We start from the raw sequence: 57,195 nt of genomic DNA on the forward strand, positions 1-57,195 counted from the left end.
GGCGCCGGCGCGCGGGCGCGGCGGCGTCGCTGGCTTCGCGCGGCTGGCGCGACACTTCTTCGATCATGTCGGCACGGGTGGCGTCGTCGGCATTGGCCAGATCCATCCACCACTGCGCCAGCACGCTGTCGAACTCGCCGGCGGCGGCGCGCAGCTGCAGGAAGTCGCAGGCGGCGCGGAAACGCGGCTGCTCGATCATGCGGTAGATGGTCTTGCCCATGCGCCGTTCAAAACGCGGTTGCATGAACCAGATCTCGCGCATGTCGGACGAGAAGCGGCGCTGAATCGCGAGCTTCTCGGTCTGTTCGTCCAGCACGGAGTCCGCGGCTGACGACAGGGCCGGAATGGTGTGCTCGCCCTGCGCGCGCAACTGCTTCCAGCGCACTTCGACCTGCTGCCACAGCAGCGCGGCAAACAGGAAGCTGGGGCTGATGGTCTTGCCGGCGCGCACGCGCGCATCGGTGCGTTCCAGCGCCAGTTCCACGAAGTGTTCGCCGCCGGGTTGTTCAAGCACCACGTCCAGCAGCGGCAGCAGGCCGTTGTGCAGACCATCGGCGCGCAGCTGGCGCAGGCAGTCCATCGCATGGCCGCAAGTCAGCAGCTTGAGCATCTCGTCGAACAGGCGCGAGGCCGGCACGTTCTCGATGAGGTCGGCCATGGTGCTGATGGGTTCGCGCGTGGCCGGATCGATCGTGCCGTTCAGCTTGGCGGCAAAGCGCACCGCGCGCAGCATGCGGACCGGATCTTCGCGGTAGCGCTTGACGGGATCGCCGATGATGCGGATCTGGCGCTTCTTCAGGTCGGCCACGCCATTGTGGTAGTCGATGACTTCCTCGTTGTGCGGGTCGTAGTACAGCGCATTCATGGTGAAGTCGCGGCGCTTGGCGTCTTCTTCCTGCGATCCGAACACGTTGTCGCGCAGGATGCGGCCGTGTTCGTCGGTTTCCTGGTCTTCCGAGGCGGGCGCGCGGAAGGTGGAGGTCTCGATGATCTCCTGGCCGAACACCACGTGCACCAGCTGAAAGCGCCGGCCGATGATGCGTGCGCGGCGGAACAGCGGACGGATCTGTTCGGGCGTGGCGTTGGTGGCCACGTCGAAGTCCTTGGGCTCGAGCCCGACGATCAGGTCGCGCACCGCGCCGCCGACGATATAGGCTTCGTAGCCATGCTGGCGCAGTACCTCGCACACCTTGATGGCGTGGCGCGACACGTTGCGGCGGTCGATGCCGTGTTTGTCGCGCCCGATGCGCAACGGCCCCCTGGGTGTCGGCGCGAATAGCCGGCCGACGAATTTTTTTATGGTTTCAGTGATCATTTAGGACTTCGAATCTTCCATGTGGTCGAACAGGTCGATCACTTGCCAGCCGCGTTCCTGCGCAATGGCGCGCAGGGCGGGGCTGGGGTTGGCGGCAATCGGACGGGTCACTTTTTCGAGGAGCGGCACATCATTGACCGAATCGCTATAGAAAAACGATTCGGAGAAATCCGCAAGCCCCAAGCCCATGCTGCCCAGCCAGTCGTTCACGCGCACCACCTTGCCTTCCTTGAAGCTTGGCGTGCCCAGGATGCGGCCCGTGTAGCGGCCGCGCAGGTACTCGGCATCGGTTGCGACCAGATGGGGCACACCGAACGCGCGGGCGATCGGGGCGGTGACGAAACTGTTGGTGGCCGTGACGATGGCGCAGAGGTCCCCGGCTTCCAGGTGGCCGTCCACCAGGTCGCGCGCGGCGGGGGTGATGGACGGGCGGATGACTTCGCCCATGAAGGTTTCGTGCCACACGGCCAGGTCGTGGGGCGCATGCGCGGCCAGCAGGCCGAGCATGAATTCGGCGGCCTGTTCGGCCGTCAGTTCGCCGCGGTTGTAGCGCTCCATCAGATCGTCATTCAGGCGGCGGGCCTCGACGGGATCGCCCGCCCGGCCCGTGCGCGCCAGATAGTCGGCCCATTGATAGTCGCTGTCGAGCGGCAGCAAGGTGTGATCCAGGTCGAACAGGGCGAGACGTCGGGTGGTCATGTGCGTTGTGAATCAGGGTCTGCGAGCATGGCGCGCAGCAGGGGGAGGGTGATGGGGCGGCCGGTGGCCAGGGAATAACGATCCAGCGCGTCGAGCAACGCCGCAAGCTTGCGGATGTCGCGCTCGTGGTGCGTGAGCATCCAGTTGATGATTTCGGGCGCCAGGTGCAGCCCGCGTTCGGCGGCCTGCGCCGACAGCGCGGCCAGCTTGTCGGCGTCGGACAGCGGATCCAGCCGGAACACCAGGTCCCAGCCCAGGCGCGTGCGCAGGTCTTCGCGCAGCGGCATCGACAGCGGTGCGCGGTCGCCGGCCAGCGCCAGCGCAAAGGCGCGCTGCGTGGCGGCCGATTCGCGCCAGCGGTTGTACAGCGCAAACAGGGCGGCCTGGCGGCTGTCGTCCATGCGGTGCACGTCGTCGACGGCCACGAAGTGGGGCATCGGCGATTTGGAATCGGCCTCGGCCAGGCGGCGCAGCATGTTTTCGCCGTTGGCCGGGTCGATGTAGACGGCATCCGGGCGCGCGGTCAGGGCGCGCAGCAGATGGGTGCGGCCGCAGCCGGCGGCGCCCCAGATGTACAGGGCACGGCCGGGCTTGAGCGCACGCACGGCTGCCACCGCTTCTCCGTTGGGGCCGGCGATGTAGTTGTTCAGCGATGGCGCTGGCGCGGGGAGAACGTCGAGCAGCAGCTGGCGGTTCATGAGAGTTAGCAATCAGGCGTTTTCGGGGGCGCCGGAAAGTCCGGGCCGGGTCGCCGCAAAAAGCCAAGAAAAATCGGTGATACAAGGGCCATGTAGAAACTGGCAAAATCAATACCGGCCAACCCTACACTTTAAACCACCTGAGGCGATGGTGTCGCGTCCGAACGCTTGGCCTGGCGGGGGTTTGCGCCCTTCAGCGCCTGTCCGCGGCCGGGTCATCGTAAAATGCAGGGCGTTCCACCAAAATCCCAGCAATTGTTACATACCCCACGGCATTTCTCATGACGAACCAACCTAAAGCCCCCCTGACCTACCGCGACGCCGGTGTCGACATCGACGCAGGCGACGCCCTGGTCGACCGAATCAAACCCCTTGCCGCGCGCACGATGCGCCCCGGGGTGCTGGCCGGTATCGGCGGCTTTGGCGGCCTGTTCGAAGTGCCCAAGACCTACAAGGAGCCCGTGCTGGTGTCCGGCACGGACGGCGTGGGCACCAAGCTGCGCCTGGCGTTCGACTGGAACCGCCACGACACGGTGGGCATCGACCTGGTCGCCATGAGCGTCAACGACATCCTGGTGCAGGGCGCCGAGCCGCTCTTCTTCCTGGATTACTTCGGTTGCGGCAAGTTGTCGGTGGACACGGCGGCGGCGGTGGTGGGCGGCATTGCCAAGGGCTGCGAATTGTCGGGTTGCGCGCTGATCGGCGGCGAGACCGCCGAGATGCCGGGCATGTACCCGGACGGCGAATACGACCTGGCCGGTTTCGCGGTGGGCGCGGTGGAAAAGTCCAAGATCATCGACGGCAAGTCCATCAAGGCGGGCGACGTGGTGCTGGGCCTGGCTTCCAGCGGCGCGCACTCGAACGGCTACTCGCTGCTGCGCAAGATCCTGGAACGCGCGGGCGCCAAGCCCGATGACGATTTCCACGGCCAGAAAATGGTCGACGTGGTCATGGCCCCGACCCGCATCTACGTGAAGCAGGTGCTGGCCGCCCTGGCCAAGCACGGCACCGACATCAAGGGCCTGGCCCACATCACCGGCGGCGGCCTGCTGGACAACGTGCCGCGCATCCTGCAGGACGGCCTGGCTGCCAAGCTGCACCGCGACGCCTGGGAAATGCCCAAGCTGTTCCAGTGGCTGCAAGAGCAAGGCGGCGTCGAGGACACCGAGATGTACCGCGTCTTCAACTGCGGCATCGGCATGGTGCTGGTGGTGGATCCGGCCCAGGCCGACGCCATTGCCGCCACGCTGCGCGAGCAGGGCGAGACCGTCAGCAAGCTGGGCGAGATCGTGCCCCAGGAAGCCGGCATGGCGCAGACCTTCGTGGTGTGACGCCGCGGCGATCGCGCTGCAATGAAGATGACCGCCGTGATGGCGGTCATTTTTTTTGGCGCCGCGTGAGGGCGCCTGGGCGGTATTCAAAGGTGTCTGACACCCCAACGAGATCGACTTCATCCTGCGATGCCGTCTCAGGGGGTGTCAGACACCTTGAATACCGCTCATCAGTCCGCCAGCGCCAGCGCCACGGCGTCAATGGTCTGCGCGACCGCGTCGGCGGCCAGGCAGTCGACGATGACGCGATCGGGCTGCGCGCGCAGCCAGGTGATCTGGCGCTTGGCCAACTGCCGCGTCGCAGCGATGCCCTGTTCGCGGGCGGTGTCCAGGTCGATCTGGCCGTCCAGGTGCGCCCACATCTGGCGGTAGCCCACGCAGCGCACGGAGGGCAGGCCCGGGTGCAGGTCGGCGCGGGCGTGCAGGCCGCGCACCTCGTCCAGCAGTCCCTGGCGCAGCATGGCGTCAAAGCGCTGCTCGATGCGGGCGTGCAGCGCGGCGCGGTCCGAGGGCTCCAGGCTGATCGTCACGTAGCGGTTGCCGTCGTCGTCGGGCTTGCGCTGCGCGCGTTGCAGCAGGGCCGACATGGGTTGGCCGGAAAGTTGGCAGATTTCGAGCGCGCGCTGGATGCGCTGGCTGTCGTTGGGCGCCAGGCGCGCGGCCGTGACGGGGTCCAGCTTCGCCAGCTCGGCGTGCAGCGCAGGCCAGCCCAGCAGGGCGGCGCGCGCTTCCAGTTCGGCGCGCAGCGCGGGATCGGCCTGCGGCAGGTCGTCCAGGCCGTCGCGCAGCGCCTTGTAGTACATCATCGTGCCGCCCGCCAGCAGCGGGATGCGGCCGCGCGCGCGAATGCCGGCGATCAGGCGCAGCGCGTCGGCGCGGAATTCCGCGGCCGAATACGACTGCGCCGGGTCCAGGATGTCGAGCAGGTGCTGCGGAACGCGGGCCTGTTCTTCAAGAGAAGGCTTGGCGGTGCCGATATCCATGCCGCGGTAGATCGTGGCCGAGTCCACGTTGACGATCTCGAGCGGCCAGCGTTCGGCCAGGGCCAGCGTCGAGGCGCTCTTGCCGGCCGCGGTAGGGCCCGCCAGGCAGATGACCGGGGGCAAAACGGGGGAGTGGGATGCCGGCAAGCTATTGTCCGCGCAGGAAAAGCTTGTCCAGGTCGGACATGGACCATTGCACCCAGGTGGGACGGCCGTGATTGCACTGGTCGGCCCGTTCCGTGGATTCCATCTGGCGCAGCAGGCCGTTCATCTCTTCGAGGGTGAGCTTGCGGTTGGCGCGCACGGAGCCGTGGCAGGCCATGGTCGAGAGCAGTTCGTTGCGCTGTTCGGTCAAGAGGCGCGAGACGCCCACCGCGCCCAGATCGCGCAACACGGCGCGGGCCAGGGTTTCGATGTCCCCACGGGCCAGGATGGCCGGCACCGATCGGACCGCGATCGAGGTGGGGCCGGAAGGGCGCATCTCAAAGCCCAGGTCGTTCAACTGTTCCTCGAATTCCTCGACCAGCGCCACGTCCTTTTCCTGGGCATGGAACACCACGGGCACCAGCAGGTCCTGGCGCGGCAGGCTGCGCGCGTCCAGGGCCTGCTTGAGCTGTTCGTAGACCACACGCTCGTGGGCGGCGTGCATGTCGACCAGCACCATGCCGCGGCGGTTCTGCGCCAGGATGTACACGCCGTGCAACTGCGCCACCGCCATGCCCAGCGGGTGTTCTTCGTCGGCGGGCAGCCCGGCGGGCGCGGGCGCCGGTTCACGCAGGGGCGCGGCCCGGGCGGCGGTGTCGTCGGTCAGGGGGCGGTAGAGCGATTGCCAGTCGGCCGCGGGAATGCCGGCCGGTTCGGCGTGCAGGCGGAAGGGCACCTGGGTATGCGGGCGCTGCGGGGCGGGCGACGGTCGCAGGCCATAGGCGGCGCCGTTGCCAGAGCCGTTGCCCGAGCCGGGATGCGCACCTGCATGCGCGCCGCCCGCTGTGCTGCCTGCGGTGCCGCCATTCATGCCCCCATAGCCCGGGCGCGGCGATTCGGCCGGGGCCGGCATCGCTGGGCGGTAGGCGGGGGCGTCGGGGGCAGCGTCGCCCGCCGGTCGCGCGACGGTTTCGAATCCGTCGTCATCGGCCTGTGCCGCGGGCGCCACGGCCGACGAGCCGCCGGTCTGCGCCAGCGTCTGGCTGACCGCGTGCGAGACGAAGCGGTGCACGGCGCCGCTGTCGCGGAAGCGCACCTCGTGCTTGGCCGGGTGAACGTTCACGTCCACGGCGGCCGGATCGATGTCCAGGAACAGCACATAAGCAGGCTGGCGGTCGCCGTGCAGCACGTCGGCGTAGGCCGCGCGCAGCGCGTGGCTGACGGTGCGGTCCCGCACGTAGCGGCCGTTCACGTAGAGGTACTGACGGTCGGCGCGGGCGCGGGCGGCGGTCGGCCGGGTAATCATGCCGGCCAGGCTGACCGTGCCGACCGAATGCGACAGCAGCAGGCCGTGCTCGGCGAATTCGGCGCCCAGCACGTCGCGGATGCGCTGCGGCGGTTCGGCGGGCAGCCACTGGCGCTGCGCGCGGTCGTGGTGGAACAGGCGGAAGGCAATCTGCGGATGCGCCAGCGCGATGCGCTCCATGGCGTCGACGCAATGGCCGAATTCGGTGGCTTCGGAGCGCAGGAACTTGCGGCGCGCGGGCACCGCGTCGAACAGCTGGCGCACGTCTACGGTGGTGCCGGGCGGGCCGGAGGCGGGGCTGACCTGCATGCTGCCCGCGTCGATCTGCCAGGCATGGTCGCCGTCGCGGGTGCGCGAAATGATGGACACCTGGGCCACCGACGCAATCGAGGCCAGGGCCTCGCCGCGAAACCCCATGGATGCCACGGATTCCAGCTCGTTCAGCGAGCGGATCTTGCTGGTGGCGTGGCGGGCCAGCGCCAGCGGCAGTTCCTCGGGCGGGATGCCGCCGCCGTCATCCGTCACCGCAATACGCCGGATGCCGCCGCCTTCGAGACGGACCTCGATGGCGCGCCCGCCCGCGTCGATGGCGTTTTCAAGGATTTCCTTGAGCACGGACGCGGGGCGCTCGATGACCTCGCCAGCGGCTATCTGGCTGATCAGCAGGTCGGGAAGCGCAAGGATGGAACGACGTTCGGTCATGAGGCCCAGATCTTATGTAGCAGTGCGGACGATTTTAGCGTCATGCCCCGGTGGGCTATAGTCGCTGACAAATTCACATCGGATATCAGGGCCGCTTCAATGCTCGAGTTTTTCAATATGGTGCTCCACATCGACCAGACGCTGGGTCTCTGGGTCGAGCAATACGGCGTGTGGGTGTACCTGGTGCTGTTTCTCATCGTCTTTGCCGAGACGGGACTGGTCGTGCTGCCTTTCCTGCCGGGCGACTCGCTCTTGTTCATCGCCGGCGCCTTTGGCGCCACGGGCCATATCGACCCCATCCTGATGTCGGTGCTGCTCATCGTGGCGGCCGTGACCGGCAACTCGCTGAACTACGCGATCGGCCGCTACATCGGACCGAGGGTGTTCTCGATGAACCTGCGCTTCCTGGACCGCGGCGCGCTGATGCGCACGCATGCCTTTTACGAAAAGCACGGCGGCAAGACGATCGTCATGTCGCGCTTCATCCCGGTGGTGCGCACCTTTGCGCCCTTCGTGGCGGGCGTGGCCGAGATGTCGATGGCGCGCTTCCAGATGTTCAACATCATGGGCGCGCTGCTGTGGGTGATCAGCCTGGTCGCGGCGGGCTACTTCTTCGGCAATATCCCGATCATCCGCGATCACCTGAACACCATCGTCCTGGTGGGCCTGGCGGCGGCCGTCGTGCCGGTCGTGGGGGCCGGCCTGGTCAAACTGGTGCGCGCGCGCCGGGCGCACTAGGGCGGCGCGCCGCGCCCAAACAAAAAGGCTATGCGCCAAAGGGTGCATAGCCTTTTTTCATGGGCCCGGCCAAAGGGCCCGGGATCGCGCGTAAAACCTAGCTCACGTCACCCAGGCGAGCCAGCGGCGGGTTGGCCGTGAAGTAGCGCTGGATGCCGGTCATCATGGCCTGCGCCAGCTTGTCCTGATGTCCTGCGCTGCGCAAAAGGGCTTCTTCCTGGGGATTGCTGATGAAGGCGGTCTCGACCAGCACCGACGGAATGTCCGGCGCCTTCAGCACGGCAAAGCCGGCCTGTTCAACGCTGTTCTTGTGCAGGCGGTTGATCTTCTTGATCTCGTCCAGGAAGGCGTTGCCGACCTTGAGCGAGTCGTTGATCTGAGCCGTGGTGGACAGGTCCAGCAGCACTTTCGCGACCTGGCGGTCGTGGCTGCCCAGGTTGACGCCGCCGATCAGGTCGGCCGCGTTTTCCTTGTCGGCCATCCACCGGGCCTGCGCGCTGGTGGCGCCGCGCTGGGACAGCGCGAAGACCGACGAGCCGTTGGCGGAGGGCTTGACCCAGGCGTCCGCGTGGATGGAGATGAACAGGTCCGCATGCACACGGCGCGCCTTCTGCACGCGCACGTGCAGCGGCACGAAGTAATCGTCGTCCCGCGTCAGGTAGGCGCGCATGTACGGCTGGCTGTCGATCAGCGACTTCAGGCGCCGCGCAATGCGCAGCACCACGTCTTTTTCGCGCAGGCCGGATTTGCCGATGGCGCCCGGGTCTTCGCCGCCGTGGCCGGGGTCCAGCGCGATGGTCAGCATGCGCGGCTTGCCGCGGCTGGCGGTGGCAGGGGGCTTGGGCGGGGTCGGCAGGGCGGGCGCCGGCTGCTGGCCGCGCACGCGGGGCGGCTCGGGCGGATCCGCACGGGTCACCGGGTTGCGCTGGATGTCTTCCAGGATGCGCGCCAGCGGATCGTCCACATCGGGACCGCTGGACTTGTTCAGGATCGCGATCAGCGGATCCTGGGCAATCTTGGGGTACAGGTCCAGCACCAGACGGTACTGGTAGTCGGCAACGGGTTTGAGCGTGAACACCTGCGGTGCCACGGGCTGCTTCAGATCGAACACCAGTCGCACGACGTTCGGGCGGTTCTGCGCCACGCGCAGGCTCTGGATGTAGGGATCGCCGGGCCGGACCTTGGAGACAAGGTCGTTCAAGGCCGCGCTGAGGGTCAGTCCCTCGATGTCGACCACCAGGCGGTGGGGGTTTTCCAGCGTGAACTGTTCAGCCTTGAGTTCGCTGTCCAGTTCCAGCGTGACGCGGGTGTATTCGTCGGCAGGCCAAGTCCGTACGGCCAGGATCGTGGCGGCCTGCGCCAGCCGCGGCACGACCGGCAGGACGAGCAGCGTGGCGGCGACGCTGATCAGGCGTCGGCGGGTGGCGCCTGCCGAGGGGAGGGCGCCGTCAGGGGCGGGGGGACAATCGCGTTCAACCATGTTTGTCCTCGGGCGGTGTACGCGGTCAGGGTGGCGTCACGTCCGTCGCCTGCATAGGCAAGGCAGATCAGCAGGTCCGGCGGGGGCAAAAGGCCTTCTGCCCGCTCCGGCCATTCGATCAAAACGACCGCATCGTCACGCAGTAAATCCCGAAATCCTGCGTCCAACCATTCGCGCGAATCACTAAATCTATAAAAATCAAGGTGATAGAAGTATAAGTTAGAAAGTTTATAGGATTCAAGCAGGGCGTAGCTTGGACTCTTGATTCGGCCTGTGATGCCGCTTTCGCGCAACAATGCCCTGGAGAAGGCCGTTTTTCCTGCTCCGAGGTCACCTTGGAGATGAATACACGCGCCTGGCAGGCCGGTTTTGGCGCCCGTGACCATCGGCGCCAGCTGGCGCGCCAGCGTCTCGGTGGCGGCTTCGTCGGGCAGGTGCAGAGTCAGGGTGGCAAGGGGGGCGGACATGGCGCTGGGCGAGTGGTAAAAAACGAGGATCGGAGCACAGTTTGGAGCAATTATAGGAATGCGGGTTTCTGCTAACCTATAACTGATTTTTATTCTCAATATGTCGTGACCGACGGCCTCCCGCCGCCCGCGACTGACGCCGCCACGGAGTTGTACGCGCCATGAAGACCCGCATCGAAAAAGACACCTTTGGCCCCATCGAGGTGCCGCAAGACCATCTGTGGGGAGCCCAGACGCAGCGCTCGCTGCATTTCTTCGCGATCTCCACCGAAAAGATGCCGGAGCCGCTGGTCAATGCGATGGCGCGGCTAAAGCGTTCGGCGGCCAAGGTTAATGCCGACCTGGGTGAGCTGGATGCGCAGATCGCGGACGCGATCATGCGCGCCGCCGACGAAGTCATCGCTGGCAAGTGGCCCAATGAATTTCCGCTGTCCGTCTGGCAGACCGGCTCGGGCACGCAGAGCAACATGAACATGAACGAGGTGCTGGCCAACCGCGCCTCGGAGCTCCTGGGCGGCGAGCGCGGCGAAGCGCGCAAGGTGCATCCGAACGATCACGTCAACCGCGGGCAGTCGTCCAACGACACGTTCCCGACCGCCATGCACGTGGCGGCGGCCGTCGAGGTCGAGCATCGCCTGCTGCCGTCACTGAAGGCGCTGCGCGCCACGCTGGCGGAAAAGAGCGCCGCGTTCTACGACATCGTCAAGATCGGCCGCACCCACCTGCAGGACGCCACGCCGCTGACGCTGGGCCAGGAACTCTCGGGCTACGTGGCCCAGCTCGATCTGGCCGAACAGCAGATCCGCGCCACGCTGCCGGGCCTGCACCAGCTGGCCATCGGCGGCACTGCGGTGGGCACGGGCTTGAACGCGCATCCGCAATTCAGCGCGAAGGTGTCGGCCGATCTGGCCCATGCCACGGGCACGGCGTTCGTCTCGGCGCCCAACAAATTCCAGGCGCTGGCCTCGCACGAAGCGCTGCTGTTTGCCCACGGCGCACTGAAGTCTCTGGCGGCCGGCCTCATGAAGATCGCCAACGACGTGCGCTGGCTGTCGAGCGGTCCGCGGTCGGGCCTGGGCGAGATCAGCATCCCCGAGAACGAACCGGGCAGCTCGATCATGCCGGGCAAGGTCAACCCGACGCAGTGCGAAGCCATCACGATGCTGGCCGCGCAGGTCCTGGGTAACGACGTGGCGATCAACATCGGCGGCGCCAGCGGCAACTTCGAGCTGAACGTCTACAAGCCGCTGGTGATCCACAACTTCCTGCAATCGGTGCGCCTCTTGACGGACGGCATGGCCAGCTTCGACAAGCATTGCGCCGCGGGCATCGAGCCCAACCACGAGCGCATTGCCGAACTCGTGGACCGTTCGCTGATGCTGGTGACCGCGCTGAATCCGCACATTGGCTACGACAAGGCCGCGCAGATCGCCAAGAAGGCGCACAAGGAAGGCCTGTCGCTGAAGGAATCGGCGCTGGCGCTGGGTTATGTGACCGAAGCGCAGTTTGCCGAATGGGTCGTGCCGGGCTCGATGACGAACGCGCACAAGGCTTCTTGAACCGGCTTGCGCCACCCGCGTGAGATGGCCGCCCTTGCCGGGGCGGCCATTTTTTTGGGGGGAAGATCAGCCGCCGGCCAGCAGCAGCCACATCGGGATCGTGACGGCCGAGAACAAGGTGCCCAGCGAGATCAGCACGGCCACCATGCGGCCATCGCCGCCCATGCGCATCGCCAGCACGTAGGCCGCCGATGCCGTGGGCAGCGCCGCGAAGAGCAGCAGCATGCGTGCTTCCAGCGGCGGCAGGCCGAGCAGATGCGCCACCAGCAGCGCGACCGCGGGCAGCGCGACGAGCTTGACCGCCAGCATCCAGGCGATCAGCGATCCGTAGCCCTTGCCGCCTTCCCATGCCAGGCTGGCCCCCACGCAGAGGATGCCCAGCGCGATCGCCGCCGCGCCCAGCCGCGCAAGCACGGTGTCGACGGCGCCGGGCAGTTGCAGTCCCGCGAGATTGCAGGCCAGGCCCAGCAGCGTGGAGACCACGAGCGGATTGCGCGCCAGTTCGCGCAGCAGGTTGCCGCCGTTGTGCCGCGCCAGGCCGTACACGGCCGCGATGTTGGCCATGGGCACCGCAAAGCCGACGATCAGCGCCATGACGGTCTGGCCCTGGGTGCCCGCCAGACTGGCCGACAAGGCCAGGCCGATGTAGGTGTTGAAGCGGTAGCCGCATTGCGCCGATGAGGCCAGCCCGAGGGACGAGGGCCGCAGGACCAGGCCCGCCAGCCACGCCATCGCCACGCCCGCGGCTACGACCGCGGCAGAAGCCTGCAGCAGCAGCGCCGCGTTGCCCGCCGTGATGGGCGTGCGCACGATCGCCTGGAACAGCAAGGCGGGGAACAGCACGAAGTAGACGAGGCGTTCCGTTCCGGCGAAGAATTCGCGTGAAAAACCCAGTTTGTGACGTAGCGCCCAACCCAGCGCGACCAGCATGAAATCGGGGAAAACCAGGAGGGCAACAGACATGGGAGAAGAGGTTTTTGCCTGGCGCCGGGCAGTGGTCGGCGCGCTATGCGGGTGTAAGCGTTTGCTGCTATTCTCCGACATTCTGGCGGGCGCTTGTGCCACAAGCAACTCATAAATGCAGCGCCGACACGCTGCGCACAAGCAATGCGCCCGCACCGTTATCTGCTGGTCCGTCTACAGGCGGACACAACACACAACGGGCCGTCTACAAACGGGCTCGCACTCTTGGAGGAAACACATCTATGAATAAGGTCCGCTCTCTGGCCGTGGCCATCGCTCTTGCTACCGGCGCAGCCGGCACGTTGGGCGCTTCGGTCGCGCACGCCGCAGACAAGTACCCCAGCAAGGCCATCCGCGTGATCGTTCCGTTCGCGCCTGGCGGTTCCACCGACATCATTGCGCGTCTCGTGACGCAGCGCATGAGCCAGGAACTCGGCCAGCCCATGGTCGTTGAGAACAAGGGCGGCGCGGGCGGCGCCATCGGTGCGGCCGAAGCCGCGCGCGCGCCGGCCGACGGCTACACGCTGTCCATCGCCACCGTCTCCACGATGGCCGTGAACCCCGCTTGCCGTCCGAAGGACCTGCCGTACGATCCGATCAAGGACTTCCAGCCGGTCACCAACTTCGCCAACACCGCCAACGTCGTGGCCGTGAACCCCAAGTTCCCCGCCAAGGACTTCAAGGGCTTCATCGAAGAGCTGAAGAAGAATCCGGGCAAGTACTCGTACGGCAGCTCGGGCACTTGCGGCGTGCTGCACCTGATGGGCGAATCCTTCAAGATGGCCACCGGCACCGACATCGTGCACGTGCCCTACAAGGGTTCGGGCCCGGCGCTGGCCGATGCCGTTGGCGGCCAGATCGAAATCCTGTTCGACAACCTGCCGTCGTCGATGCCGCAGATCCAGGCCGGCAAGCTGAACGCCATGGCCATCGCCTGGCCCGAGCAGATCGCCGCGGTCAAGGGCGTTCCGACCTTCAAGGAAGCCGGCTACCCGGTGCTGAACCAGCCCGTCTGGTATGGCCTCTTGGCGCCCAAGGGCACGCCGATGGAAGTCGTGAACAAGCTGCGTGATGCCGCCGTCGTGGCCTTGAAGGACCCGAAGGTCATCAAGGCGCTGGACGAGCAAGGCTCGGCGCCGTCGGGCAACACGCCGGAAGAGTTCGCCAAGGAAATCCAGGAACAGTTCGACTGGGCCCAGGACGTGGTGAAGAAGCAGAACATCAAGCTGGACTGATGCTTCGCGGGGCAGGCAGGTCTGCCCCGATCGACATTGCAGCGGGCGCCTTCGGGCGCCCGTTGTGCTTTGCGGCCGGACTGCGGGCGTTTAAGCGCCGGGGCGTGGACCCGGAGTCGGACCCGGCGTTCAGAATCCAGGTTCAGACCCGGAAATCAGACCCGCGCGTCCAGTCCTTCCAGCAGTGCGGCGCAGGCGGCGCGCAGGCGCTCGATCAGGTCGCGGTGTAGCGCGGAAAGCGGATCCTGGTTGCGCGTCATGATGCTGATGGGCACCCGCAGCGCGGGTTCCAGGCGGCGCAGGGTCATGCCGGGGCGCAACATGGCTTGCGCGGTGATGGCGTCGACGATCGCGTCGCCGCAACCCGCGTCCACCAGCGCGCACGCCACGTAATGCGTCTGCACCTGGATGGCGACTTGCGGCGCCAGGCCCTGGGCGTCCAGCGCCAATTGCAGCAATGCGCCGGAGGCGTCGCTGGCGTCCAGCACGATCAGCGTGTCGGCTGCCGTGGGGGAACCCGACGCACCGGCGCCCGACGCAGCGGCGCGCGACGCTTCTACGCCTCTCGCTTCCGACAGCTCCGACAATCGCAGTGGACCCTGCGCGGCTCGGCGGCTCAGGTGCACGAGCTCGGTGTGCCCCAGCCCCATGCGCGTGAGGCCGGGATAATCGTTGGTGTCGAACGTGATGGCCAGATCCAGTTCGCGCGTCAGCAGCCCCTGCACCAGCTCGGCGCTGTGATGCGTGTGGATATCGAACGTGATGCCGGGCTGCGCGTCGCGGCTGTCGCGCACGACGCCGGGCAGCAGGCCAAGTCCCAGCGCGGGCGCGCAGCCCAGGCGCAGATGGCCGTTGGGCCGGTCTCGCAGGTTGGACGCCAGCCGGCGCACACTGCTCAGGTCCTGGCTCAGCCGCGCGATCTCGGGCGTCAGGATCTCTGCCTCACGCGTGGCGACCAGCCGGCCCTTCACCCGGTCAAACAGCTTGAAGCCAAGCTGGCTTTCGGCATGCGCCAGCAGCTTGCTGGCGGCGGGCTGGGAAATGTGCAGCGCGGCGGCGGCTTCGGTCAGGGATCCGGTGCGGCGGATCGCTTCGAATATCTCGATGTGGCGCAGGCGCATGGCGCAAACGGGGGCTCAGGTGATCCGTAAACCGCGATTCTAAGCCGGAAGGCGCGCATGGGCAGCGGCGCAGACCTTTGACTATCATGGACGCCTGCCGGACGTCCGGCGATCACCGGAGCTTTCCATGCGCCTACGCCGCCACGCCGCCCTGCTGCTCGCCGCCGCCATCGCCGGCCTGCCGTTCGCATCCGCCAGCTGGGCGCGCACGCCCGCGGCGGAAGACCTGAATCCCGAAGCCGCCAGCGGCGTCCAGAAGCGCGAGCTCGTGCGCGCGCCGCATTTCATGATGGTGTCCGCCAACCCCCTTGCCAGCCGTGCGGGCGAAGCTATGCTGCGGCGCGGGGGCAGCGTGGTCGACGCGGCCATCGCCACGCAACTGGTGCTCAACCTGGTCGAGCCGCAATCGTCGGGCATCGGCGGCGGCGCCTTCATGGTGGTGTATTCGGCGGCGGACGGCCAGATCCGCACGTACGACAGCCGCGAGACCGCGCCCGCGGCGGCGCGGCCCGACCGCTTCCTGGATGCGGATGGCAAACCGCTGCCCTTTGCACAGGCCGTCAACAACGGCATGTCGGTCGCCGTGCCCGGCCTCTTGCGCGGGCTGGAACTGGCGCACAAGGCGCAGGGCAAGCTGCCCTGGGCCGATCTGTTCCAGGCGGCCATCGAATTGGCGGAATCGGGTTTTGCGGTGTCGCCGCGCCTGCACGCGCTGCTGGCCGGCAACAAGGCGCTGCCGCAACAGGCCGCCGCCGCCGCGTACTTCTATGCGCCGGACGGCACGCCGTGGCCCGTGGGCCACGTGCTGAAGAATCCGGCGTTCGCGCGCACCCTGCGCGCCGTCGCCTCGCAGGGCGCCGACGCCTTCTACCAGGGCGACATCGCGCGCGACATCGTGGCAGCGGTGCAGGGCCACGAGAAGCCCGGCGACCTGGCCCTGGCGGACCTGGCGAACTATCGCGCCAAGACGCGCGATCCGGTGTGCGGCGCTTACCGCGGTTATCAGCTCTGCGGCATGGGGCCGCCCAGCAGCGGGCCCATCGCCGTGTTGCAGATGCTGGGCGAGCTGGAGCAGTTCCCGCTCAGCCGGTATGCGCCCGGCACGGTGCAGGCCGTGCACTATTTCTCGGAAGCGGGCCGGCTGGCCTTTGCCGACCGCGATTTCTACGTGGCGGACCCCGACTTCGTGCGCGTGCCGGTGCGCGCCTTGCTGGACCCGGCGTATTTGCGCGCGCGCGGCGCTTTGATTCAGCCGGATCGCAGCATGAAGGTGGCGCTGCCCGGCGATCCCGAAGGCAAGCTGCTGTCGCTGGGCAAGGACAACGCGCTGGAGCTGCCGTCCACCAGCCACCTGGTGGCGGTCGACGCGCAGGGCAACGCCCTGACCATGACGACCACGATCGAAAGCGAATTCGGCAGCAAGATCTTCGTGCGGGGCTTTCTGCTCAACAACGAGATGACCGATTTTTCGTCGTCGTTCAAGGACCCCGAAGGCCGGCTCGTGGCCAATCGCATCGAACCGGGCAAGCGGCCGCGCAGCTCGATGGCGCCGATGATGGTGCTCAAGGAGGGCAAGCCCTACCTGCTGGTGGGCTCGCCGGGCGGCAGCGCCATCATCAACTACGTCGCCAAGACGCTGGTGGGCGTGCTGGACTGGAATCTGGACATCCAGTCGGCGATCGACCTGCCCAACATGGGCAGCCGCAACAAGGAAACCGAACTGGAGAAGGGCACGGCGCTGGAAGCGCTGGCGCCGGCGCTGGAGCGCATGGGACACCCGGTGCGCATCACCGAGTTTCCCAGCGGCATCCACGGCATCGTCATTGACGCCAAGGGACTGGAAGGCGGCGCGGATCCGCGCCGCGAAGGGCTTGCGGTGGGCGGCTGAAGCGCGCCATCACTCCAGCGACGCCGGGTCCAGTTCCATCCTGGACTCGCGGCGCCGCGCCAGCCAGGTCACGAACCACATCACCACGCCCAGCAGCAGCAGCCAGCCGGCCACCTGGTACTGGATCACGTCACGGCCGGTCAGCGGGGTGACCAGGAACAGGCAGGCCGCGGCGCCCACCCACGGGACGAGGCGGTTGATGGAGAAGTGGCGATGCGCCACCTTGTCGCGCCGCAGGACCAGCACCGCGACGTTCACGAAGGCGAACACGCCCAGCAGCAGCAACGCGGTGGTGCCGCCCAGCGCGCGGATCGCCTGCGAGTCGGTCAGCGAGACCAGGATGATGAGGCCGAAGGCCAGCGCCGTCGTGAACAGGATGGCCGTCCACGGCGTCTGGTTCTTGCGGTGCACGTGCGCCAGAAACGACGGCAGCACCCCCTGGCGCGACATGCCGTACAGCAGACGGCTGGCCATCATCATGTTGATGAGCGCCGAGTTCGCCACGGCGAACATCGAGATGATCGGCATGATGTACTCCACCGGCAGATCCGGCGCGGCGCGCTTGACCACCAGCACCAGCGGCGTGCTGCTCTTGGCCAGTTCGCCCACCGGCACCAGCGCAACTGCGCAGATGGACACCAGCACATAGATGAGCGCCGTGATGCCCAGGCCGGTCAGCATGACCTTCGGGAAGATGCGGCTGGGATCGTGCGTTTCCTCGGCCATGTTGACCGAGTCCTCGAAGCCGACCATGGCGAAGAACGCGAGCGCGGTGGCCGAGGTCACCGCCAGGAACACGCTCTTGTCCTCGGGCGTATCGAACGCGACGACGCGCGAGAAATCCGCCTGGCCGTTGGAGATGGCGTAAAAGCCCAGCAGGATGACCATCAGCAGGCCCGACAGCTCGATCAGCGTGAGCACGACGTTGGCGCGCACGCTTTCAGTCGCGCCACGAAAATTGACCAGCATGACCAGCGTCATGAAGCCCAGCGCGCCAATCGTGATCCAGTGCTTTTCGGCCTCGATGCCCATCGCGGCGAACAGGTTGGCGGCGAAGGCCTGCGAGGCGGTGGCGGCCGACGTCAGGCCGGAACACATGACGGTAAAGCAGACGATGAACGTCAGGAAGTGCACGCCGAACGCCTTGTGGACGTAGAGCGCGGCGCCGGCGGCGCGCGGGTACTTGGTGACCAGTTCAAGGTAGGAAAGCGCGGTCAGCAGGGCCACTCCGAAGGCCACCAGGAATGGCAGCCAGGCCGCGCCGCCGACTTCGGCGGCCACCTGCCCGGTCAGCGCATACACGCCGGTGCCCAGGATGTCGCCAACAATGAATAGCAGCAGCAGTTTCGGGCCCATCACCCGTTTCAGCTGGCCGAGGTCTTGTGAGTCGTTCGTGGCCATAGTCTTTTATTTCCTCTTATGTGGCTCGGGGAAAGCGTGCGGGGAGCAACGCGAGATGCGGAAAAAAGTCTAAGGCGGCAATCGGGCGGCGTGCTGAAACCAAATGTCTAAGTTGTTGCGCGCGGGGCGGCGGCTCTCTTGGGGAAAAAAAGCCCGGCGGGCGCCGGGCGGGTCATCGATGCGGGATCAGTCCTGCCCGGATGGCGGCGCCAGGTCCGGCGGCAGCTTGCGCAGCGTGGCGGGCGTGCGCGACAGCTTGATGGGCGATCCCACGCCCTTGTAGTCGCCCTGTTCCAGCACCATGCCGCGGTGCAGGGTGTGTGGATGGGCGAGCGCCTGGTCCACCGTCTGCACGGCCGCGGCAGGCACACCGGCGCGCAGCAGCTGGTCCGCTAGCGTGGCCGCCTCATGGCGGGCCAGCAGGTCGGCAAGGTCATCGCGCAGTGCCTGGCGGTTGCGCAGGCGGTCCGCGTTGGTGGCGTAGCGCGGGTCCTCGGACAGCGCGGGGGCATCCAGCGTTCGGGCCAGCATTGCAAACTGGCGGTTGTTGCCGACGGCCAGGAAGATCGGGCCGCTCGCGGTGGGCAGCGTTTCGTAGGGGGCGATGTTGGGGTGCGCATTGCCGCTGCGCTGCGGCACCTTGCCGCTGTAGAAGTAGTTCGGCGCATGCGGGTGCAGCAGCGACAGCGCGCAGTCGTACAGCGTGATGTCCAGGAATTGACCCAGCCCGCTGCGCGTGCGCTCATTGAGCGCCAGCAGGATGGCCACGGCCGCGTTCAGGCCCGTCACCATGTCCACGACCGGCAGTCCCACCCGGGTTGCCTCGCCGTCCGCCTCGCCGTTCACGCTCATCAGGCCGCACATGGCCTGCGCGCAGGCGTCGTAACCCGGCAGGCCGCCCAGCGGGCCATCCGAGCCGAAGCCGCTGACACGGCAATGGATGAGCGCGGGGAAGGCCTGCTTCAGGTCGTCGTAGCCCAGGCCCCACTTTTCCAGCGTGCCAGGCTTGAAGTTCTCGACCAGCACGTCGGCGTCGGCCAGCAGGTGGCGCAACAGTTCCTGGCCCGCGGCCTGCGACAGGTCCAAGGTCATGCCGTCCTTGTTGCGGTTCACGCCGACGAAATACGAGGCGGTCTCGCCCAGGAAGGGCGGGCCCCAGCCGCGCGTCTCGTCGCCGCCGGGCGGCTCGATCTTCAGCACGTCGGCGCCGTGGTCGGCCAGGATCTGGGTGCAGTACGGGCCGCCCAGCACGCGCGACAGATCGATCACCTTGCAGCCCGCGAGGGCGCCGGCATTGGGTAGGGTTTGGGCCATGGCTATGCTTCGCGTCAGTCGATGGAAACGTTGGCGCTCTGGATCAGTTCGCGCCACTTGGGGACTTCGGTGGTGATGAAGCTGGACAGGCCCTGCGGCGTCTTGTCCTGCGCCTCGACGATGCCCTGCATGCGCAGCGTCTGCTCGATCGTGGGATCGGCGAGGGCGGTCTTGAAGGCCTGGTTCAGCGTGTTCACCACATCGGCGGGCGTGTCCTTGGGGGCGACGATGCCGAAGAAGACGCTGACGTCATAGCCTTTCAGGCCTTGCTCGGACAGCGTGGGCAGGTCGGGCAGCGCATCCGAACGCTGGGCGCTGGCCAGCCCGATGGGGCGCAGCTTGCCCGCCTTGATGTAGGGCAGCGCGGTCAGGATGTCGGTGAACGACATCGACACCTGTCCGCCCAGCAGGTCGTTCAGCGCGGGTCCAGTGCCCTTGTACGGGATGTGCATGATCTTGGTGCCGGCCATGCGGTTGAACAGGATGCCGGCCAGGTGCGACGACGCGCCATTGCCGGACGAGGCGTAGCTCAGCTTGTCCGGGTTCTTCTGGGCGTAGGCGATCAGTTCCTGCAGGTTGTTGGCGGGCACCGACGGGTTCACCACCAGGATGTTGGGCAGGTGGCCGATGCGGATGATGGGCGCGAAGCTGGTCTCGGGGTTGTAGTTCTGCTTCTTGTACAGGCTAACGTTGATGGCCAGCGGGCCGGACGTGCCGAACAGGATGGTGTAGCCGTCGGGTTTGGCCGAGGCGACATATTCGGAGCCGATGTTGCCGCCCGCGCCACTGCGGTTTTCGACGATGACGTTCTGCTTGAGCGGTTCGCGCAGCTTTTCGGCCAGGCGGCGCGCCAGCGCGTCGGTGGGGCCGCCTGGCGGAAAGGGCACCACCAGCGTGACCGGCCGGGCCGTGGGGAAGGCGTCTGCCGCCACGACGGGCGTGGCGGCGATGGCGGCGGCCGCCAGGAACAGAGGGGCAAAATAGCGCTTCATGTGTGTCTCCAGTGGATGACGCGCCGGCTGTGCCGCCGGCGTCGGGTTGCAGCGAAAGCCCTGACAGGTGCTACAGCGCGTAGTGCAGGATGGCCTGGCAGGCCGCGCTTTCGTCAGGCGGGATGGCGTAGGGGTCGCGCGGCGCCAGGCGGTGCAGCAGCACCTGGTTGGCCAGCCGTGCGCGGGTTTCCAATCCCGCGCCGGTGGCTTCCCACCGCAGCGCGGCCATGGATACGGCGTGATAAAGCAGCGACGCGGCCTGGCGGGCCAGCTGCGCATGGTCGCCCTGCGCGGCGTGTTCCGCCAGCGCATAGGTCTTTTCCAGGGCGCTGGCCTGCATGCCGGCCAGCTCGGGCGGGCAGGGCGCGCCGTCCGCCAGCAGGCGGTCGATGTGGCTGCGCAGCGCCGGCAGTGAGTTTTCTTTCTTGATGGCGCGCAGCACGTCCAGCGCGACGATGTTGCTGGTGCCTTCCCAGATCGAGCCCAGATGCGCGTCGCGCACCAGGCGCGGCTCGGTCCATTCCTCGATATAGCCGCAGCCGCCGCGCACTTCCATCGCGTCGCCGGTGACCTTGCGCGCGTCGCGGCACGCGCGGAACTTGATCAGCGGCGTCAGGATCCGGGCCAGCGCGGGGTCGGCCGCGCCCTGGTCGGCATCGGCCAGCGCACGCGCCGTCTGGAACATGACGCTGCGCGCCTGTTCCGCCCACACGATCATCTTGACCAGCTGGCGCTGCATGAGCGGCATGTCGATCAGGCGCTTGCCGAACGCGCGGCGGTGCTGCGACACGTAGATGGCCTCGGTGACCGCGCGGCGCATCAGGCCCGCGGCGCGCATGCCGTTGGACAGGCGCGAGTTGTTGATCATGTCGGCCATGTGCTTGAAGCCGCGGCCGCGTTCACCGACCAGCCAGGCGACGGCGCCCTCCAGGCGGATCTCGCCGCTGGCCATCGAGCGCGTGCCCAGCTTGTCCTTCAGGCGCAGGATGCGGTAGTGGTTGTGCGTGCCGTCGGCCAGGTCGCGCGGCAGCAGAAAGAGCGACACGCCCTTCAGTCCCGAGACCGGTTCGCTACGCGCCAGCACCATCGCAAAACCGGCGTCAGGGTTCGAGCAGAACCACTTGTCGCCGTGGATGCGCCAGGTGCCGTCATCCTGCTGCTGGGCCGTGACCTCGGTGGCGCTGACGTCCGAGCCCGCGCCCTGTTCGGTCATGAACATGGCGCCTTGGCGCAGCGTGTCGAAATCCTGCGAAGTCACCTGCGGCAACACGCGCTCGACCAGCGCGGGATCGCCGAACTTGCGCAGGGTGCGCGCCAGCGAGTCGGTCATGCTGACGGGGCAGCACAAGCCGAATTCGGCCTGCACGAAAAGATGGCTGAGCGCGTACTTGGCCGCGGCGGGCATGGGCTCGGGCCAGCCCAGCACGCCGCCCCGGTGGGACAGCGCCGCCAGGCCGAACTCGCTGTAGGCCAGGCGTTCAAGTTCGACGTACGCGGGATGCTTGTCGATGCGCGATTCGTCCGTGCCGGCGCGGCTGCGCACCGATAGCGTGGGCGGGTGCTTGTCGGCGACCGACGCCAGTTCGTCCATGACGCCGCCGGCCAGTTCGCCAAGCCGGCTCAGATGCGGCAGCAGATGCGCATGCAGCTCGGCCGGCAGGTAGCGTCGGCTCAGCGCCTCGGCGTAGGGGTCGGCATCGAACAGGTTCAGCCCCCGGGAGTCCGGTACGGGCGTGGCGGTGGCGGCAACAGGCAAGACGGGCGTATCCATGGCGGCATCCGGGTCGGGACGGGGAGATGCCCTATGTTGCGGGGGTTGATTCATCTACTCAAATACTGTTTTGATGTAGATCAATCCAAAATAAATATAGATATACCCAAAGGAGGGACGCATGGATCTCGAACCGCGTCTGCTGCGCTACTTCATCGCCGTGGCCGAAGAGCGCCATTTCAGCCGGGCGGCGGCGCGCCTGCATATTTCACAGCCGCCACTCAGCTACGCGATCCGCCAACTGGAAGAGAACATCGGCGCGCGCCTGCTGGCCCGCACCAGCCGGCACGTCGAACTGACCGACGCCGGCCAGGCGCTGTACCACGAAGCGGTGATCCTGCTGCGCCAAGCCGAGGAGGTCCGCATGCTGGTGCGCCAGGTGGACGCGGGCCTGCGCGGCCGGCTGCGCATCGGCTTCGTGGGGTCCATGCTGTATCGCGGACTGCCCGCGCTCTTGAACGTCATGCGCAAGGAATTGCCCGACGTGGAACACGTGCTGACCGAACTGAATTCGCACGACCAGATCGAGGCGGTGCGGCGCGGCGAGCAGGACCTGGGCTTCATCCATGCCAATCCGGTGCCTGAAGGCGTGCAGGCGCGCGACCTGATGGCCGAGCCCTTCGTGGTGTGCCTGCCCGACGCGCATCCGCTGGCAGATCGCCAGACCCTGCGGCTGACAGAACTGGCGCGGGACGATTTCGTCTTTTTTGCGCGCGCGGCGTCGCCCAGCTATTACGAGACGGTATTGGCGATGTGCGTGTCGGCCGGCTTCATGCCGGCGATCCGGCACGAGGTGCGCCACTGGCTGAGCGTGGCCTCGCTGGTGTCGCAGGGTTTGGGGGTGTCGATCGTGCCGGCCTGCCTGTCGCGCAGCGGGCTGGCGGGCACGCGGTTCATCGCGTTCGAGCACGAGGCGCGATCGATCAGCCAGGTGATCTGGCCGGATGCGGCGCGCTCGCCCTTGCAGGAGCGCGCGGTGGCGCTGGTGGCGCAGGCGTTTGCGCCGTTACAACCCGCCCCTGCAAGGGCCTGAGGATCAGCGGAACACGACGGTCTTGTTGCGGTTCAGGAGGATGCGGTGTTCGACGTGGCTGCGCACCGCGCGCGAGAGCACCAGGGATTCGATGTCGCTGCCCACCTGGGTCAGGTCCTGCGCCGTCATTGTGTGGTCGACGCGTTCGATGTCCTGATCGATGATCGGGCCTTCGTCCAGGTCCGACGTCACGTAGTGAGCCGTGGCGCCAATGATCTTCACGCCGCGCGCATGCGCCTGGTGGTAAGGGCGCGCGCCCTTGAAGCTGGGCAGGAAGCTGTGGTGAATGTTGATCGCGCGGCCGGTCAGGGCGCGGCACATGTCGGCCGACAGGATCTGCATGTAGCGGGCCAGCACGACCAGGTCGATGTTTGCCTCGTCGACGATCTTGAGCACCTGCTTTTCCTGTTCCAACTTGGTGTCGGGCGTGACCGGCAGGTAGTGGAACGGAATGTTGTAGGTCGCGGCCAGGCTGGCGTAGTCGTTGTGGTTCGAGACGATGGCCGCCACTTCGGCATGCAGATGGCCGCTGTGCACGCGGAACAGCAGGTCGTTCAGGCAGTGGCCCTGCTTGCTGACCATGATGAGCAGGCGCTCCTTGCGGCGCGCGTCGTGCAGCTTGAGCTCCATGCCGTAGTCGGCGGACATCGCGTCCAGGCGGGCGCGCAGGTCGTCGGCGGACGCGCTGACCGGCAGGTCGAAGTGCACGCGCAGGAAGAAGCGGCCCGTCTCTTCGTCGCCGAACTGCTGCGAATCCAGGATGTTGCAACCCAGTTCGAACAACAGGCCGCTGACGCGGTAGACGATGCCGGTGCGGTCGGGGCAGGACAGGGTCAGGATGTAGTCGTTGTGCTGCATGGCAGGAATGGCTGAATGAGAAAAAAGGAAGCGGGCGGGGTCAGGCGGACAGGCGCGCCAGGGTTTCTTCCGCCAGGGCCAGGCTGGAGGTCAGCCCGGGGGATTCGATGCCGAACAGGTTCACCAGGCCGGGCACACCGTGAACGGCGGGCCCCGCGATGACGAAGTCCGCGGCCGGTTCGTGCGGACCGGAGATCTTGGGGCGAATGCCCGTGTAGCCGGGCGCCAGCGCGCCGTCGGGCAGGGCGGGCCAATAGCTGCGCACGGCTTCGTAGAACACATCGGCGCGGGAGGGATCGAGGGTGTAGTCCTCGGTGTCCACCCATTCGGTGTCGGGGCCGAACTTGGCCTGGCCGCCCATGTCCAGCGTCAGGTGCACCCCCAATCCGGCATGTTGCGGCACAGGGTAGATCAGGCGCGAGAACGGCGCGCGGCCGGACAGCGTGAAATAGCTGCCCTTGCACAGGTAATCGGTGGGAATGCTGTCCGCCGGCACGCCCTCGATGCGGCGCGCCAGCGCGGGCGCCTGCAGGCCGGCCGAATTGATCAGGACGTTGCAGGTCAGGCTCATGGCGTCGTCGCCCCCGAATTGCAGCTCGAAGCCGCCTTCCGGCCGGGCGCGGCCCGACGCGAGCGGCGTATGGAAGACGCACTGGGCGCCGGCATTCTCGGCGTCGCCCTGGAACGACAGCATCAACGCATGGCTGTCGACGATGCCGGTCGATGGCGACACCAGCGCGGCGGTGCAATGCAGCGCGGGCTCCAGGCGCATGGCTTCTTCGCCCGAAATGAATTGCAGGTCGTCCACGCCGTTGGCGCGGGCACGCTGGGCGATGCCTTCAAGCTGGGTGGCTTGCTCGGGGCTGGTGGCCACGATGAGTTTGCCCAGCCGGCTGTGCGGCACGCCGCGTTCGGCGCAGTACGCGTACAGCAGGTGCTTGCCGCGCACGCACAGGCGCGCCTTCAGGCTGCCGGCGGGGTAGTAGATGCCTGCGTGGATGACTTCGGAGTTGCGCGAGCTGGTGCCGGTGCCGATAGCCTCGGTGGCTTCGGCCACCAGGACTTCGCGGCCCGATTGGGCCAGCGCCCGGGCGATGGCCAGGCCGACGACGCCGGCGCCGATGACGACGCAATCGACGTCGGCGCTCATGGCTTGGCCTTTTCGGCGCGCGTGCCGGCCGGGGTCAGGTCGAACCCGCCGGCGTGAAAGACCAGCGGCGGTTCGCCGCTATGTCCGCAACGTTCGACTTCTCCGACCATGATGACGTGATCTCCCTCGACGTAGCGGCTGCGGTTGCGGCATTCGAACCAGGCGGCGCAGTGGCCGTCCAGCATCGGCGTGCCGCCCGGGGCATGGTGCACCTGCAGCCCGGCATAGCGGTCCCGCGTCTTGCCCGTCGCGAAGCGGCGGGCCAGCGCGATCTGGTCGGCGCTCAGCACGTTCACGACGTAGCGCTCGCACTGTTCGAAGACTTCCAGCGACGACGAACCCAGCGACAGGCTCCACAACACCAGCGGCGGATTCAGCGAGACCGAGTTGAACGAACTGACGGTCAGGCCGATGGGGGCGCCGTCCAGGCCGGTGGTCGTCACGACCGTCACGCCGGTGGCGTATCGGCCCAAGGCGGTGCGAAAGAAGACGGAGTCGAAATCAGGGGAGGAGGCGGACATGCAATAGACAGTTCGGTCGGGCGCAGGAGGCGCCCGGCGGATGGACGCCCCGCGTCGGGGCGCCCCGTATCAGGGAGACAGGCGTTCGATTTTCCAGCCCGCCCCGTCCGCCACGTAGCGCAGGCGGTCGTGCAGGCGGGACGGGCGGCCCTGCCAGAATTCAAAGGCCGTGGGCTTGAGGCGATAGCCGCCCCAGTGCGGCGGACGCGGCGGCTGTTCGCCGAAACGCTCGCGGAATTCCTTTTCGCGAGCTTCCAGCTCTTCACGGGTGATGGGCTGGCTCTGGCGCGAAGCCCAGGCGCCGATGCGCGAGCCGGCCGGGCGGCTGTGATAGTAGGCGTCCGACTCTTCGGCCGCCACCTTTTCGACCACGCCCTCGATGCGGACCTGGCGTTCCAGCGGCTGCCAGAAGAACAGCAGGCTGGCGCGGGGCTCGGCTTGCAGGTCCAGGCCCTTGCGCGATTCGTAATTGGTGAAGAACGTGAAACCCTGCTCGTCGAACCCCTTGATGAGGACGATGCGGGCGCTGGGCTGGCCGCTGGCGTCCACGGTGGCCAGGGTCATGGCGTTGGGTTCGGGCACCTTGGCGGCCAGGGCCTCGTCGAACCAACGGGTGAATTGCTCGAATGGCGAGGAGGCTGCCTGGCTTTCCAGCAGCACATTCTTTTCGTAGCTTTGACGCAGATCAGAGACGGACATGGTCTTGGGGGTTCAGCGTTGATAACACGGAGTTTATACCGCCTGGGAGACCGGCCCCTCATTGACCCCGCGCAGGCCCCGGACAAGTTTGCCGCCTCCAGCCGCGGGGGGGCGCGTCAGGGGCCCTCGGGCAGCGGGTGGCCATCCAGCTCCAGCCGGCGGGCAATTGCGTCGAGCCGGGCATCGTGGATGCCGGCGGACCGCAAGGCCTGGGCCGTCTGCACCACGTAATCCGTGCAGGGACCGTAGCGTCCCGCCGCTCGGCGCACGATGGCCAGCAGTTCCGCCTCGGGCAGGGCCCGGATATAGGCGGGATTGTCGCGGTTCATGATGAAGACCAGCGCCCGGACGACGCCTTCGTCCGTGGCGCAGTTGATCCAGCGGGGCAGATAGGCGCCGGTGGACATCTCGCGCTCCCAGAGGGCGGGAAAGTAATGGGGGACCTGTTCGCCGGCCAGGCGGTACACCACGCCCCGGCAGGAACCGCCGCGGTCCAGGCCGAACACCAGTCCCGGGCACTCGGGCGTGCCCCGGTTCACCCGCGACCACAGGCAAAGCGCCCGGTGGTGGCCGCGCAGCGTGGCCAGGCGGCGTTCCATGAAGTCGAAATCCGGGCGCCAGATAAGCGATCCGTACCCGAATACCCATACATCTTCCCCAGCCGGCCAGTGCCGCAGCGCGTCGTCGAGCGAGGCTTGCCGTTCCTCGGGCGTCCAGAGCCGGAAGGGCAGCGTGGCGCCGGAGAGGTCAGAGTGGGATGACTGCTTGTTCACGACTACGTATTCCGTTCAGACTCGTGCGGAGGGTTGCGATTGGCCCAGCCCCCGGCCATCAGCGCCACGGAGTAGGCCCAGAAAAGCGGGGCAACGCCAATTACCGCACCCAGCGCCCCGAAGGTCAACGGCAGGGAGACCTGCGAACCGTTGATGAGCGCCATGCGCAGGCCCACTGCCTCGGCCGCGCGGCCGGGGGGCGAGTGCTGGTGCAGCAGGGCCAGCATGCTGGGCTGACAGCAGCCCAGGGCCAGGCCCAGGATGAAAGACAGCACGATCAGGACGGTAACGTCGGTGAACAGCGGGTAAAGCATGAAATCGATGGCCGCGGTCGCCATCGCCACGCGCACCAGGGTCCAGGACCGGACCCTGCGCTGGATAAGGGGCAGAATCAGGCGGATGACGAACGTTGCCGCCGCGAAGGAAGCAAGAATGAGGCCGATGGTGGTGGCGGACAGACCGATCGCCACGCCGAAAATCGGCACGACGAACAGATGGGTGTCCCAGGCGCCGGACAAAATCGTGTTGACCATGAGAATGCGGCGCAGCGCGGGCACGGCCAGCAATTCGGTCACGCGGCGGCGCTGGGCCTCGCGCACGCCGGTGATGGCCGCATCCACGGCCTTCAATTGATGACGCAGGCTGTACAGGCCGACCGCCGACAACAGCGGGCCGACCGCCAGAAGGCCGAATGCCGTCCGCGTGCCCAGGTGGTCGATCGCCAGTCCGGCAATCAGCGGGCCAGAGAAGCCCGACCCGGCCAGCGCCAGTGACATGAAGGAGAAGTTGCGCAGCCGCTGCTCGGGCTCGGCGTGCCCCAGCAGATCCTGTGTGGCCACCTGGTGCAGCATGAAGCCGATCCCGATGGCGCAGGACGCCACCAACAGCGCGGACTGGGTTTGCGAGATAGAGGGCAGTAGCGTGCCGAAAGCGACCAAAGTCGTGCCGATGACGAGCGGACGCACGATGCCGACGCGGTCCACCCAGCGTCCCGCGCGCACCGAGAACAGCATCGGCAGCACCGCAAACACGGCGACCAGCGTGCCGACCGTGAACGTGGACAGTCCCATCTGCAGCGCCGTCAGGGAAACGGTGATCCGTCCCCCGGTCAGCGCCACATGATTCATCATTGCCAGCAGGCACAAAAGCACCGCCCCGGAAAATTCCGGGGAACTGGATGGCGAGGAGGGGGATCTGTTGGAGGTAGACACGGCTTAACTGCATTCATTCTGTTCGTAACATCCGTCTATGTCGAGGCGACGCTTTTTTGCGCTGCGTCATGGGGTGACTAGTCACTCTGCGGAGTTAACAGTCTCTAGCGGACAAGTCCCGCGCTTATTCGGCAAGATGACGGCACGTTCAAGGCAGGTGCGGTAAAACGGTTCCGCAACCTCCCAGGGATCGTTGTATCGTTCACGCAACGGAACCCTCCGCACGGTGCAATCCGTCTCTGGTTTTCGCCGCTTTTTTGCCGTATTACCGGCGCCGCAGATGGCGCCCGCCGTTCCCATCGTCCAGGTTCAATGAAAAAGTCCCGCAGCAAGTTCAAGCGCTACGCCCTGATAGCCGCCATCCTCCTGCTTCTCGTTTTTGGCGCGCGCGCCGCGTTTTTTTCGGCCCCGCCGCCGCCCACGTTCGCCGTGGCCGAGGTGTCGCGCGCCGACCTGGAGGACAGCGTTCTGGCCAGCGGCACCATCGATGCCATTGAGCGGGTCAGCGTTGGCGCGCAGGCCACCGGTCAGTTGAAGTCCCTGAAGGTGGAACTGGGCGACCGTGTGAAGAAGGGCCAGTTGGTGGCCGAGATCGACGACCTGACCCAGCAGAACGAGCTGCGCAACGCGCAAGCCGCGCTGCAGACCCGGCGCGCCGAGCGTGCCGCCAAGGTGGCCACGCTGAAACAGGCGGAACTGGCGTTCAAGCGCCAGCGCCAGATGCTGGCGGCCGACGCCAGCTCGCGCGAGGCCTATGAAACGGCCGAGGCCACGCTGGCCGTGACCCGCGCCGAGATCGCCTCGCTGGACGCGCAGATCGCCCAAGCCGAGATCCAGGTCGACACCGCCCAGGTCAACCTGGGCTACACGCGGATCGTCTCGCCGATCGACGGCATGGTGGTGGCGGTGGTCACCAAGGAAGGCCAGACCGTCAACTCCATCCAGAGCGCGCCCACCATCATCAAGGTGGCGCAGGTGGACACCATGACGATCAAGGCGCAGATATCCGAGGCGGACGTGACGCGGGTCAAGCCCGGCCTGCCGGTCTACTTCACCATTCTCGGCGAACCCGACGAGCGCTACCGCGCCACGCTGCGCGCGGTGGAACCGGCCCCGGATTCCATCCAGAAGGAAGACGCGGCGTCGTCGCTGACGACCTCATCCAGCACCTCCACCAGCGCCGCGGTCTATTACAACGGCCTTTTCGACGTGCCCAATCCCGACGAGAAGCTGCGCATCTCGATGACGGCGCAGGTCTTCATCGTGCTGGGCGAGGCCAAGGACGCCGTGGTGGTGCCCGCCTCGGCGCTGGGCAAGCGCGGCAAGGACGGGCGCTACGAGGTGCGCGTGGTGCTGGACGGCAACAAGACCGAGACGCGGCAGGTGCGCATCGGCATGAACAACAATGTGCAGGCGCAGGTGCTGGAAGGCCTGGAGGTGGGCGAACGCGTCGTGTCGGCGGATTCCTCGCCGGCCGTCGCCAAGCCGGGAGCCTGACATGGGCGGCCCGCTCATTTCCCTGTCTGGCGTGCGCCGCGAGTTTCCCGCGGGCGACCAGACGATTGCGGTCCTGAAGGACGTCAACCTGTCGATCGAGGCGGGCGAGATGGTCGCCATCGTGGGGGCGTCCGGCTCGGGCAAGTCCACGCTGATGAACATCCTGGGCTGCCTGGACCGGCCCACGCGCGGCGACTACAAGGTCGACGGCCGCAGCACCGGCGAACTAGACCCCGACGAACTGGCCGAACTGCGCCGTGAGCACTTCGGATTCATTTTCCAGCGTTACCACCTGCTGGCGGACCTGAGCGCGCAGGGCAACGTGGAGGTGCCGGCCGTCTACGCGGGCAAGCGCCGCGAGGCGCGGCTGGAACGCGCCTCGGCGCTGCTGGCGCGGCTGGGGCTGGCCGATCGTACCGGCCATCGGCCCGGCCAGCTGTCGGGCGGCCAGCAGCAGCGGGTGAGTATCGCGCGGGCGCTGATGAACGGCGGCGACATCATCCTGGCCGACGAGCCCACTGGCGCGCTGGACACGCATACCGGCCAGGAAGTGCTGCGCATCCTGGAGGAACTGAACGCGGCGGGGCACACGATCATCATCGTCACGCACGATATGAACGTGGCGCGCCACGCCCAGCGCATCATCGAGATCAGCGACGGCGAGATCGTCGCGGACAAGCGCAACCCCGACGCGCCGCGCCATCAGATGGCGCGGGACGAAACTCCGGAAATGGCCCAGCGACCGGCGTGGCAGGCCTATCTGGATCGCTGCGGCGAGGCGCTGCGCATGGCCTTGCTGGCCATGAACGCGCACCGCCTGCGCACGTCGCTGACGATGCTGGGCATCATCATCGGCATCGCCGCCGTGGTGTCGGTGGTGGCGCTGGGCGAGGGCTCGCGGCGCAAGATCCTGGAAGACATCAGCGCCATCGGCACGAACACGGTCGAGGTCTTTCCTGGCAAGGACTTCGGCGATGAAAAGGCGGTGAACATCCGCACGCTGGTGCCGGCCGATGCCGATGCGCTGGCGCGCGAGTCATATGTGGACAGCGTGACGCCGGAAGTGGGCACGAGCAATACGCTGCGCTACCGCAATGTATCGGTGAACGGTTCGATCCAGGGCGTGGGCGAACAGTACTTCCGCGTGCGCGCGATCAAGCTGGCCGAAGGAAAGTTCTTCGACGAGACCAGCGTGGCGCGCCGCGCGCAGGAAGTGGTGATCGACGAGGGCACGCGGCGCGCGCTGTTCGGATCGCACACCGAACCGATCGGGCAGGTGATCTTCCTGGGGTCGATGCCGGCGCGGGTGATCGGGGTGACGCAAAAGAAGGACACGGTGTTCGGCAACAATGATTCGCTGAACGTGTGGATCCCGTACACGACGGCGCTGTCGCGGGTGCTGGGGCAGCAGCACCTGAAGAGCATCACGGTGCGCGTGAACGACGCGACGCCGCCGGCCGCGGCCGAGCAGGCCATCGTGCGGGTGCTGACGCGCCGGCACGTGGTGAAGGACTTCTTCGTGTTCAACACGGACGCGGTGCGCAAGACGATCGAACGCACGACGGCGACGATGACGCTGCTGGTGTCGCTGATTGCGCTGATTTCGCTGATGGTGGGCGGCATCGGGGTGATGAACATCATGCTGGTGTCGGTCACCGAGCGCACGCGCGAGATCGGGGTGCGCATGGCGGTGGGCGCGCGGCGCAGCGACATCATGCAGCAGTTCCTGATCGAGGCGGTGCTGGTGTGCCTGATCGGCGGCGCGGTCGGCATCCTGCTGTCGCTGGGATTGGGCGTGCTGGTCAGCAAGGCCACGGGCGGCTCGTTCCAGATGATCTATTCCACGGCATCGATGGTGGCGGCATTCACGTGCTCGACGCTGATCGGTGTGATTTTTGGCTATCTGCCGGCGCGCAATGCGGCGCGCCTGGATCCCGTCGAGGCGTTGGCCCGGGAATGAAGACGATGAGAGCAGTTTCTTTTTTTTGCAAACCGCTGGGCGTGGCGCTGCTGCTGGCGCTGGGCGGCTGCGGCGGCCTGCTGCGCACCGATTACGAGCCGCCGGCTGCAGGCGTGCCGGCGTCCTGGACCCACGCGCGTCCGGCTTCCGATGCCGGCGCAGCGGTCTGGCTGGCGGAGGGCGGGGCCTGGTGGCGCAATTTCGACGATCCGGTGTTGAACGGGCTGGTGGAGGCGGCACTTGCGCGCAACAACGATCTGGCGGCGGCGGCGATTCGCGTGCGCCGGGCGCAGTATCAGGCGGGATTGGCGGACGACCAGCTGATGCCGCAGTTCGGTGGCGACGCGAACGTGTCGCGGGTGCGCAATCTGTATGGCGACCGCACGATCACGCGAGCCAATTCGGCCGAGCTGACGGTGAGCTATCAAGTCGACCTTTGGGGCAAGCTGGCGCGCCAGCGCGACGCGGCGCAGTGGGAGGCGCTGGCGACGGAACAGGACCGCCAGAGCGCGGCCCTGTCGCTGGTGGGCACGACGGCGACGCTGTATTGGCAGACGGCCTTCATCAATCAGCGCCTCGCGAGCAGCGAGGAGAGCATTGCCTACGCGCGCCGCACGCAGGATCTGGTGCGGGCGCAGTACGCGGCGGGCGGGGCGTCGGCCCTGGAGCTTGCCGAGGCGGAGCAGACGGTGGCAAGCCAGCAGGCGGCGCATGCGCTGCTGGTGCAGCAGCGGGTGGAATACATCAATGCGCTGACGATTCTTTTCGATGGCCCGCCGGATCGCATCACGGCGGATCCGGCGCGGCTGCCGTCCAGCGCATTGCCCGAGGCGCGGGCGGGTGTGCCGGCGGAGCTGCTGGGGCGCCGTCCGGACCTGCGCGCGGCGGAACTGCGGTTGCGGGAGTCGCTGGCAAACGTTGACGCGACACGGGCAAGCTTTTATCCGCCGGTGACGTTGACGGGGGCGCTGGGCAGTTCGAGCCCGACGTTGTCGGATGTGCTGAAAAACCCGATCGGGACGTTGGGGGCGGGGTTGACGCTGCCATTCCTGCAGTGGAATCAGATGCAGCTGAACATCAAGATCTCGAAGACGGATTACGAGGAACGGGTGGTGACGTTCCGGCAGGCGCTGTATCAGGCGATGGCAGACGTGGAGAACGCGCTGTCGAATCGCACGCAGTTGTCGGTGCGGGCGCAGCAGCTGGATCTGTCGTTGCGGGCGGCTCGGGAGGCTGAGCGGCTGTACGAAGTACGGTACCGGGCGGGGGCGGTGCCGCTGCGGGATTGGCTGGATGCGCAGGAAAAGCGCCGGGTGGCTGAGGTGGCGCGGGACGAGAATATGCTGAACCGGCTGGTGAATCAGGTGACGGTTTATCAGGCGTTGGGGGGGGATGATGTGGTGGCTGTTGACGGGGATGGGCTGCGGAGGTGAGGTTGTCTGGCGATCCGAGGATCGGGTTGAATTCGAAGCTGGTGTCAGGCATCGATCGCGGTTCTTTTGACGCCCGGCGCGTCGGCGGCCTGGGGCGCGCGGGGCTACGATTGCGGTCCGGAGCCTTCGCTCCGGACTGCCCCGTCGTCATCGTCGTTGTCGCCTCCGGCGACTGCCTTCCGATTCCCTCGGGCGCATCTACACGCCCCGCGCACCCCAGGCCGCCGCCGCGCCGGGCTCGGGTGGATTGAGCTTGGCGGACGCCGGGGCGGGGGGAGTTCTTAAGGTTCTTGCCTGGGTTTGCGCGGCTTTGAAGCATTTTGCGGGGCCCGCGCCCGGTTGGCCGCGCGGGCGGCCTCCGGGCGCTTACGCGGTGTCTTGCGTCCGAAGATGACGCTTCGCGCTTGCGGTGGGGGGCGGACGCCGCTGCTTCCGGTGTCTGACACCCTTGGGGCACATCCTTGGTATGACGGCAGTCTCTGCAGGGTGTCAGACACCTTGTCACCTTGTCTGCAGGAATGGGGAGCGTGGGTTGGCGGCCGCTGCCATAAAATGCGGTCCATGAACTCGCCCGAACTCATTCCTGAACCCGCCGATCTCGACCGTCGTTTTGGCGCGCTGTCGCGCCTCTATGGTCCTGAGGCGCCTTCGCGTATCCGTAATGCCCATGTTGCCGTTGCCGGGCTTGGCGGCGTGGGGTCGTGGACGGTGGAGGCGCTTGCTCGTTGCGGGGTGGGGGCGTTGACGCTGATCGATCTGGATCACATTGCCGAATCCAATGTCAATCGGCAGATCCATGCGTTGAGTTCGACGCTTGGGCAATCCAAGGTCGACGCGATGGCCGAGCGGGTGTTGGCGATCAATCCCGAATGCCGCATTACACGGGTGGACGACTTTGTGTCGCCGGAAAACGTGGGCGAGGTGTTGCCGGGCCCTTATACGGTCATCATCGATTGCACGGATCAGGCGGCCGCGAAGATTGCGATGATTTTGCATGCGCGGGCGCTTGGGGTGCCGATGTTGCTGTGCGGCGGCGCGGGCGGGAAGACGGATCCGTTGGCGTTGCGGGCGGGGGATCTGTCGGGGGCGGTCAATGATGCGCTGCTCTCGAAGCTGCGCAACAAGTTGCGGCGCGAGCATGGGTTTCCGCGGGCGTCGGACAAGAACGGCAAGGCGCTCAAGCGGGTGCCGAAGATGGGCGTGCACGCGTTGTGGTTCGACCAGCCGGCGATTTTGCCGGATGCGTGGACCCGCCCTCGTGAAGGTGAAGATGACATGGGCGCGTCGGGGCTGAACCTGGCGCCGCAGGGTCTGTCGTGCGCGGGTTATGGGTCGGTGGTTACCGTGACCGCCGCCATGGGCATGGCGGCGGCGAACGAGGCTTTGCGCCTGACGGTGTGACCCCTTAAATCGCCACAAACACCACGCCATCCTCAATCCGCACGGGATACGTCGCGACGTTTTCCCGCAGCGGGGAACACAGGGCGCGGCCGTCGCGGATGTCGAAGCGGCCCTGGTGCAGGGGGCATTCGATTTCGTGGCCGGTGAGGAATCCGTCGCAGAGTCTGGCGTTGCCGTGCGTACAGAGGTTGTCGGTGGCGTAGACCTCGCCGTCGACGCCATATAGCGCGATCTCCTTGCCGCCCGCCTCGACGGCGATGACGTCTTCTTCGGGCACGTCATCGCGTCCGATGGCCTTGATCCATTGCACACTCATGATTCGTCTCCTGGTCAGATGGGGTAGATCAGCGAGTTCGGGATCAGCTCGCTGTCGAAGATGCATAGCCGCGATTCGAATTTCAGGCCGTCGGGCGTCCGTCGGATGACGTCCAGATAGCGGCCGACGTTGAAGACGGTGGTGAGCTGGCTGGGTTTGGTGCGGAAGATGGCGTAGTTGGCCTCGGATTCGATGCGGCCGTCCTGCACCAGCAGCACGCGTGGGGCGCCGACGACGTGGCGCTGGTAGTAGGGATCGTGGAAGATGGTTTCGGTGGCGCCGTAGATGCGGTCCTTCAGCATCCCGCGGCTCTCGAAGGCCATGGTCGCGAGCGGAAATCCGCGTTCGTAGTTCTCGCGCGGCAGCACCTTGTAGACGCAATCCTCCACGAAGAAGTCGGGCCATTTCTCCCATTCGCCGGCGTCCAGCGCGGCGGCGTAGTCGGTGTAGAGGCGGGTGAGCTGGTAATAAAGCGGAAAGTCCAGCATGTCACGCCTCCATGACGCGGCGCCAGTACGCGTACATGCCGCGTATGAGCGTTTCGGTGACCATGTGGTCGGTGTTTTCGGCGGTCTTGCCGCCCAATTCGGCGACGCTGCGGTGCCACGGTTTCTGTTCGAAGCCGGATTGCGAGAATTCGATGACCTCGCCGTCGTCGGCGGACACGAAACCGGCGGGCCCGAACAGGTTGGCCTGGCGCAGGCGGCGTTGGGTCATGCCGGGGGTGTCGTCGGCAAATCCAAAATGGGTCCAGACGAAGTCGAAGGCGTCATGGCCGACGGGCTGGATGTGGCGGGTGGATAGCGAGTTGACCTGTTGCTGGATGATGACGCTGGGAAACAGCGTCATGAGCACGGCCGTGGGGCCGTTCCACCAGGGTTCCTGCACGATGTCCAGGAAGCGGTCGTCGTTCAGCGACATTTGCTCCTTGAAGCTGGACACGCCGCTGGTGACGGTGCTTTTGCCGCCCTGGCCGCGCGTGGAAATCATGGCGGCGTGGCGGAAGTGGCGGTCCATCTTCAGTTCGGACCGGTTGTCCGCGCGCCATAGCCCGAAGGTGACGAACCAGGTGTGCAGGAGGCCGGGATGGTAGGGGTCTTTGATGTTCTCCTGCATCAGCTTCCAGTTGCCCGGAATGCGCTGGCGGCTGTAGCCGTGGATCACCAGTTCGCGGCCGTCGAAGACGCGGTCGAAGTAATGCGCGATGTCGGGCCCCAGGTAGTCTTCCAGCGGTTCGACGTCATGGTCGAAGGACGCGAAGACGACGCCGTTGCGCGCGGCCACCGCCAGCTTGGTCAGGCCGTGTTCCTCGGGCTTGAAGTCGGGCGGCATGCCGCCGTTGATCTTGCCGTCCTGCTTGACGCCGCGGCGGAAGGGCACGCCGATCAGGTTGCCTTGCAGGTCGTAATTCCATTGGTGGTACGGGCAGACGAACTCGGTGCGGTTGCCGGCGCGTTCGCGGCAGAACTGCACGCCGCGATGGGCGCAGACGTTTTCCACGACGCGCACCTGGCCGTCGTTGTCGCGCAGGAGGATGACGGAGCGATCGCCCACGACCGTGCGCTTGAAGTCGCCGGGATGGGGGATCTCGGCTTCAAGGCCCACGTAGCTCCAGTGGCCGCGGTAGAAGAAGCGTTCCAGTTCCCGCTGGTGCAGCGCCGCGTCGGTGTAGACGCCGAACGGGATGCGATGCGAGCCGTCGCCTTGCCAGGGCGGGACGATATGGATGGGATGTTCGGGGGCGTTCATGGACGGCCCCTGCGACAGGACGTGAGGCGGCGATGCGTGCGGATGCGCATGATTTGTCTCCATTTTCAGCTGGCCGCGCGGCGGCCGGGCAGGGCCGTGCGCGGCATGGGCGCAGGCATTTTTCTGCATCATCGGGCACGCCGTGAGATTAATAAATAGAATCTGGCTTATTACATAAATCACCAAAATCAATATTGGTGGAGACAAGCGCATGAATCTGAAAGACGTGGATCTGAATCTGCTCGTCGTCTTCAATGAATTGCACAAGCATGGCCGGGTGTCGGCGGCGGCGGAAAGCCTGGGGATTTCGCAGCCGGGCGTCAGCAATGCGCTCGCCCGCTTGCGCAAGCTGCTGGGCGACGAATTGTTCCTGCGGACGTCGCGCGGGATGGTGCCGACGCCCTATGCCGAAAGCCTGGCCCAGCCGATTGCCGATGCGCTTGCCGCGCTGCACGGCACGTTGAACGCGCGCGTGGCGTTCGATCCGGCGCGCAGCGAGCGCGCGTTTGTGATCGGGGTTAACGACGTGGGCGAAACCTACTTCCTGCCGCGCCTGATGCGGGCGCTGGACCAGGTGGCGCCGGGCGTGACCATCCGCACGGTGCGCACGACGTCGATCGACGTGCGGGACGAGATGGAGCGGGGCCGCATGGACCTGGCGATGGGCTTTCTGCCCGGGCTGAAAGGTGGATTCTTCCAGCGCCGGCTGTTCCGTCAGCCGTACGTCTGCATCTTCCGGCAGGACCATCCGCTGGCGCGCTCGGGGGTGTCGGCGCGGCAGTTCCGCGCGGCCGAGCACGTGGCCATCGTGTCCGAAGGCACCGGCCACGGCGTGGTCGACGAGGTGATCGCGCGCGCGGGCATCCGCCGGCGGCTGCGGCTGACGGTGCCGCACTTCATGGCGGTGGGACCGGTGCTGCAGGCCACCGACATGATCGCGGTGGTGCCGCAGCGCTTTGCCGACTGCGCCTGCGGCCCCTTTGGCCTGGCATCCGCGCCCTGTCCGGTGAAGATCCCGGAATCCGTCATCAACGTGTTCTGGCACGCCCGCAACCACCGCGAGGCCGCCAACCAGTGGCTGCGGCAGGTGGTGGTGGACGTGTTTGCTGATTGATGCCGCGGCGGGCCGGGGGCTGCGCTACGCGTCGCGCAGCGACACCGTGAACCACCCGCGCAGCGCGTTCGACAACCGGATCTCGTCGGCCGCGTGCAGGTCGGCCAGGGTCAGGACGCGTTCTTTCGCCTTGCCGGCATCGAGCAGTTGCGCGCGCTGCACGCCGGGCAGGCAGCCGCTGTCGACGGGCGGGGTGTACCAATCGTCGTCCATGCGCAGGTAGACGTTGCTGCGGCTGCCTTCGCAGAGTTCGCCGCGCTCGTTCAGGTAGATCAGGTCGAAGATGTGCGGATGCGAGGGCAGCCATTCGATCGTCTTGGTGTACCAGGGGCGGTGCGTGGTTTTGTAGCGCAGCAGGGGTTCCGAGGACCGCAGCGCCTCGGGCGCGAGCATCACTTCCTGGTGCGCGGGCAGGGGCGGCAGGACGGCGGTCTGGATGTGGCGGCTGCCGTCGCGTGCGACCAGCAGGCGCAGGCGATGCGGTCCGGCGGAGGACAGGGCCATGACGGCGAGAAGGATGTCGCCTTCGACGTCGCGGCCGCCCCAGACGTAACCCAGCGCCTTGCAGGACGCTTCCAGGCGATGAAGGTGGCGCGCCAGCAGGGGCACGTTGCCGGACGATTCCACCAGGATGGTCTCGATCAATTCGGGTTGCATGGGACTCTCCTGGAATAAGCCGGTCATGGCCGGGCCAAGCCGCGCTCTATGCTACTACCGGCAAGGGGATTTGCGCCGTCAGGCGCGCAGGATGCGGGCCTTCCAGTGGCATTCCTGCCATTCGCCGGCGGGGTCCGAATCGTAAACGATGCCGCCGCCGACGCTGTAGACGCCGTGGCCTTGCTGGTCCAGGACCAGTGTGCGGATCGCGACGTTCAACGAGAAGTCGCCGTTTGGCGCCAGCCATCCGATGCTGCCGCAATACAGGCCGCGCGGCGCGGCCTCCATTTGGCGAATGCGGCGCATGGCCGCGACTTTCGGGGCGCCGGTGATCGACCCGCAGGGAAACAGGGCGTGCAGTACGTCCGACAGCGTGGCATGCGGCGCGGTGGCCGATACGGTGGACGTCATGGTCCAGACCGTGGGATAGCGCTCCAGCGAAAAGAGCGCGTCGACCTTGACCGATCCGGGGTCGGCCAGGCGGCCCAGGTCGTTGCGCAGCAGGTCCACGATCATCAGGTTTTCGGCGCGGTTCTTGTCGCTGGCCAGCAGTTCCTGGCCCAGGCGTTCGTCTTCGGCCGGGTCGGGATGGCGCGGCGCGGTGCCTTTCATGGGCCGGGTCGTGAGTCGCGGGCCGTCGCGCCGGACGAAAAGCTCGGGCGAAAACGACAGCACGGTGCGGGCGCCGTCCTGGATGTAGGCGCCATGGGCGACCGGATTGCGCGCCGCGATGCGGCGGTACAGCGTGGCCGGGTCGCCCTGAAAGCCCACGTCGAGCGGTTGCGTGAAATTGACCTGGTACAGCTCGCCGTCCTGGATAAGGCCGCGGATGGCGTCGATCTGGCGCACGTAGGCGGCCTCGGTCATGCGCGGCGCGGGCAGACTGATGGAGGCGGCGGGGGCATCTGCGGCCGGCGCTTCCCACGGCGTCTCGTCGATCTTGCGGTCGAACACCAGCGCGGTCAGGCGGGGCGGCCCGTCTTGGCGCGGCGGCGTCCAGGGTCCGGCCGGGGCGGGCCGGGTGGCTTCGGGCAGCAGCCATTCGCCCAGCTCGTAATCCAGCAGCAGCGCGATCCAGCGGCCTTCGCGCCGCGCGGCCTCGATGGCGGCCAGCGCGGGCGCGACCTCGGCGGCCGAGCGCGCTTCGATCCGGGCGCGAAAGCCGTCCAGGCGCAGGGCGCGCCCGGCCAGCCGGTCTTCAAAACGACAATCCATGATGGCTTACGGCTGTTGTTGCGCAAGGAACTCCGTCAGGACGCGGCCCGTATGGGAATGGTCGGCCAGCGTCATCACGTGCTCGGGCGATCCTTCGCCCACCAGCTGGCCGCCGCCCGTGCCGCCCTCGGGACCCAGGTCCAGCAGCCAGTCGGCCTCGGCGATGACGTCCAGGTTGTGTTCGATCACCACCACTGTGTTGCCCGCCTCGACCAGGCGGTGCAATACGTGGATCAGCTTTTCGACGTCCGCCATCGACAGGCCGACCGTCGGCTCGTCCAGCACGTACAGCGTGTGCGGGATGCGCGAGGCGCGGCCGGTCTTTATCAGGCCGTCGGTCAGACGGGCCTTGGACAGCTCGGTCACCAGCTTGATGCGCTGCGCCTCGCCGCCCGACAGCGTCGGCGACGGCTGGCCCAGCGTCAGGTAGCCCAGCCCCACGTCCTGCATCAGCTGCAGCGGACGATGGATCTTGGGATGCGCCGCGAAGTAGCCGATGGCGTCGTCCACTTCCATGGACAGCAGTTCGCCGGCGTTCTTGCCGCGCATCTGCACGCTGAGCGTGTCGTTGTTGAAGCGCGCGCCGTTGCAGGCGTCGCACGGCACCTTCACGTCGGGCAGGAAGTTCATTTCGATGGTGCGCATGCCCTGGCCTTCGCAGATCGGGCAGCGGCCGTCGCCGGTATTGAACGAGAAGCGCGCCGCCGTCCAGCCGCGCATGCGGGCCTCGCGGGTGTCGGCGAACTGCTTGCGCACGTCGTCCCAGAAGCCCACGTAGGTGGCCGGGCACGAACGCGGCGTCTTGCCGATGGGCGTCTGGTCCACTTCCAGCACGCGGTCGATGGCTTCCCAGCCCTTGATGCTTTCGCAGCCCGCCCAGCCGGGCGCCTTGCCCTGCGAGACGGCCTGGGTCAGGTTGTCCAGCAGGACCTCGCGCGCCAGCGTGGACTTGCCGGAACCGGACACGCCGGTCACCACGCTCAGGCGGCCCACCGGAATGCGCGCGTCCACGCTGCGCAGGTTGTGCAGGCGCGCGCCACGGATCTCGATCATGGGCGTGTCGGCCTCGACCGGGCGGCGGCCCTGCAGCGGATGCGCCAGCGGCGTCTTCAGGTAGCGGCCGGTCACGGATTCGGGCGCGTCGATTACGTCCTGCACCGTGCCTTGCGCCACCACGCGGCCGCCGCGGATGCCCGCGCCCGGCCCGATGTCGATGACGTGCGAGGCGCGGCGGATGGTGTCGTCGTCGTGCTCGACCACCACCAGCGTGTTGCCGTTGCCTTCCAGGCGCGCCAGCGCGTCCAGCAGGATGCGGTTGTCGCGCGGATGCAGGCCGATGGTGGGTTCGTCCAGCACGTAGCAGACACCCTGCAGGTTGGAGCCCAGCTGCGCCGCCAGCCGGATGCGCTGCGCCTCGCCGCCAGACAGCGTGGGCGCGGCGCGGTCCAGCGCCAGGTAGTTCAGGCCGACTTCCTGCATGAAGTTCAGGCGGCCTCGGATTTCGGCCAGGATGTCGCGGGCGATCTCGCCTTCGCGGCCGCGCGCCACCAGGCCGGTAAAGAAGGTGTGCGCGTCCGACACTGGCAGCGAGGCCAGTTCGGCAATCGACTTGTCGCGCCAGCGCACGGCGCGCGCCACGCGGTTCAGCCGCTGGCCGTCGCACTGCGTGCAGGTCTTGGCCTCGCCTTCGTACCACGCGTTCCAGGCGGTTTCCTCGCCGGTCTGTTCTTCGTCAAACCCCTGCAATTGCAGGCCCGTGCCGTAGCAGCCCGTGCACCAGCCGTGCTTGGAGTTGTACGAGAAGAGGCGCGGATCGGGTTCGGGGAAGCTCGTGCCGCAGGACGGGCACGCGCGCTTGACCGAGAAGTGCTGCTGCTGCAGTTCGCTGTTCAGCGCCTCGTGCAGCTTGTTGACCGGCCAGACCACCGACATCACGCCCTGGCCGTTTTCCAGCGCGCTCTTGACGGCCGCGCGCAGCTCGGCCTCGTTGGCCGGGTCCACGACCACGTCCGCCACCGGCAGTTCGATCGTGTGTTCCTTGTAGCGGTCCAGGCGCGGCCACGGGGCCACGGGAATGAATTCGCCGTCCACGCGCAGATGGGAATGGCCCTTGGATCCGGCCCACTTGGCAAGATCCGTGTAGTAACCCTTGCGCGCGGTGACCAGCGGCGCCAGGAGGCCGATATGCACGCCCTTGTGCTCGCGCAAGAGGCGCGCCACGATCTGGTCGGTGTTTTGCGGCTCGACCGCCACGTTGCAGTCCGGGCAGTACTGCGTGCCCAGCTTCACGTACAGAAGGCGCAGGAAGTGATGGATTTCCGTCATCGTGGCCACGGTGGACTTGCGGCCGCCGCGGCTGGTGCGCTGTTCGATCGCCACGGTGGGCGGGATGCCGAAAATGGCGTCCACGTCCGGCTTGCCCGCCGGCTGCACGATGGCGCGCGCGTAAGCGTTCAGGGACTCCAGATAGCGCCGCTGGCCTTCGTTGAACAGGATGTCGAACGCCAGCGTGGACTTGCCCGACCCGGACACGCCGGTGATGACGGTGAACTTGTCGTGTGGGATCTCGACGCTGATGTTCTTCAGGTTGTGTTCGCGCGCATTGCGGATCTCGATGGCCATGCTGCCCTGGCGGCGTTCGCGCACCAAGGATTGCAGCGGCGTGCCCACGCCCGCGCCGTACTCGGCTTGCGGCTCGGCGATGCGCGCGGTCAGGCCCGCCTGCTCGGCTATCTGCGCGTCGGCGTCGCTGCTGACCACCACGTCGGCCGCGCCGCCGGCGACGGCGCCGGTCGGCAGGATGCTGATCTCGTAGTCGCGCAGGGCGGCGCCCGTGTGCGACTTGGGATTGTCCATCAGGTCCTGCGGCGTGCCGGTGCCGATGACCAGGCCGCCGGCGTCGCCGCCTTCCGGTCCCAGGTCGATCAGCCAGTCGGCCGCGCGGATCACGTCAAGGTTGTGTTCGATGACGAGCAGCGTATGGCCCGCGGCCAGCAGCTTGCGGAACGCACGCATCAGGCGCGCGACGTCGTCAAAGTGCAGGCCGGTGGTGGGCTCGTCGAACAGGAACAGGCTGCCCTTCTTGGCGACCTTGGCGGTGGAGATGCCGCTGCGGGCGGCCTCGGCCAGGTGGCCGGCCAGCTTCAGGCGCTGCGCCTCGCCGCCTGAAAGAGTCGGCACGGGCTGGCCCAGCCGCACGTATTCCAGGCCCACGTCCGCCAGCGGCGCAAGACCGGTCTGCACATCGCGCAGGCCCTTGAAGAAGTCCAGCGCCTCGCTGACGGTCATCTCCAGCACTTCGTCGATGGACGCGCTCTTGCCCAGGTGCTCGACGCGCACTTCCAGGACTTCGGGGCGAAAGCGCTTGCCGTCGCAATCCGGGCAGCGCAGGTAGACGTCGGACAGGAACTGCATTTCGACGTGTTCGAACCCGGTGCCGCCGCAGGTCGGGCAGCGGCCGTCGCCGCCGTTGAAGCTGAACGTGCCGGCCGTGTAGGCGCGCTCGCGCGCCAGCGGGGCCTGGGCGAACAGCTTGCGGATGGCGTCGAACGCCCCGACGTAGCTGGCCGGATTGGAGCGCGCGGTCTTGCCGATGGGCGTCTGGTCCACCATCACGACGTCGGCAATCTGCTCGGCGCCCAGCAGGCGGTCGAACGCGCCCGGCGCTTCCGACGGCTTGCCCTTCTGCTTGAGCAGCGCGGGGTAGAGCACGTCCTGCACCAACGTGGACTTGCCCGAGCCGGACACGCCGGTCACGCAGACCAGGCGGCCGAGCGGCAGCTCGACCGACACATTCTTCAGGTTGTGCGCATTGACGCCTTCGAGCAGCAGGCGCGGCGTGTTGGCCGCCACCGGCATGGGGCGCGGCGCTTCCACGCGCAGGCGGCCGCCCAGGTAGTCGCCCGTCAGCGAGGGCGCGGCGCGCAGTTGCGCGGGCGTGCCGTCGAAGACGATGCGCCCGCCGCGTTCGCCGGGGCCCGGGCCGATGTCGATGATGCGGTCCGCGGCCACCATGACCTGCGGATCGTGTTCCACGACGACCAGCGTGTTGCCGGCGTTGCGCAGGCGGTGCATGACTTCCACCACGCGGTGCATGTCGCGCGGGTGCAGGCCGATGGAGGGCTCGTCCAACACGAACAGCGTGTTCACCAGCGAGGTGCCCAGCGCCGTGGTCAGGTTGATCCGCTGGACCTCGCCGCCGGACAGCGTGCGGCTCTGGCGGTCCAGCGTCAGGTAGCCCAGGCCCACGTCGCACAGGAACTTCAGGCGCGCGCGCACCTCGGTCATGAGCAGGTCGGTGGCCGCGTCCAGCGCGCCGGAGAAGGACAGCGTGTCGAAGAATTTGCGCACGCGCTCGATGGGCAGCAGCATCACGTCGTGCAGCGACAGCCCGTCCAGGCCGTTGAGCTGTTCGCGGCTCCAGGTGGTGCCGACGGGCATGAAGCGCTTGTAGCGGCCGTCTTCGGGCGGCAGCACGGCGTCGGCTTCCTCCTTGTTGCCCAGGCGCCAGAGCAGGGCATCGGGCTTCAGGCGCGCGCCGTTGCAGGACGGGCAGGGCGTGTAGCTGCGGTACTTGGACAGCAGCACGCGCACGTGCATCTTGTAGGCCTTGGTTTCCAGCCAGTCGAAGAAGCGCTGCACGCCGTACCACTGGTGCTTCCAGGCGTCGTTGCCGCCCTTCCAGTCAGGCGTACCGTACAGGACCCAGCGCTTGTGCTCGTCGCTCATGTCCTTCCAGGGCACGCCCAGCGGCACGCCGGCGCGCGGCGCGTACTTTTGCAGGTCGTCCTGGCATTCCTTGTAGGACGGCGTGGTCCAGGGCTTGATGGCGCCTTCGAGCAGGGTCTTTTTCTCGTCGGGGATGACCAGGCCGAAGTCGATGCCGATGACGCGGCCAAAGCCGCGGCAGGCCTCGCAGGCGCCCAGCGGCGAGTTGAACGAGAAGCTGCTGGGCAGCGGATCGGTGTATTCGATGTCGCAGTCGGCGCAGTGCAGCCGGTCGCTGTATTTCCAGATGTGCGCGTTGCCGCCTTCGGCGTCCATGACGTAGACGGCGATGTGGCCGGCGCCCATGCGCAGCGCCGTGTCCAGCGCTTCCATGATGCGTTCGCGCTCGGTGCCGGCAAAGCGGAAGCGATCCTGGATGACGTGCAGGATGCGGCGTTCCTCGGGGGCGGCCTTGGCGGTCTTCGTGGTCTTGGCCTTCTTGGCGCCCTTGGCGGGGGCGGCGGCGCGCGCCACGGCGGTTTCCTCGGCGTGCACGCGGGTGTAGCCCTGCTGCTCAAGGAAGCCGCGCACTTCGTCTTCGGTGAAGTTGGCCGGCACGGCGATCGGGAAGGTCACGACCAGGCGCGGATCGCCCGCTTGCGCGGCGCGCTCGGCCAGCGAGTGATAGACGGATTCGGGCGTGTCGCGCCGCACCAGCTTGCCGCAACCGCGGCAATAGAGCTTGGCGCCGCGCGCGAACAAGAGTTTCAGGTGATCGTTCAGTTCGGTCATCGTGCCGACCGTGCTGCGCGAGCTGCGCACCGGATTGGTCTGGTCGATGGCGATGGCCGGCAGGATGCCTTCGATGCGGTCCACCTGCGGCTTGTCCATGCGGTCCAGGAACTGGCGCGCATAGGGCGAGAAGGTTTCCACGTAACGCCGCTGCCCCTCGGCGTACAGGGTGTCGAATGCCAGCGAACTTTTGCCGGACCCCGACACCCCGGTGACGACGACCAGCTCGCCGGTGGCGATGGTCAGATCCAGGTTCTTGAGATTGTTCTGGCGGGCGCCAACGATGCGGATATGGGAGCTCATGGACGGTATCGTAGCCTGACGGTGGGAGCATGCCGGCGCGGCGATCCATCGCTGGTTCCGGGCGCGTCGATATGGAATAATTGACTATATTGTGAGGCGCTTGTCCATAATATGGACATGAGTGCCTCGGTAGCTGTACAAATAAACAGTATCGCAGATTCGTCTGAAAATCGCGCTCGTCGCGTTGCGCATCTGCCTGGGCTATCGCCTTTATTTGGGGACATGTGTGCAGGAATCCAAGGTGGCCGGCGCGGCGGCGTTCGGAAAATTCATGGCGGTGCTGCAAGCGGTGGCCGATGCGCCGCAGCCCCCCACGGCCGCCGAGCTGGCCCGCACCTGCGGCTATCCCCGTCCCACCGTCTACCGCATCCTGGCGGCGCTTGCAGAGCAGGGGATGGTCGCGGAAAGCAGCGGCGCCTATCGCCTGGGCACGCGCCTGATGTCGCTGGCCAGCAAGGCCTGGTCCCAGTTCGACCTGCGCGCCGCGCTGGCGCCGGAACTTCAGGCGCTGCGCGACCAGACCGGCGAAACGGTCCATCTTGCGGTTCCCGCGGGCCACGAAATGATTTACATCGACAAGCTGGAAAGCCCCGGCCCCGTACGCATGGTGTCGCGCGTGGGGGCGTCCGTGGCGTTGCATTCCAGCGCCGTCGGCAAGGCCTACCTGGCCGCGCTGGATGAGACCTCGCGGGAGCGCCTGCTGCACGAACTGCCCCTGCCGTCGCGGCTGCCGGCCACGCTGACCAGCCTGCCTGCGTTGCGCGAGGCGCTGGGCGCGGCGGCCGAGCAGGGCTACGCTATCGACAACGAGGAAAACGAACCCGGCATCGTCTGCTACGGCGTCGCCTTGTGCGACGGCGCTGGCCGGCCGGTCGCGGGCGTCAGCGTCAGCACGCTGCTGTTCCGCCGGGCCGGCGACCCGCAGTCCGCCTACATCGACCCCTTGCTGCGGCTGCGCGACGCCGCCGCGGCCAAACTCGCCGTCCTGCCGGTATCGTCCGGCGGCAACTGACCGCTCGCTCCAGAGGAAATCCATGACCGCAACCGCTGCTCCCATCGCCTCCAAGCTCGCCGCCCTGCTGGCTGCCCGCGTCGTGCCCGTGCTGCGCTACACCGACGCGGCGGCCGCCGCCTATGCCGCGGAAGTCGCGGTTTCGGCCGGCTGCACCACGCTGGAACTGACCTGGACCATCCCCAACGTCACCGACCTGGTGCGCGCCCTGCGCGACAAGCACGGGGCCAGCCTGCTGCTGGGCGTGGGGACGGTGCTGGACGAGGCCCAGGCGCGCGAGGCGCTAGTGGCGGGCGCGGACTTCCTGGTCTCGCCCGCCCTGGCGCACGAGATCGTGGACATGGCCCACGCCGCCGACGCGCTGTGCATGCTGGGCGCCTTCACCCCGACCGAAGTCCTGGCCGCGCGCCGCGCGGGCGTGGACGTGGTGAAGGTGTTCCCGGCCGACACGGGCGGCCCCAAGCATCTGGCCGCGCTGAAGTCGGTGTTTCCGGACACGATCTTCTGCCCCACGGGCGGCATTACGCAGGAAAACATGGGCACGTACTTCGCCGCGGGCGCGGGGCTCGTGGGCATCGGCAGCAATCTTTACGACAAGGCCGCCTTCGCGTCGCGCGACACCGCCGCGCTGGTGGCGCAGATCACCCAGACACGCGAGGCCGCCCATGGCTGATTTCGATATCGTGGCGCTGGGCGAGCCGCTGGTCGAACTGAACCAGACGCACAAGGGCCAGCGGCAATACCTGCAGGGTTTCGGGGGCGACACCTCCAACGCGGTCATCGCGGCCGCCCGGCAGGGCGCGCGCTGCGCGTATCTGACCCGGGTCGGCAATGACGCCTTCGGCAAGCAGTTCCTGGACCTGTGGCAGGCCGAGGGCGTGGACACCACCGGCGTCGAGGTCGACGACGATGCCCACACCGGCCTGTATTTCGTGCAGCACGGACCGGACGGCCATGCCTTCAGCTATCTGCGGCGCGGTTCGGCCGCCAGCCTGATGACGCCCGCCAGCCTGGACGCCGGCCTGATCGAGCGCGCCCGGTTCCTGCATGTCTCGGGCATCAGCATGGCCATCAGCACCACCGCCTGCGACACGGCGTTTGCCGCCATCGCGCGGGCGCATGCCGCCGGCGTGCAGGTCAGCCTGGATTCGAATCTGCGGCTGCGCCTGTGGCCCGTGGACCGGGCCCGCGCCATTCTGCGCGAGGCGATGCGCGCCGCGGACGTGTTTCTGCCCAGCATGGACGACATGCAGCATCTCACTGGCAACGACGATCCGGAGCGCACGCTGGACTGGATCCGCGATGGCGGCGCGCCGGGCGTGGTGGTGCTTAAGCTGGGCAAGGACGGCTCCATCATCGACGACGGCCGCACCCGCACCCCGATGCCGGCGCTGCGCGTGCAGGCCGTCGACGCGACGGGCGCGGGGGATTGCTTTGCCGGCAGCCTGCTGGCGCGCCGTTGCCAGGGCGACTCCTGGGAAGACGCCGTGCGCTACGCCAACGCGGCGGCGGCGCTGTCCACCCTGGGCTATGGCGCGGTCGATCCGCTACCGCGGGCCGAGCAGGTCTGGGAACGGCTGAAAGCCGCCTCAACCTAGCCAAAAACCAGCCGGTTGGCGTCCTTTCCGGATTTCAGGCTAAAATGCCAAGTTATCCGAATTTTTTTCCGCCAGCCCGATTTCCGGTTGTGCGGGCCAATTTCCGCGAATTCAACAGGAGAAATCAACATGGCTGAACGCAAACGCGTGCGTCGTAACACCCTGGAACGCCGTTGCCTGGGCAAGGCTTTCAAGCGCTTGTTCGTCAAGTCGCCCAAGGGTGTGTTCAAGATGCTGGAAAAGATCAAGCGCGTCTAATTGACGCGTCCGGTTCGGCGGTCGTCAAGACTGGCCGGGCCCGATCAAAAAAAACCGCAGGGTGCGAGCCTTGCGGTTTTTTTTCGTCTGCGCGGCGCGTCAGCCTTGCGGGGGGCCGAGCTTGGGGCGGATGAAATCCATGAAAGCGCGGGTCTTGGCCGGCTGAATGCTGGACGGGTACACCACGTAGATCGAGATCGGGTCCACCGACCAGCCGGGCAGCACCCGCCGCAGCGAATTGCGCTGGATGATGGGCTCCAGGGCATGGCAGTGCGGCATCCGCGTGATGGCCAGGTCCAGGCCGGCCAGCGTGCCGGCGATGCTCATGTTGTTGGCGGCCAGGTGCCCCGCGACCGCGACGCGCTGCGAGATCGCGCCGTTGTTCAACGTCCAGAACGAGTGCTCCTCGTCGATCGTCGTGCGCAGGCATTGATGCTGCGACAGGTCGGCCGGCGTCTGCGGCATGCCATGACGTTCGATATAGCGGTCGGACGCATACAGGTGCGTTTCCAGCGAAACCAGCTCATGCACGACCGCGCCCTCGATGGCGCGATGCGGCGTGCCGTTGCCGTTGCCGTCCCCGGCGGAGGCGCCCGGGTAGTCGGCCTCGCGGCCAAACCGCAGCACCACGTCGAATGGCGTGCCCTGCGCGTCCGACGCCGTCATCATGCTCAGGTCGAACTCGCACTCCACATCGGGATAGCGATCGGTGAAATCGCTGATGGTCTCGGGCAGCAGCCAGATGGCCAGGCTATATGGCATGGACACGCGCAGATTGCCCGACGGGCCGCCCGACAGCGAGAGCAGCTGCTCGTGCGCCAGGCGCGCTTCGTCGATAAGGCCTTGGCAACGGCGCATGTAGGCCGCGCCCGCATCCGTCAGATCGAGCCGGCGCGTGTTGCGGTTGATGAGCCGCAGGCCGATGGCGCGCTCCAGTTCGTTGATCCGGCGGGAAAGCGTGGAGGTGGGCATGTCCAGCGCGCGCGCCGCCTGGCTGAAGCTCTTGCGCTTGGCCACTTCGACGAACAAGGCGATGTCATTGAGCTGGACGGGCGAGGCTTCCATAGGCGTTCCGAATTGGGCCGCCCGAGTTTACGCCAGTCCGCCGCGCGCCCCAACGGCTGCGGCCGGACGCGTTATCAAAAAAACCGCACGGTTTGTCAGATTTGATTGCAAATTCCAAAGACGTGCCATCGGTTGGCGCAGGCATATCCCCTACACTTCAGGCGAAATCATAAGAACCAAGACCGCAGCGGTTTCTGGAAGATCGCAAGGGGCACAGCAGGCATGACCGATACACCGATTTTTTTCACTGTTCTGACGCCGACCTACAACCGGGCAGGGACCCTGCACCGCGTCTACGAATCGCTCTGCCGGCAGACTTTCCGGGATTTCGAATGGGTCGTCGTGGACGATGGCTCCACCGACAACACGCACGAGTCCATCCTGCACTGGCAGTCGCTGGCGGATTTTCCGATCCGCTATGTCTGGCAGAACAACCAGCACAAGAAGACCGCCTTCAACCGTGGCGTGCGCGAGGCGCGCGGCCAGATGATCGTTGGCCTGGACAGCGACGACGAGATGCCCCCCGACGCGCTCGCCATCTTCCATGAAGCCTGGAACGCCATTCCGCCCGCGCGCCGCGACTCGTATTTCGCCATCACCGGCCTGTGCGCGCGACCCGACGGCAGCATCGTGGGCGACCGCTATCCGCAGGACGTCTTCGACAGCACGGCGGTGGACGTGTATTTCCGCTATCGCATCAAGGGCGAGAAATTCGGCTGCATGCGCACCGACATCCTGCGCAAATATCCGTTTCCCGAGGACGTGGCGGGCTTCGTGCCCGAAAGCCTGGTGTGGTGGGCCGTCGCCCGCGCCGGCTATCTCAGCCGCTTCATCAACCGCGTCGTGCGCACGTATCACGACACGCCCGGCGGGCTGAGCCAGGGGGCGGTATCGGTGGCGAACAACGCCCAGGGGCTGTATCTGCTGGCTTGGGACATGCTGCAGCATCACCTGGAATTCTTCCGCTATCGTCCGCGCGAATTCATGATGGCCGCGGCGCGCTACACGCGCTTTAGGCTGCACCTGAAACATTCAGGCGTGCCCACGGCCGTCCAGGCTTACCGCCTTACCCACCCGGTCGCGACGTTCCTCGTGGCCGTCATGTACCCGCTGGGCTACGCGCTATACCGCCGCGACCGGCGGCGCGGCGTGGCCTAATCCCAGATAGACCTCCACCACGCGCGGATCCTGCGCCACTTCGGCCGCGGGGCCTTCCAGTGTGACGGCGCCGGTTTCCAGCACGTAGGCGTAATCGGCGACTTGCAGCGCGGCGCGCGCGTTCTGTTCGATCAGCAGGATGGACACGCCCATCTCGCGCAGCCGCGCCACGATGCGAAAGACCTCGCGCACGATGCGCGGCGCGAGCCCCAGGCTGGGTTCGTCCAGCATCAGCAGGCGGGGCTTGGCCATCAGCGCGCGGCCAACGGCCAGCATCTGGCGCTCGCCGCCGGACAGCGTGCCGGCCAGTTGGACCCGCCGTTCGCGCAGCCGCGGAAACAGGTCATAGACCTCGGCCAGCGTCTGGTCCTGGTCGCGCAGGCCGCGGCGGTAGCGGTCGAAAGCGCCCAGCATCAGGTTGTCCTCGACTGTCATCTCGGCAAAGAGCTCGCGCTTTTCCGGCACCAGGTTCATGCCGGCGGCGACCATTTCCTCGATCTCGGCGTGCTCTTGCGTCTTGCCGCCAAAGACGATGCCGCCCTGCGAGGGCAGCACGCCCATGATGGCCGACAGCAGCGTGGTCTTGCCCGCGCCGTTGGGACCGATCACGGTCACGATCTGGCCTTCGCCCACTTCCAGGCTGACGCCCGAGATCGCTTCCACCTTGTCGTAGGCCACGCGCAGGTCGCGCACTTGCAGCAGTTTGGCGCTCATCATTCCACTCCGCCCAGATAGGCTTCAAGCACTGCGGGATTCTGCTGGATCTCGGCCGGCAGGCCTTCGGCGATCTTCTCGCCAAAGTCCATGACCACCACGCGATCCACCAGACCCATCACGAAATCCATGTCATGTTCGACAAGCAGGATGGCCATGCCTTCGGCGCGCAGACGTTTCAGCAATTCGGCCAGCTCGCATTTCTCCTGGTAGCGCAGGCCGGCCGCGGGCTCGTCCAGCAGCAGGATGCACGGGTCCGAGGCCAGGGCGCGCGCGATTTCCAGGATGCGCTGCTGACCCAACGCCAGCGAGCCCGCTTCGTCGTGCAGATGCTTGCCCAGTCCCACGCGCTCGACCTGGCGCGCGGCCTCGGCCAGCAGGCGGGCCTCTTCCGGACGGTCCAGCCGCCAGGCGGCCGGCAACACGCCGCGATGCCCGCGCAGATGCGCGCCGATGGCCACGTTTTCCAGCACGCTCATGCGGCCCAGCAGCCGCACGTGCTGGAAGGTGCGCGACAGCCCCAGGCGCGCGATCTTGCGCGCGCCCACGCCGGCCACCGGCTGGCCGAGCAGCGTGACCTGTCCCGAGGTCGGCGTGTCCACGCCGGATATCTGGTTGAACATCGTGCTCTTGCCCGCGCCATTGGGGCCGATCAGCGCCAGCACTTCGCCCGCCCGGATCTCCAGGTTCATGGCGTTGTTGGCCACCAGGCCGCCAAACTTGCGGGTCACGTCCACGGCTTTGAGCACCACCTCGCCGCGCGGCGGCATGGTGCGCCGGGGCAGCGGCTCGGCGGTCATGTCGACGGTGCGCGGCTTGCGCTTGACCGGCACCCAGCGCGTCAGCACGGGCCACAGGCCGCTTCGGGCGCGGTGCAGCAGCAGCACCATGCCGAAGCCGAAGACGATCACTTCGAAGTTGCCGGTCTGACCCAGCACCTTGGGCAAGAGGTCCTGCAGCCACTGCTTGAGCACCGTGAAGACGCCAGCGCCCACCAGCGCGCCCCACACCTGCCCGGCGCCGCCGATGACGGTCATGAACAGGTATTCGATGCCCATCTGCAGGCCGAAGGGATTGGGGTTCACGAAGCGCTGCATGTGCGCGTACAGCCAGCCCGACGCGCAGGCCTGCAAGGCCGCGATGACGAAGATCACCATGCGCGAGCGCGCCGTGTCCACGCCCATCGATTCGGCCATCACGCGTCCGCCCTTGAGCGCGCGGATCGCGCGGCCTTCGCGCGAGTCCAGGAGATTCTGCGTGGACCAGATGGCGACCAGCAGGAAGGCCCAGATCAGGTAGTAGATGTTGCCGCCCTGGTTGAGCGTCCAGCCGAACAGGCTGATGGCAGGAATGTCGGGGATGCCGGTGTGACCGCCCAGACCTTCGACGGAGCCGAACACGAAATACAGCGACAGGCCCCAGGCGATGGTGCCCAGCGGCAGGAAGTGGCCGGACAGCTTCAGCGTGATGGCGCCCAGCAAATACGCAAGCGCCAGCGTCAGGGCCAGGCCGGCCAGCAGCGTGAGCCAGGGAGACGCGCCCAGCCAGCCGAGCCACGAGGGCAGCGTGTCCGCGCGGGTGGTCAGGAGCGCCGTCGTATAGGCGCCCACGCCCACGAAGGCGGCCTGCCCGAAGCTGGTCAGGCCGCCCACGCCGGTCAGCAGCACCAGGCCCAGCGCCACCAGCGCATACAGGCCGATGTAGTTCAGCAGCGTCACGTAGAAGGGCGGCAGCACCAGGGGGCCGAGCGCCAGCAGAGCCAGGAAGGCGAGGAGGATGTGGCGCGGGGTCATTCGTCTTCTTCCTCGACGTGATGGCTGTTGAGTGAACGCCAGAGCAGCACGGGGATGATCAGCGTGAACACGATGATCTCCTTGTAGGCGCTGGCCCAGAACGACGAGAACGCTTCGATCAGGCCGACCAGCACGGCGCCCGCCGCGGCCAGCGGGTAGCTCACCAGCCCGCCGATGATGGCGCCGACGAAGCCCTTCAGGCTGACCATGAAGCCCGAATCGAAATACATGGTCGTGATCGGTGCGATGAGAATGCCGGACACGGTGCCGATCAGCGCCGCCAGAAAGAATGTGGCCTTGCCCGCGAACACGGGCGAGATGCCCATCAGGCGCGCTCCTATCCGGTTGAACGCCGCGGCGCGCAGCGCCTTGCCGTACATCGAGCGTTCAAAGAACTGGTACAGCACGACGATCAGCACCACCGACACCGCCACGACCCACAGCGCCTGGCTGTTCACGTTGACCGGGCCCAGTGTCAGGCTGGCGTCGCTGAAGGGGGCCGTGCGCGCGCCTTCCGCGCCGAAGGCCAGCAGCCCCAGGCCGACGAGCGCCAGGTGGACCGCGATGGACACGATCAGCAGCACCAGCGTCGAGGCCGACGCGATCGGCTGATAGAACAAGCGATAGAGCTGCGGTCCCATCGGCACCAGCAGCAGCAATGTCAGGAGCGCCTGCGCCGCCATCGGCAGCTGCGCCAGCGGCAGGCGGTACAGCAGCAACGCGAGCGCCAGCGGATAGATCACCTTGGCCGCCATGCGCCAGTGGGCGCCGCGCCGGGCGGGCCGTTTGCGGCGCGCCATCAGGTCGGCGGCGGTCTCGGCCAGCGCGAACGCGAGCAGCAGCCACACCAGCAGGATGGGCTTGCCAGCCTGCATGGCGGCCATGGTGAGCGCGCCGAAGGCGACGAACTCGCCCTGCGGGATGAACAGGACGCGGGTGACGGTGAAGACCAGCAGGATGGACAACGCCAAGAGCGCATAGATGGCGCCATTGGTGATGCCGTCCTGCCCGAGTATCAAGGCAATCTGAGCATTCATACAGAATTCCAATAAGCGGATGTCCCCCCCCGAAGCGCTGCGCGCTTCCCCCCAGGGGGCATGCCTGCGGACCGGCGGAGCCCGGATCCGCGGCATCCCGATGGGACGCGCAGAGCCTGCTTTCTGGCGACGCCCGCAGCGCATGTGAGCGTGGGGGGAGATCCTTTTACTTGACTAGCGTCCAGTTGCCGTCCTTGACGGTGATGAGCTCGCGGCCGCGTTCGTCAAAGCCGCTGTGGTCTGCCGCGCTCATGTTGTAGACGCCTTGCGTGCCGACCAGCTCCTTGGTCTGCTCCAGCGCATCGCGCAGCGCGCTGCGGAACTCCTTGGTGCCCGGCTTGCCAGCTTTTTCGGCGATCGGCACGGCCTTCTCCAGCAGCAGGCCGGCGTCGTAGACGTTGGCGCCGAAGGTGGCGGGCTTGGAGCCGTTGAGCTTTTCGTAGGCGGCGATGTAGTCGGCCGCGACCTTCTTGGAGGGATTGCTGTCCGGCATTTCCGGCAGGACCAGCATCAGGCTGGCGGCCAGCACCGTGCCTTCGACCTTCTTGCCGCCCAGTTTCAGGAAGTCGGGCAGCGCGGCGCCGTGGGTCTGGTAGAACTTGCCCTTGTAGCCCTGGTCGAACAGCGTCGTCTGCGGCAGCACGCTGGCGGCGCCCGGCGCGGCCACCAGCACGGCGTCCGGCTTGGCGGCCAGGATCTTCAGCGCCTGGCCCGTGACCGAGCTGTCAAAGCGCAGGTAGCGTTCGTTGGCGGTGATCTTGATGCCCTTTTCCGCGGCCAGTCCCGAGAAAACCTTGTACCAGTTCTCGCCGTACGGGTCGTTCAGGCCGATGAAGCCGACGGTCTTGATGCCGGTCTTGGCCATGTGGTCCACCAGCGCGCGCGCGATGATGTCGTCGTTCTGCGTGGTCTTGAACACCCACTTCTTCTGGTCGTTCATCGGCAGCACCACCGCGGCGGTGCCCACCGGCGCCAGCATCGGCACGCCGGCCTCGGCGGCGAACTGGATCACGCCCATGGCGTTGGGCGAACCCGACGGGCCGATCAGCGCGTCCACGTTCTGCTCCGTGATCAGTTTCTTGAAGGCCGTGACCGAGTTGGTCGAGTCGCTGGCGTCATCCAGCGAGATGTATTCCACGGTCAGGTCGCCGATCTTCTTGGGCAGCAACGGCACCGTGTTCTTTTGCGGAATCCCGACCAGCGCGGTGGGGCCGGTGGACGAGGTGACCACGCCGACCTTGACTTGGGCCAGGGCGGGCAGGGCGAACAGGGCGGCGACGGCAGCGGCGGCAGCGACCAGGGGGAGTTTCTTCGACAGCATGGCAAAACCTCCGGGGTAGGGAGCAGAGTGGGAGTGCGGCTGGAAAGCGGAGAAAACGGGAACTGCGGGAATACTTGTTGCTTAAAGTTTCTTACCTTCAAGGATCAGCACTGTAGACCCGGGTCCCGGTGCTTACCTATCCGTCAAAACCCGAAGCGACGGTCAGATGGTGATTGAGCTGACGCTAGCGCCGCCGCAGACGAACAGCGTCTGGCCGGTCACGAAGCTGTTGGCGGGATCGGCAAAGAACATGACGGCGCGCGCCACGTCGTCCGAACGGCCCAGCCGCTTGACCGGGATGCCCTCGGCAAGCTGCCGTTCGCGTTCGCTGCCGGCCTCGATCACCTCGTAGAACATGTCGGTCTGGATGGGGCCGGGCGCCACCACGTTGACCGTGATGCCGTAAGGCGCAAGCTCCAGCGACCAGGTGCGCGCCATGCCGATCATGCCGGCCTTGGTGGCCGAGTAGGCGGTGCGCGTGGGCAGGCCCAGCGCGCCGCGCGAGGACATCATCACGATGCGGCCGAACTTGCGTTCCTGCATGCCGGGCAGGGCCGCCTGGACCAGGCTGATCGCCGCGCCCAGGTGGATCTGCGTCAAGCCATGCAGTTCTTCCTGCGTGACCTGCGGCAGCAGGTTTGGCCAGATCACGCCGGCGTTGTGGATAACGTGGCTGACCGGAAACTTCGCGGCGACTTCGGCGCCCGCCTGCGCGGTGGCGGCGGCGTCCAGCAGGTCCACCTGCACGTTGTGCAGCCGCGGATGCGAGAAATCCGCCGCGCGGCGCGCCATCGAGATCACCTCGTAGCCCGCGTCGAGCATGCTGCGGCAGATTTCCGCGCCGATGCCAGCGCTGCCGCCGGTCACGATGGCCACATGGGTTTGCGTCATGGTTTCCCCCTTTGATTATTGGTGTGGGCGGAACGGCGTCAGGCCGTGGGCGCCAGCGCCAGCACGCGCAGCGGGCTGCCCGAGCCGCTGCGGATCTTGAGCGGCGCCGAGAAGATCACCGCGCCGGTGGCCGGCAACTGGTCCAGGTTGGTCAGGCACTGCAAGCCGTAGCGGTTGTTGCCGTGCATGTAGTAGTGGCAGGGATAGGGCGGATCCAGATGCTGGGCCTGCCCGGCGTCCGTGCCCACCGATTCGGTGCCGAACCCGTGCACGTCGCGTTCCTTGATGAGCCAGGGCACGACCTCGGCGTCGGGGCCGGGCGAATGCGCGCCGTCGGCCTGCATGTTCAGGTATTCGGCGGGCTTGGCGCGCTTGGACCAGTCGGTGCGCATCAGCACCCAGGACCGCGCGGGGATGCGGCCGTGCTGTTCTTCCCATTTCTTGATGAAGTCGATGGTCAGGAGGAAGTCCGGGTTGCCGGCCGCTTGCGCGGAACAGTCGATCACGCAGGCGCTGGCGATGAAGGCGTCGATGGGAATCGTGTCCACCGTGTTGTCCGGCTGGTCCTTGCCCGTGACCCAGTGCGCGGGCGCATCGAAGTGCGTGCCGGTGTGTTCCGAGCACGAGAAGTTGTTCCAGTACCAGGCCGGACCGCGCTCGTCGTAGCGCGAGATTTCCTCGATCCGGAACGGCCAGGCCTGCCCGAACTCCGGCGGCAGCACGATGGTGGGAAACTCCGGCGTCAGCGTTTCGGTCAGGTCCACCAGGCGGATGCGCCCGGAGACCAGCTCGGTCATGAACTGGGCAAGGATAGGTTGACTCACGATGCGCTCTCCTGTTGGTTCCTGCGGG

48 protein-coding genes are annotated in these 57,195 nt (G+C 67.0%); 16 read left to right on the plus strand and 32 right to left on the minus strand.

Features of this window, described 5'->3' with window-relative positions; translation table 11 throughout:
- From pcnB to hda, 3 genes are all read right to left on the minus strand, one after another.
- The coding region (gene pcnB / locus HV786_RS01790; RefSeq protein WP_175209869.1) for a polynucleotide adenylyltransferase PcnB at window positions 1–1,315 on the minus strand (1,315 nt) is incomplete at its 3' end.
- The gene (locus tag HV786_RS01795) at window positions 1,316–2,014 is read right to left on the minus strand and encodes an HAD family hydrolase (RefSeq protein WP_128830006.1); all 699 of its coding nucleotides are present in this window, start codon (window positions 2,012–2,014) and stop codon (window positions 1,316–1,318) included.
- Window positions 2,011–2,712: a DnaA regulatory inactivator Hda gene (gene hda / locus HV786_RS01800; RefSeq protein ID WP_056320988.1), complete on the minus strand. Its 702-nt coding sequence runs from the start codon at window positions 2,710–2,712 to the stop codon at window positions 2,011–2,013. The genes HV786_RS01795 and hda overlap by 4 nt, the downstream gene beginning before the upstream one ends.
- A 281-nt stretch (window positions 2,713–2,993) precedes the next feature.
- Between hda and purM the strand changes: the two genes are divergently transcribed.
- Window positions 2,994–4,043 carry a phosphoribosylformylglycinamidine cyclo-ligase gene (purM, locus tag HV786_RS01805; protein ID WP_056320991.1) on the plus strand — a complete coding sequence of 350 codons (1,050 nt, stop codon included), beginning with the start codon at window positions 2,994–2,996 and terminating at the stop codon, window positions 4,041–4,043.
- A gap of 170 nt (window positions 4,044–4,213) precedes the next feature.
- Here purM and miaA read toward each other — a convergent pair whose 3' ends face one another.
- Window positions 4,214–5,173: a tRNA (adenosine(37)-N6)-dimethylallyltransferase MiaA gene (gene miaA / locus HV786_RS01810; protein ID WP_175209872.1), complete on the minus strand. Its 960-nt coding sequence runs from the start codon at window positions 5,171–5,173 to the stop codon at window positions 4,214–4,216.
- A gap of 1 nt (window position 5,174) precedes the next feature.
- Window positions 5,175–7,178, minus strand: a complete 2,004-nt coding sequence (gene mutL, locus HV786_RS01815) for a DNA mismatch repair endonuclease MutL (protein ID WP_175209874.1) — start codon at window positions 7,176–7,178, stop codon at window positions 5,175–5,177.
- 99 nt (window positions 7,179–7,277) lie between these two features.
- On the opposite strand from mutL, the gene HV786_RS01820 reads away from it, so the two are divergent.
- Window positions 7,278–7,916, plus strand: a complete 639-nt coding sequence (locus HV786_RS01820; protein ID WP_128830008.1) for a VTT domain-containing protein — start codon at window positions 7,278–7,280, stop codon at window positions 7,914–7,916.
- 97 nt (window positions 7,917–8,013) lie between these two features.
- Here HV786_RS01820 and HV786_RS01825 read toward each other — a convergent pair whose 3' ends face one another.
- Entirely contained in the window at window positions 8,014–9,396 is a 1,383-nt protein-coding gene (locus HV786_RS01825) for an N-acetylmuramoyl-L-alanine amidase (RefSeq protein WP_175209876.1), read from the minus strand.
- A complete protein-coding gene (gene tsaE, locus HV786_RS01830; protein WP_128830009.1) occupies window positions 9,324–9,863 on the minus strand; it encodes a tRNA (adenosine(37)-N6)-threonylcarbamoyltransferase complex ATPase subunit type 1 TsaE in 540 nt (179 codons plus the stop codon). Before tsaE ends, HV786_RS01825 begins: the two co-directional genes overlap by 73 nt.
- A 161-nt stretch (window positions 9,864–10,024) precedes the next feature.
- Between tsaE and fumC the strand changes: the two genes are divergently transcribed.
- A complete protein-coding gene (gene fumC, locus HV786_RS01835) occupies window positions 10,025–11,422 on the plus strand; it encodes a class II fumarate hydratase (protein WP_128830010.1) in 1,398 nt (465 codons plus the stop codon).
- A gap of 66 nt (window positions 11,423–11,488) precedes the next feature.
- On the opposite strand, the gene HV786_RS01840 is transcribed toward fumC, so the two are convergent.
- On the minus strand, window positions 11,489–12,466 hold the full coding sequence (locus tag HV786_RS01840; RefSeq protein WP_418910170.1) for an AEC family transporter: 978 nt from the start codon (window positions 12,464–12,466) through the stop codon (window positions 11,489–11,491).
- A gap of 161 nt (window positions 12,467–12,627) precedes the next feature.
- On the opposite strand from HV786_RS01840, the gene HV786_RS01845 reads away from it, so the two are divergent.
- Entirely contained in the window at window positions 12,628–13,620 is a 993-nt protein-coding gene (locus tag HV786_RS01845; protein ID WP_056321009.1) for a tripartite tricarboxylate transporter substrate binding protein BugE, read from the plus strand.
- 155 nt (window positions 13,621–13,775) lie between these two features.
- Here HV786_RS01845 and HV786_RS01850 read toward each other — a convergent pair whose 3' ends face one another.
- Entirely contained in the window at window positions 13,776–14,741 is a 966-nt protein-coding gene (locus HV786_RS01850; protein WP_175209879.1) for a LysR family transcriptional regulator, read from the minus strand.
- 127 nt (window positions 14,742–14,868) lie between these two features.
- On the opposite strand from HV786_RS01850, the gene ggt reads away from it, so the two are divergent.
- Window positions 14,869–16,629, plus strand: coding sequence for a gamma-glutamyltransferase (gene ggt / locus HV786_RS01855; RefSeq protein WP_128830013.1), 1,761 nt, complete (start codon window positions 14,869–14,871; stop codon window positions 16,627–16,629).
- 9 nt (window positions 16,630–16,638) lie between these two features.
- Here the strand turns inward: ggt and HV786_RS01860 are convergent, their stop codons facing one another.
- The 4 genes from HV786_RS01860 to HV786_RS01875 all read right to left on the minus strand — a co-directional run bounded on the left by HV786_RS01860 (window position 16,639) and on the right by HV786_RS01875 (window position 22,107).
- On the minus strand, window positions 16,639–18,030 hold the full coding sequence (locus tag HV786_RS01860) for an APC family permease (protein ID WP_128830014.1): 1,392 nt from the start codon (window positions 18,028–18,030) through the stop codon (window positions 16,639–16,641).
- A 186-nt stretch (window positions 18,031–18,216) separates the two neighbouring features.
- Window positions 18,217–19,344, minus strand: coding sequence for a CaiB/BaiF CoA transferase family protein (locus tag HV786_RS01865; protein ID WP_175209881.1), 1,128 nt, complete (start codon window positions 19,342–19,344; stop codon window positions 18,217–18,219).
- Between the two features lie 14 nt (window positions 19,345–19,358).
- Window positions 19,359–20,336 carry a Bug family tripartite tricarboxylate transporter substrate binding protein gene (locus tag HV786_RS01870; RefSeq protein ID WP_128830015.1) on the minus strand — a complete coding sequence of 326 codons (978 nt, stop codon included), beginning with the start codon at window positions 20,334–20,336 and terminating at the stop codon, window positions 19,359–19,361.
- Between the two features lie 70 nt (window positions 20,337–20,406).
- Window positions 20,407–22,107 carry an acyl-CoA dehydrogenase family protein gene (locus tag HV786_RS01875; protein ID WP_128830016.1) on the minus strand — a complete coding sequence of 567 codons (1,701 nt, stop codon included), beginning with the start codon at window positions 22,105–22,107 and terminating at the stop codon, window positions 20,407–20,409.
- A 121-nt stretch (window positions 22,108–22,228) separates the two neighbouring features.
- On the opposite strand from HV786_RS01875, the gene HV786_RS01880 reads away from it, so the two are divergent.
- Entirely contained in the window at window positions 22,229–23,140 is a 912-nt protein-coding gene (locus HV786_RS01880) for a LysR family transcriptional regulator (RefSeq protein ID WP_128830017.1), read from the plus strand.
- 3 nt (window positions 23,141–23,143) lie between these two features.
- On the opposite strand, the gene purU is transcribed toward HV786_RS01880, so the two are convergent.
- From purU to HV786_RS01910, 6 genes are all read right to left on the minus strand, one after another.
- Window positions 23,144–23,998, minus strand: a complete 855-nt coding sequence (purU, locus tag HV786_RS01885; RefSeq protein ID WP_056321032.1) for a formyltetrahydrofolate deformylase — start codon at window positions 23,996–23,998, stop codon at window positions 23,144–23,146.
- A gap of 40 nt (window positions 23,999–24,038) precedes the next feature.
- Window positions 24,039–25,148 (minus strand): NAD(P)/FAD-dependent oxidoreductase, encoded by a 1,110-nt coding sequence (locus tag HV786_RS01890; protein ID WP_128830018.1) that lies wholly within the window; start codon window positions 25,146–25,148, stop codon window positions 24,039–24,041.
- Complete coding sequence (locus HV786_RS01895) at window positions 25,145–25,669, minus strand: flavin reductase family protein (protein WP_128830019.1); 525 nt, start codon at window positions 25,667–25,669, stop codon at window positions 25,145–25,147. Before HV786_RS01895 ends, HV786_RS01890 begins: the two co-directional genes overlap by 4 nt.
- Before the next feature lie 69 nt (window positions 25,670–25,738).
- Window positions 25,739–26,368 (minus strand): pyridoxamine 5'-phosphate oxidase, encoded by a 630-nt coding sequence (gene pdxH, locus HV786_RS01900; protein WP_056321041.1) that lies wholly within the window; start codon window positions 26,366–26,368, stop codon window positions 25,739–25,741.
- A 116-nt stretch (window positions 26,369–26,484) separates the two neighbouring features.
- The gene (locus HV786_RS01905; protein ID WP_108005390.1) at window positions 26,485–27,141 is read right to left on the minus strand and encodes a gamma-glutamylcyclotransferase; all 657 of its coding nucleotides are present in this window, start codon (window positions 27,139–27,141) and stop codon (window positions 26,485–26,487) included.
- Window positions 27,142–27,143: 2 nt separating this feature from the next.
- On the minus strand, window positions 27,144–28,352 hold the full coding sequence (locus tag HV786_RS01910) for an MFS transporter (RefSeq protein WP_128830020.1): 1,209 nt from the start codon (window positions 28,350–28,352) through the stop codon (window positions 27,144–27,146).
- Between the two features lie 312 nt (window positions 28,353–28,664).
- On the opposite strand from HV786_RS01910, the gene HV786_RS01915 reads away from it, so the two are divergent.
- From HV786_RS01915 to HV786_RS01930, 4 genes are all read left to right on the plus strand, one after another.
- Window positions 28,665–29,849 carry an efflux RND transporter periplasmic adaptor subunit gene (locus HV786_RS01915; RefSeq protein WP_128830021.1) on the plus strand — a complete coding sequence of 395 codons (1,185 nt, stop codon included), beginning with the start codon at window positions 28,665–28,667 and terminating at the stop codon, window positions 29,847–29,849.
- A gap of 1 nt (window position 29,850) precedes the next feature.
- On the plus strand, window positions 29,851–31,809 hold the full coding sequence (locus HV786_RS01920; RefSeq protein ID WP_152383525.1) for a MacB family efflux pump subunit: 1,959 nt from the start codon (window positions 29,851–29,853) through the stop codon (window positions 31,807–31,809).
- A gap of 5 nt (window positions 31,810–31,814) precedes the next feature.
- Entirely contained in the window at window positions 31,815–33,242 is a 1,428-nt protein-coding gene (locus tag HV786_RS01925; protein WP_128830118.1) for an efflux transporter outer membrane subunit, read from the plus strand.
- 552 nt (window positions 33,243–33,794) lie between these two features.
- On the plus strand, window positions 33,795–34,643 hold the full coding sequence (locus tag HV786_RS01930; RefSeq protein ID WP_128830025.1) for a tRNA threonylcarbamoyladenosine dehydratase: 849 nt from the start codon (window positions 33,795–33,797) through the stop codon (window positions 34,641–34,643).
- 4 nt (window positions 34,644–34,647) lie between these two features.
- On the opposite strand, the gene HV786_RS01935 is transcribed toward HV786_RS01930, so the two are convergent.
- The 3 genes from HV786_RS01935 to HV786_RS01945 are packed head-to-tail and all read right to left on the minus strand — an operon-like array spanning window position 34,648 to window position 36,708.
- Window positions 34,648–34,959 carry a non-heme iron oxygenase ferredoxin subunit gene (locus tag HV786_RS01935; RefSeq protein WP_128830026.1) on the minus strand — a complete coding sequence of 104 codons (312 nt, stop codon included), beginning with the start codon at window positions 34,957–34,959 and terminating at the stop codon, window positions 34,648–34,650.
- Between the two features lie 14 nt (window positions 34,960–34,973).
- Complete coding sequence (locus HV786_RS01940; RefSeq protein WP_128830027.1) at window positions 34,974–35,447, minus strand: aromatic-ring-hydroxylating dioxygenase subunit beta; 474 nt, start codon at window positions 35,445–35,447, stop codon at window positions 34,974–34,976.
- Between the two features lies 1 nt (window position 35,448).
- The gene (locus tag HV786_RS01945; RefSeq protein ID WP_128830028.1) at window positions 35,449–36,708 is read right to left on the minus strand and encodes an aromatic ring-hydroxylating dioxygenase subunit alpha; all 1,260 of its coding nucleotides are present in this window, start codon (window positions 36,706–36,708) and stop codon (window positions 35,449–35,451) included.
- 211 nt (window positions 36,709–36,919) lie between these two features.
- On the opposite strand from HV786_RS01945, the gene HV786_RS01950 reads away from it, so the two are divergent.
- Window positions 36,920–37,822: a LysR family transcriptional regulator gene (locus HV786_RS01950; protein WP_062840316.1), complete on the plus strand. Its 903-nt coding sequence runs from the start codon at window positions 36,920–36,922 to the stop codon at window positions 37,820–37,822.
- A 24-nt stretch (window positions 37,823–37,846) separates the two neighbouring features.
- Here HV786_RS01950 and HV786_RS01955 read toward each other — a convergent pair whose 3' ends face one another.
- The 3 genes from HV786_RS01955 to uvrA all read right to left on the minus strand — a co-directional run bounded on the left by HV786_RS01955 (window position 37,847) and on the right by uvrA (window position 45,496).
- On the minus strand, window positions 37,847–38,479 hold the full coding sequence (locus HV786_RS01955; protein ID WP_128830029.1) for an aminotransferase class IV family protein: 633 nt from the start codon (window positions 38,477–38,479) through the stop codon (window positions 37,847–37,849).
- Window positions 38,480–38,557: 78 nt separating this feature from the next.
- Complete coding sequence (locus tag HV786_RS01960; RefSeq protein ID WP_175209884.1) at window positions 38,558–39,694, minus strand: aminodeoxychorismate synthase component I; 1,137 nt, start codon at window positions 39,692–39,694, stop codon at window positions 38,558–38,560.
- A gap of 6 nt (window positions 39,695–39,700) precedes the next feature.
- Complete coding sequence (gene uvrA / locus HV786_RS01965) at window positions 39,701–45,496, minus strand: excinuclease ABC subunit UvrA (protein ID WP_175209886.1); 5,796 nt, start codon at window positions 45,494–45,496, stop codon at window positions 39,701–39,703.
- Between the two features lie 226 nt (window positions 45,497–45,722).
- On the opposite strand from uvrA, the gene HV786_RS01970 reads away from it, so the two are divergent.
- The 4 genes from HV786_RS01970 to HV786_RS27425 all read left to right on the plus strand — a co-directional run bounded on the left by HV786_RS01970 (window position 45,723) and on the right by HV786_RS27425 (window position 48,364).
- Window positions 45,723–46,508, plus strand: a complete 786-nt coding sequence (locus HV786_RS01970) for an IclR family transcriptional regulator (protein ID WP_128830033.1) — start codon at window positions 45,723–45,725, stop codon at window positions 46,506–46,508.
- A 22-nt stretch (window positions 46,509–46,530) separates the two neighbouring features.
- On the plus strand, window positions 46,531–47,181 hold the full coding sequence (locus tag HV786_RS01975) for a bifunctional 4-hydroxy-2-oxoglutarate aldolase/2-dehydro-3-deoxy-phosphogluconate aldolase (protein ID WP_056321077.1): 651 nt from the start codon (window positions 46,531–46,533) through the stop codon (window positions 47,179–47,181).
- Window positions 47,174–48,106, plus strand: coding sequence for a sugar kinase (locus tag HV786_RS01980; RefSeq protein WP_175209888.1), 933 nt, complete (start codon window positions 47,174–47,176; stop codon window positions 48,104–48,106). The genes HV786_RS01975 and HV786_RS01980 overlap by 8 nt, the downstream gene beginning before the upstream one ends.
- Before the next feature lie 129 nt (window positions 48,107–48,235).
- Window positions 48,236–48,364: a hypothetical protein gene (locus HV786_RS27425; RefSeq protein ID WP_006226408.1), complete on the plus strand. Its 129-nt coding sequence runs from the start codon at window positions 48,236–48,238 to the stop codon at window positions 48,362–48,364.
- A gap of 99 nt (window positions 48,365–48,463) precedes the next feature.
- Here the strand turns inward: HV786_RS27425 and HV786_RS01985 are convergent, their stop codons facing one another.
- Window positions 48,464–49,429, minus strand: coding sequence for a LysR family transcriptional regulator (locus HV786_RS01985; RefSeq protein ID WP_128830034.1), 966 nt, complete (start codon window positions 49,427–49,429; stop codon window positions 48,464–48,466).
- A 222-nt stretch (window positions 49,430–49,651) separates the two neighbouring features.
- On the opposite strand from HV786_RS01985, the gene HV786_RS01990 reads away from it, so the two are divergent.
- A complete protein-coding gene (locus tag HV786_RS01990) occupies window positions 49,652–50,587 on the plus strand; it encodes a glycosyltransferase family 2 protein (protein ID WP_056321085.1) in 936 nt (311 codons plus the stop codon).
- Here HV786_RS01990 and HV786_RS01995 read toward each other — a convergent pair.
- The 6 genes from HV786_RS01995 to HV786_RS02020 form a co-directional block, all read right to left on the minus strand.
- A complete protein-coding gene (locus HV786_RS01995) occupies window positions 50,552–51,301 on the minus strand; it encodes an ABC transporter ATP-binding protein (protein WP_128830035.1) in 750 nt (249 codons plus the stop codon). The genes HV786_RS01990 and HV786_RS01995 overlap by 36 nt on opposite strands.
- Window positions 51,301–53,094 (minus strand): branched-chain amino acid ABC transporter ATP-binding protein/permease, encoded by a 1,794-nt coding sequence (locus HV786_RS02000; RefSeq protein WP_128830036.1) that lies wholly within the window; start codon window positions 53,092–53,094, stop codon window positions 51,301–51,303. The genes HV786_RS01995 and HV786_RS02000 overlap by 1 nt, the downstream gene beginning before the upstream one ends.
- Entirely contained in the window at window positions 53,091–54,131 is a 1,041-nt protein-coding gene (locus HV786_RS02005) for a branched-chain amino acid ABC transporter permease (protein WP_175209890.1), read from the minus strand. Before HV786_RS02005 ends, HV786_RS02000 begins: the two co-directional genes overlap by 4 nt.
- A 166-nt stretch (window positions 54,132–54,297) precedes the next feature.
- Window positions 54,298–55,452, minus strand: coding sequence for an ABC transporter substrate-binding protein (locus HV786_RS02010; protein WP_128830037.1), 1,155 nt, complete (start codon window positions 55,450–55,452; stop codon window positions 54,298–54,300).
- Window positions 55,453–55,614: 162 nt separating this feature from the next.
- Window positions 55,615–56,343: an SDR family NAD(P)-dependent oxidoreductase gene (locus HV786_RS02015; RefSeq protein ID WP_128830038.1), complete on the minus strand. Its 729-nt coding sequence runs from the start codon at window positions 56,341–56,343 to the stop codon at window positions 55,615–55,617.
- 38 nt (window positions 56,344–56,381) lie between these two features.
- Window positions 56,382–57,167, minus strand: coding sequence for a cyclase family protein (locus HV786_RS02020; protein WP_128830039.1), 786 nt, complete (start codon window positions 57,165–57,167; stop codon window positions 56,382–56,384).
- Window positions 57,168–57,195 lie beyond the last annotated feature (28 nt).

The sequence above is a fragment of the Achromobacter mucicolens genome (genome assembly GCF_902859725.1).
GTDB classification, from domain to species: domain Bacteria; phylum Pseudomonadota; class Gammaproteobacteria; order Burkholderiales; family Burkholderiaceae_B; genus Achromobacter; species Achromobacter mucicolens.

Bases quoted from the DNA above. Each gene is read 5' to 3' on its own strand.
- HV786_RS01795 (WP_128830006.1), bottom strand. From the start codon at position 2,014: ATGACCACCCGACGTCTCGCCCTGTTCGACCTGGATCACACCTTGCTG.
- hda (WP_056320988.1), bottom strand. From the start codon at position 2,712: ATGAACCGCCAGCTGCTGCTCGACGTTCTCCCCGCGCCAGCGCCATCG.
- purM (WP_056320991.1), top strand. From the start codon at position 2,994: ATGACGAACCAACCTAAAGCCCCCCTGACCTACCGCGACGCCGGTGTC.
- mutL (WP_175209874.1), bottom strand. From the start codon at position 7,178: ATGACCGAACGTCGTTCCATCCTTGCGCTTCCCGACCTGCTGATCAGC.
- HV786_RS01820 (WP_128830008.1), top strand. From the start codon at position 7,278: ATGCTCGAGTTTTTCAATATGGTGCTCCACATCGACCAGACGCTGGGT.
- HV786_RS01825 (WP_175209876.1), bottom strand. From the start codon at position 9,396: ATGGTTGAACGCGATTGTCCCCCCGCCCCTGACGGCGCCCTCCCCTCG.
- tsaE (WP_128830009.1), bottom strand. From the start codon at position 9,863: ATGTCCGCCCCCCTTGCCACCCTGACTCTGCACCTGCCCGACGAAGCC.
- fumC (WP_128830010.1), top strand. From the start codon at position 10,025: ATGAAGACCCGCATCGAAAAAGACACCTTTGGCCCCATCGAGGTGCCG.
- HV786_RS01840 (WP_418910170.1), bottom strand. From the start codon at position 12,466: ATGTCGGAGAATAGCAGCAAACGCTTACACCCGCATAGCGCGCCGACC.
- HV786_RS01845 (WP_056321009.1), top strand. From the start codon at position 12,628: ATGAATAAGGTCCGCTCTCTGGCCGTGGCCATCGCTCTTGCTACCGGC.
- HV786_RS01850 (WP_175209879.1), bottom strand. From the start codon at position 14,741: ATGCGCCTGCGCCACATCGAGATATTCGAAGCGATCCGCCGCACCGGA.
- ggt (WP_128830013.1), top strand. From the start codon at position 14,869: ATGCGCCTACGCCGCCACGCCGCCCTGCTGCTCGCCGCCGCCATCGCC.
- HV786_RS01860 (WP_128830014.1), bottom strand. From the start codon at position 18,030: ATGGCCACGAACGACTCACAAGACCTCGGCCAGCTGAAACGGGTGATG.
- HV786_RS01865 (WP_175209881.1), bottom strand. From the start codon at position 19,344: ATGGCCCAAACCCTACCCAATGCCGGCGCCCTCGCGGGCTGCAAGGTG.
- HV786_RS01870 (WP_128830015.1), bottom strand. From the start codon at position 20,336: ATGAAGCGCTATTTTGCCCCTCTGTTCCTGGCGGCCGCCGCCATCGCC.
- HV786_RS01875 (WP_128830016.1), bottom strand. From the start codon at position 22,107: ATGGATACGCCCGTCTTGCCTGTTGCCGCCACCGCCACGCCCGTACCG.
- HV786_RS01880 (WP_128830017.1), top strand. From the start codon at position 22,229: ATGGATCTCGAACCGCGTCTGCTGCGCTACTTCATCGCCGTGGCCGAA.
- purU (WP_056321032.1), bottom strand. From the start codon at position 23,998: ATGCAGCACAACGACTACATCCTGACCCTGTCCTGCCCCGACCGCACC.
- HV786_RS01890 (WP_128830018.1), bottom strand. From the start codon at position 25,148: ATGAGCGCCGACGTCGATTGCGTCGTCATCGGCGCCGGCGTCGTCGGC.
- HV786_RS01895 (WP_128830019.1), bottom strand. From the start codon at position 25,669: ATGTCCGCCTCCTCCCCTGATTTCGACTCCGTCTTCTTTCGCACCGCC.
- pdxH (WP_056321041.1), bottom strand. From the start codon at position 26,368: ATGTCCGTCTCTGATCTGCGTCAAAGCTACGAAAAGAATGTGCTGCTG.
- HV786_RS01915 (WP_128830021.1), top strand. From the start codon at position 28,665: ATGAAAAAGTCCCGCAGCAAGTTCAAGCGCTACGCCCTGATAGCCGCC.
- HV786_RS01920 (WP_152383525.1), top strand. From the start codon at position 29,851: ATGGGCGGCCCGCTCATTTCCCTGTCTGGCGTGCGCCGCGAGTTTCCC.
- HV786_RS01925 (WP_128830118.1), top strand. From the start codon at position 31,815: ATGAGAGCAGTTTCTTTTTTTTGCAAACCGCTGGGCGTGGCGCTGCTG.
- HV786_RS01930 (WP_128830025.1), top strand. From the start codon at position 33,795: ATGCGGTCCATGAACTCGCCCGAACTCATTCCTGAACCCGCCGATCTC.
- HV786_RS01935 (WP_128830026.1), bottom strand. From the start codon at position 34,959: ATGAGTGTGCAATGGATCAAGGCCATCGGACGCGATGACGTGCCCGAA.
- HV786_RS01940 (WP_128830027.1), bottom strand. From the start codon at position 35,447: ATGCTGGACTTTCCGCTTTATTACCAGCTCACCCGCCTCTACACCGAC.
- HV786_RS01945 (WP_128830028.1), bottom strand. From the start codon at position 36,708: ATGAACGCCCCCGAACATCCCATCCATATCGTCCCGCCCTGGCAAGGC.
- HV786_RS01950 (WP_062840316.1), top strand. From the start codon at position 36,920: ATGAATCTGAAAGACGTGGATCTGAATCTGCTCGTCGTCTTCAATGAA.
- HV786_RS01955 (WP_128830029.1), bottom strand. From the start codon at position 38,479: ATGCAACCCGAATTGATCGAGACCATCCTGGTGGAATCGTCCGGCAAC.
- HV786_RS01960 (WP_175209884.1), bottom strand. From the start codon at position 39,694: ATGGATTGTCGTTTTGAAGACCGGCTGGCCGGGCGCGCCCTGCGCCTG.
- uvrA (WP_175209886.1), bottom strand. From the start codon at position 45,496: ATGAGCTCCCATATCCGCATCGTTGGCGCCCGCCAGAACAATCTCAAG.
- HV786_RS01975 (WP_056321077.1), top strand. From the start codon at position 46,531: ATGACCGCAACCGCTGCTCCCATCGCCTCCAAGCTCGCCGCCCTGCTG.
- HV786_RS01980 (WP_175209888.1), top strand. From the start codon at position 47,174: ATGGCTGATTTCGATATCGTGGCGCTGGGCGAGCCGCTGGTCGAACTG.
- HV786_RS27425 (WP_006226408.1), top strand. From the start codon at position 48,236: ATGGCTGAACGCAAACGCGTGCGTCGTAACACCCTGGAACGCCGTTGC.
- HV786_RS01985 (WP_128830034.1), bottom strand. From the start codon at position 49,429: ATGGAAGCCTCGCCCGTCCAGCTCAATGACATCGCCTTGTTCGTCGAA.
- HV786_RS01990 (WP_056321085.1), top strand. From the start codon at position 49,652: ATGACCGATACACCGATTTTTTTCACTGTTCTGACGCCGACCTACAAC.
- HV786_RS01995 (WP_128830035.1), bottom strand. From the start codon at position 51,301: ATGAGCGCCAAACTGCTGCAAGTGCGCGACCTGCGCGTGGCCTACGAC.
- HV786_RS02000 (WP_128830036.1), bottom strand. From the start codon at position 53,094: ATGACCCCGCGCCACATCCTCCTCGCCTTCCTGGCTCTGCTGGCGCTC.
- HV786_RS02005 (WP_175209890.1), bottom strand. From the start codon at position 54,131: ATGAATGCTCAGATTGCCTTGATACTCGGGCAGGACGGCATCACCAAT.
- HV786_RS02010 (WP_128830037.1), bottom strand. From the start codon at position 55,452: ATGCTGTCGAAGAAACTCCCCCTGGTCGCTGCCGCCGCTGCCGTCGCC.
- HV786_RS02015 (WP_128830038.1), bottom strand. From the start codon at position 56,343: ATGACGCAAACCCATGTGGCCATCGTGACCGGCGGCAGCGCTGGCATC.